The following is a 57,671-nucleotide window of genomic DNA, read 5'->3' as shown; positions in this document are numbered from 1 at the left end:
GACGCCGCCGTTGACGGTGTCCAGCTCCTCGACCTCGATGTCGAACTGCTCGTCCTTGTTGATCTCGTTCTGCGCCATGGGAATCTCCCTCGTGTTTCGCGGCTCCGGCCCGCTTCCCGGGTCGGTCGCCTCGGTTTTCCTTTTCCCGCCTCCTGCTTTCCCGGTCCGGCTTTCGCTTTTCCCGGTTCCGCTCTCGGCGATGTCTCAACTATGACCGAGTTCCGAAAGCCCGTGCAGTAGGAGATGTCAGATTCCGCGGGGCGTAAATGTCACCACCCGAGATGACATTTTGCACATGTTCTGACCTGCGGCGATGCGCTACTTGCCGTCCTCCGCCCGGACGCGTCACGCTGCATGCATGACACCTCTTTCCGAGAAATTCCCGGCCGTGGAGGTAGTGGACCTGCGGCGCTCCTACGGAGACTACGAGGCGGTGCGCGGCGTCTCCTTCTCCATCGCCCGCGGCGAACTCTTCGCCCTGCTCGGCACCAACGGCGCGGGCAAGACCACCACCCTGGAGGTCCTGGAGGGCTACCACCCGCCGACCTCGGGGCGCGTCCGGGTCTTCGGGCTGGACCCGTTCACGGCCGGCCCCGAGGTCCGCCGGCGCACCGGCGCGATGCTCCAGGAGGGCGGCTTCTTCAAGGAGTTGACCGTCAAGGAGACGGTCGACTGCTGGCGCGCCTTCACCAGCCGGGCCCGGCCGACCGCCGAGGTACTGGCGAAGGTCGGGCTGGAGGCGCGGGCCGGCACCCGGGTCGGCCAGCTGTCCGGCGGCGAGCGCCGCCGCCTGGACCTGGCGCTGGCCGTGCTGAACGAGCCGGAACTGCTGTTCCTGGACGAGCCGACCACCGGCATGGACCCGGAGGCCCGGCGCGCCACCTGGCGGCTGGTGGAGGAGCTGCGGGCGGGCGGCAGCACGGTGGTGCTGACCACCCACTACCTGGAGGAGGCCCAGCAGTTGGCCGACCGGGTGGCCATCATGGACCGGGGCGTGATCGCCGCCGCGGGCACCGTCGCCGAGGTGCTGTCCGGCCGGGGCGACCTGATCACCCTCCCGCTGCCGCCCGGCCTCGGCCTCGCCGCGCTGCCCGAACTGCTGGGCGCCGCGCCCTCGTTGTCGGACGGCCGGGCGGTCTACCGGGTGCCCCGCTCGGCGCCCGCGCTGGCCGCGCTGCACGCCTGGGCGGCGGCCCGGAACCTCGAACTGGACGGCCTGGAGGTGCGCGCCGGCTCGCTGGAGGACGTCTTCCTCGACCTCGCCGACCGCCACTCCCCCGACTCGTCCGACTCGTCCGCCGAGTCGTCCGCCACCCCGTCCCCCGCCGGTACTCCCCTCGGAGCGTCCCGATGAGCTGGTTCACGTACGCCAAGGGGCAGTTCGCCCTGTCCTGGAAGGTGTTCTGGCGCAACCGGCGCTCCACCTTCATCGGGTTCCTGCTGCCGGTGCTGCTCAACCTGGTGATCGCCGCGCCGCTGCGCGACCAGGAGATCGGCGGGGTGAACGCCGCCGGATACGTGGCGGTGGGGCTGCTCGGCCTGGCGCTGGTGACCTCGTTCGTCAACCTGCTGGGCAGCGTGGTGGCACGCCGCGAGGAGCTGGTGCTGAAGCGGCTGCGCGGCACCGAGTGCCCGCCGAGCGCGGTCTTCGCCGGGCAGTTGGGCGCGGGCGGGGTGGTGGTGCTGATCCAGGCGCTGGTGCTGGGCGGTGTCGCGGTGGGCTGGTTCGGCGCGCCGCTGCCGGCCGATCCGGTGCTGCTGCTGCTCGTCCTGCTCGGCGGCTACCTGCTGTTCTCGGTGCTGGCGGTGGCCCTGTCGGGGGTGACGCCGTCCACCGAGTCGGCGCCGCTGGTGGCGACGCCGGTGCTGGTGCTGTGCATGTTCGGCGCGGGCGTGTTCACCCCGGTCGCGGGCCTGCCGGACTGGCTGCGCGGGCCGTCCGGCGCACTGCCGCTCTCCCCGGTGGTCCGGGGACTGCGGACGGCCTGGTTCGGCCGCGAGTTCGGCGCGGAGACCTGGGCCGGCGGCCCGCTGCGGGAGGTGGACCTGCTGCACGGCTGGACGTCCGCCGGGCCGTCGCTGCTGCTGCTGTTCGCCTGGCTGGCCGCGGCCGCGGCACTCTCCCGCCGGCTGCTGCGCTGGGAGCCCCGCCGCGGCTGAACTCCCCCGGCTGACCCCGTGTCGGTTAACGCTCCCTACCCACCTCCGACCGGCCCGCCCGCTCCGAAGTGCCCGCACCCCGGGGACTTCCGACCGTGGCGGGCCGTCGGTACGCCGGAGGAGGCTGGTGAACACGGGTCGTCTCCTGCCGTCGGCTGGTACCCGTCCGCATCCTGCCGGGAGGCCCGCGATGTCCCGAAGTCGGCCGCGACTCAGCCTGTTGACGCTCGACAGCACCCCCGAATCGGTCACCGGGGCCCGCCGCCACACCGTGCAGGTGCTGCAGTGCTGGCGGGCCGAGGGGGAACTCTCCGACGCCGCCCGGCTGGTGGTCTCCGAACTGGCCACCAACGCGGTCCGGGCCCGCTGCGGCCCGAACGGCTTCACCCTCTCCCTGGTGCTGGACGAAGGCTCCCTGCTGGTCCAGGTCGGCGACCAGGACCCCCATCCGCCCCGCCCCCGCGCGGCCGGCCCCGAGGCCACCGGCGGCCGCGGCCTGCACCTGGTCGACGAGCTCTCCTCCCGCTGGGGCTACTACCACCCCACCCCGCACGGCAAGGTCGTCTGGGCCGAGCTGCCCGCCGGGGAGCACCCCGCCGACGGCCCCGGCACCACCGGCACCACCGTGGTCGACGCCGGGCACCCCTGCTACCCGGCCTCTCCCCCGTCCGCCGAGCCCTGCCGCTGACGGCACCGCCGCCCCTTCACCAGGCGACGGGGTACCGCACGGGATGACCGCCCCCTCACCAGGCGACGGGATACCGCACGGGATGACCGCCGACCCGGTGCGGCAGGAGGCCGAACAGCACCAGGACGGCCGTGGCGAGGGCCAGCAGCGAGAGGAACACGGCCGGGCGCGGGGACTGCAGCACCACGATCACCGCGGTCGCCGCCGCCGGCGAGTGCGGCACGTGCGCGATCAGCATCGCCACCAGCGCCAGCCCGCCCGCGACCGCCGCCGCCCACGGCCCGGGACCGGCCACCGCGAGCACCGCGAAGCCCACCGCGGCCGACAGCAGCTGGCCGCCGACCAGGTTGCGCGGCTGCGAGATCGGCAGCCCCGGTGCGCCGTGCACGAGCGCCGCACTGGCCGCCAGCGGCGGGATCAGCACCGGCTGGTGCAGGGCCACGCCGACGGCGACCAGGACCAGCAGTGCCCCCATGGCAAAGCTTCCGGCTCGCATCGCGTGCCACGCGCGACGTCCCAGCGTGGCGGCGTTCGAGGTGGCGGACATGCATAGGCTCCCTGATCAGGCGATACGTGATCCCAGGATCCTAAACAGACTGTTGACGCCTCAAGAACACAATTGCCCCTGAGGCAAAATACCCACCCTCGTGCCCGCCCTCCGATCCCCCTTCCGCCGACCCGCGCGGGGCGGCCGGGACACTACGCGGTGGCGGAGCCGGTGGCGGAGCCGCTGGCGGCGCTCATCGGCGTGCCGCGGAAGGACAGCAGGACGGCCAACCCGCAGCCGCAGCTGATCGCCCAGTCCGCGAGGTTCATCACGCTGAAGTCGCGGACGGCGATGAAGTCGACCACCGCGCCCCGCAGACCGCCGGGAGCCCGGAAGACCCGGTCGGTCAGGTTGCCGAGCGCCCCGCCCAGCAACAGGCCCAGGGAGACCGCCCAGGGGGTGCTGACCAGCCGGCGCGACATCCGGACCACGGCGACCACGACCGCCGTGGCGATCACCGTGAAGACGATCGTCGTCGCCTGCCCGAAGCCGAACGCCGCCCCGGCGTTGCGCTGCACCCGCAGCTCCATCCAGCCGCCGATCACCGGAACGCCCGCCCGCCCCTCCAACCGCGCGACCACCGCCACCTTGCTCACCAGGTCGACGGCGTACGCGACCGCGGCCACCCCCCACAGCAGCCACACCGCCCGCTCGGACCCGGCCCTCTCCCGCACCTCCGGCACTTCGCCCGTCACCACGTTCACCCTCCTCGCCCGCACGGCCCCCGTCGGGCCGCGGCCCCCACTCTCCTACGGCGCCACGACGCCCCTCCCCGAGGGGTGCCCCGCCCGGCCGGAGACGACGTTCACCGACACGCGGTCGGGCCGGACCGCAGCGAACGTCCGAGCCGGGCCTGGACGCGCCCCGGCCACGTCCGGCCGCGTACGCACGAACGGCCGGGCCGGAGCGGCCGGGCCGGAGCGGCCGGGCCGGACGAGGCGGCGGGCGACCCGGGTCCGGGGCCCAGGTGCGGGGGCCACGGCAACCGGTTCGCCGGTCCTCCGACGCCGCCGAGGGGGCGGCGGAGCGTGCGAGGCTGGGAACATGCTGATCGCGATGGCGGGGCTGCCGGGGGCCGGAAAGAGTTCGGTGGCCGAGGAGTTGGGGCGGCGGCTGGGCGCCCCGGTGGTGTCGGTGGACCCGATCGAGGCCGCGATGTGGCGGGCGGGAGTGGCCCGGAGCGAGCCGACCGGCCTGGCCGCCTACGTGGTGGCGGAGGCCGTGGCCGACGGGGTGCTGGCCCTGGGACAGACGGTGATCGTCGACGCGGTCAACGCCGTGGCGGAGGCCCGGGCGCAGTGGCGGGCGCTGGCGTCCCGTCACGGGGTGCCGGTGGCGTTCGTCGAGGTGGTGTGCTCGGACCCGGCGGTGCACCGGCAGCGGCTCGAAGGCCGCTCGCGCGGGATCGAGGGCTTCGCCGAACCGGCCTGGGAGTCGGTGGAGCGACAGCGGACGGAGTTCGCGCCGTGGACCGACGAACGGCTGGTACTGGACAGCGTGGTCGACCTGCCCCGGAATATCGCGACGGCACTGGCACACCTGCCGCGCCTGTCACCTCCGAGCGGCGCAGAACAGCCTGAACACCCGGAACACCCACCCCTGACCGACTGACGGTCAACCATCCTCCCCACCAAGGCACTTGCGAGACATCGCCATGCCCGCTAGCTTGCTTACAGCGTAAGCATACGCCGTAAGCAAATTGGGGGACCACCGTGTCGCACAGCATCGCCGTAGCACTCCCACTGGCCTGGCTCGCCTGGCTGGTCCTGACCGAGTGGGTGCCGATGTTCCCGCTGAACGACCTCAAGCCGGGCAACCTACGGCTGCGCCTGCTCGCCGCCGCCGTCAACTACCCCTTTCCGCTGGCCATTTCGGCGGGCATCGCGCTGAACTCCCACTGGTCGCTGGTCACCGCACTGGTGCTCTGCGGGGTCGTCCTGACGGGGCACCTGCTCAGTTGGTGGATTCCCTACTTCGGGTACTCCACGGCCGCGCAGCGGGAGCTGTACCAACGGGACTACGCGCGGACGCTGAAGGTGCTACCCACCGAGGGGCACGGCGTGGTGCCGGACGTGCAGCACGTGGTGGTCGGGGTGCTGACCCTGCTGATGACCGCCGGAACCGCTGCCGCCACCATGGGCGCATGAGCACCGAGAGCCCCCGCCGCAAGGCCGGCCGCCCCGCCCGGATCGACGCCGCCGCCGTCACCGAGGCCGCGATCGGCGTGATCGACGCCGAGGGGACGGAGGCGCTCACCATGCGCCGCCTGGGCACCGAACTGGGCGTGGCCGCCATGTCGCTCTATCGCCACCTGCCCAACCGGGACGCCGTACTCGCCTCGGTGGTCAACCGGCTGGCCGCCGAAGTCCGGCTCGACCTGCCGCCGGACACCGACTGGCCCACCGCGCTACACGCCTTCGCCACCGCGTACCGCCGAATGCTCCTCGCCCACCCCCGCGCCGTCCCGCTGCTCGCCACCCACCCGGTGGACGAGACCCACGGCCGCCGCCTGATCGCCCCACTGCTACGGGCCTTCACCACCGCCGGAGTGTCCGACGAGGAGGCCGTCACGGCCGTCCAGACCGTGGCCGTCTACGTCCTCGGCCACGCCCTGGCCCAGACCGGCACCCCGCCCGGCAGCCCGTCCGACAGCGATGGCGACCCCACCGGAGCGGCGCCCCAACACTCCTACTACGACGCCTGGTTCACCACCGGGCTGGACGTCTTCCTGCTCGGCCTGCGCCACCGCTTGGCCGCGCCCTGAACGACGCTGGCGGGTCGGCGGGTCGGCGGGTCGGCGGGTCGGTGTCGGTGGGCCGGTGGGTCGGTGTCAGTGCATCGATGTCGGAACACAGATGTCGGCGCATCGATGCCGACTCATCGATGTCGGAACACGGGTGTCGATGCATCGGTGTCGGCACGCCGATGTCGGGACACGGATGCCGACGCATCGATGTCGGCACACCGATGTCAGAACACAGGTGCCGACGCATCGATGTCGACGCACCGATGCCGGAACACAGGTGTCAACGCACCGATGCCAGCGCACTGGTGTCGGAGCTGCGAGCGGGTCGTGCACCCCCAGGACTGCCGCTCGCCCATCCTCCGCCGCACGCTCACGCCCGAGGCCGCGGGGCGACCGGCCACCGCCGCCCGCCCCGCGATCGAGAGCGAGCTCGCCGCGCTGACCACATCGCCTCGCCCCCAGCCGCCCTCCGCACGACCCTGAAGCCGGGCTCCCACGGCCAGGCCGGATGAGGCCCCACCACCGCCGCCCACGCGGAGGCCCGGAGGCCCGGAGGCCCCACCACCACCGTCCACCCGGAGGCCCGGAGGCCCGGAGGCCCGGAGGCCCGGAGGCCCGGAGGCCCACAGTGCCCCAACTGCCGCCCGGGGACTACCCGGTGACGGCGGGCAGGCAGTGGCTGATCGGCAGTACGTCCCGCGCGGCGCGCAGGGCGGCCCTGGCCCGCTGCGCGCCGACCCGGACGACGCCCGCGCCACCGCCGACCGCGACGGGCCTGGGCGCCAGTCCCGCACAGGGCCCACAGATGCCCGGACTCGGCACCGGGTCATGGCACTTGGCGCACTCGGCGTAGCTCGCCCTCGGCCTGGGCACCACGGGCATCCCGGACGACCCGGGCGACCCGGACCGCGCAGACAGCCCGGACCGGGCAAACGGCCCAGACAGCCCGGGCGACCTGCCCGAACCGGACGACGCAACCCGGGCGGGCTCCGGCGGTACGTCCGGCGCGGGCGGCATCTTGCGCTCCAGCCTGGAGCGCAGCATGCCCGGCGCCGAGTGGACCAGCGACGGCAGGCCGGGCAGCAGGGCCCGCGCCAGATCCTCCGGCGTGCCGCCGCGCCGCTGCCACTCCGCCACCAGCGGGGCCAGCGCGAGCGCTTCCACCTCGCCGATCCGCAGCCGGGGCTCCGGCTGAATCACCCGGTACAGCAGGCCCATCGCCGCCCGGATCTCCTCGTCCACCGCCGGTGCCTCGACAGCCGGTTCGGCCTCGGGCCCGGCTTCCGGTCCGGGTCCGGGCCCAGCTTCCGATCCGGGTTCGGGCCCGACTTCCGGCCCGGCCTTCGCCGCATGCTCGGCCTGGGCCTGGGCCTGAGTCTGGGCCTCTGGCAACGAGTCGAACCCCGACGCGAGATCGGCCACGGCCTCAGGCTCCGGGCCGAGACCTGCCCCCGACCCGTACCCGGACCCGGCCCCCGACCCGGCCCCCGGCCCGTACCCGCACCCGGCCCCCGACCCGTAGGGCCCGGCCTCCGCCGCATGCTCGGCCTGGGCCTGGGCCTGGGCCTCTGGCAACGAGTCGGACCCCGACGCGAGATCGGCCACGGCCTCAGGCTCCGGGCCGAGACCGGCCCCGGACCCGGCCCCCGGCGCGGCCCCCGGCCCGCACCCGCACCCGGACCCGGCTTCTGCCCTCGACCCGGCCCTCGGCCCGGCCCCCGGCCCGGGCTCCAACTTCGGATCGGGCTCCGGCCCGGAGCCCGCCGCGGCCTTCGCCGCAGGCGGTGGTTCGGCGCCCGGGAGGGAGGGTTTTCCCTCCCGGGTTTTCAATAGGGCGTCAGGTCGGCCGGGTCCGCCTTCGCCGGGGCCCGGGAGGACGGGATCCGGTGCGACGTGCTGCGGAGTGTCGAAGAGGTGGGACTGGCTGACGATCCGACCGTCCGGGAGCCGGAAGGTGATGACCCAGTAGAACCTGGTGGCCTTCAGCTCGCGCAGCATGTTGGCGATGCCCGCCCGGCCGTCCGGGCCGTGGGTGGCCAGCTGTCGGCCGTCCTCCTGGCAGCCGGTGGGGCTGGTGAGGATCTGGACGGCGAGTCCGTACGCGCCCTTGCTGAGGCCGGAACGCTCGGGTCGGAGCATCGGGAAGGGGTCGAAGCCGCGCGGGCGCCCGCTACGATGGATGTGCATGGGGAGCGTGAACTCCTAGTGCCGGGCCCCGGGGTGTTGGTAGCACCGCCGGGGTCAATTTTTCGGTGGTCCGAGTACGGAACGTAACACACCCATCACTCCCCCGCGCACAGTGCGCAAACAGGGTCAGTGCTGCGTCAACGATGATTCAGCATCGGTCATTTGATGACGCATCACCATCCAGAAATGTTCACCTGGTGTAATCGACCCCATCAGCTCCCCCGGCACGAGACCGACGACCGCGAGACCGGCGCCCGCGAGGCCAACGCTCGCGAGTCAGCCGCCCGGGAGTGCGAGGTGGGCGCGGTACCAGGGTGCGGCGGCGGCCAGCCGGGCGAGCGGGCCGGGGCCGGGGTCGGTGCGGGCGAGTCGCCAGGCGTCCTCGCTGCGGTACCAGTGGTCCTGGCCGAGCAGGGCGAGTTGCCGTTCGGTGGCGGAGCCGGGGGTGCGGGCGAGCCGGTCCAGGCACCACGACCAGGGCCGGTCGGCACCGTCCGGGAGGGGCGGCAGCAGGCCGAGGTCGGCCAGGGCCCGGAGCAGGTCGCGGTTGCGCACCGGGGCGGGGTGCGCGGCGTGCAGGACCGCGCCGGGGGCGGCCGCGGCGGGTTCGAGGGCCAGGGCGGCGACGAGTCGGCCCAGGTCCGCGGCGTCGATCATGGAGAGCAGGGCGCGGCCGCCGTCCCAGTGGGCCGGTACCCGGTGGACGAGTTCGCGCAGGGCGGGCACCACCCAGCGTTCGCCCGGGCCGGTGACCAGTGCGGCGCGCAGCACCGTCGCCCCGGCGGCGCGGGTGGCCCGCTCACCGGCCAGCCGGGTGCGGCTCGCGGGCGAGACGGGGTCGGGGACGACCTCGCCCACGGCGGCGCCCCGGTGCGGCCCGGCTCCGTACACGGCGCAGGTCGACAGGTGCAGGATCCGGCAGTGCGGCCGGGCGGTGGCGCGGGCCGCGGCCGCGAGCCGTTCGGCGCCGCGGTGGTTGACGGCCTCGGCGCGGTCCCGGTCCGGGCCGACGTAGGAGGCGAGGTGCAGCACCACGTCCGCGTCGGCGCACAGCGCGTCCAGGCTCGCCCGGTCGTCCAGGTCCGCGCGGACGCGGTGCACGCGCGCGAGCGGCTCGCCCCCGGCCCGAGGCGGGCCCTCACCCCCGGTCTCAGCCTCAGCCCCGGACAGACCCTTGTCCCCGGCCGGACGGGGCAAGCGCATCCCGAGGCGTAAATCGACCGGTTGGAGGGCGAGTTGAGAGACGACGGCCGAACCGAGGAAGCCCGTGGCACCGGTCACCGCGACCAACGGACGTCCGGCGCCCCGTCTCACGGCATCCCGTGCCACCACAACCGGCGATGAACGCTCAGCGCCCCGCACCCCGGCAACCCGCGAACGCCCGGCGTCCCGCGCCCCGGCGTCCCGTCTCACGGCCGCGCCGCCCCCCACGGCCGGACCACCATGCGCGCGCGGGCCTCGGGGGTGGCGATGCCGGGCAGCAGGTAGCGCCACATCACGACCAGGCGCTGCGGCAGGTCGGCCCGGCCGGTGGAGATGTTGGAGAAGAGCTGGGTGCCGCTGTAGGCGCCGACCAGGAACTGGGCCAGGTCGGGCACCACCACGTCGGGCAGCAGTTCGCTGCGGCCGGTCGCCGCGTACAGGTCGGCGGCGAAGCGTTCGACCCAGTCGCGGTACGCGGTGTCGTCCCGGTTGCCGAATATCTCGCCCTGTTCGACGGCGAGCCGGACGCCGGCCCGGAGCAGCGAGTCCTCCTGGAGCTGGACGGCGAGGAACATGGTGAGGTCGACCAGGTGCTGGAGGCCGGGCACGCCGTCGGGGAAGCGCAGGTTGTTGGCCTGCTCCAGCATGACCGCCCGGGCCATCTCCTCCTTCGAGGCGAAGTGGAAGTACACGGCGCCCTGGGTGAGTCCGGCCCGGGCGATGATCTTGCTGATGCTCGCCCCCGTGTAGCCGCACTCGTCGAAGACCTCGGCTGCCGCGCGAAGGATCGCCGCCCGCGTCTGGATCGCCCGCTCCTGCTTGGGCTTGTGCAAGATCCCACCTCCAAAAAAATCCGAACGTTCGCCATCATAACCGGCACCTGCACGCTCCCACAGCCCTTGCCCGTGGCGGGACAACCCTTGGGTATAGAGGAGTTCAAATGATCCCGAGTGCCCTTCTGATGCTCACCTTCTCGTGCTAAAAATCAGGACGGTCACTATTTTTCCAGAGCCGCGGCGCCCCACCGGGCGTCGCCCCGCGTCTTCTCGGGGGGAAGAGTGAAAGCAAGCACGCTGCCGGGTGCGCTGGTCCACAAGCGCGACACGGCGGAGATCCTGCTCACCGACTGGCGCGAGCTCGGACCGGACCGGTTCGAACTCTCCGCCCGCTGGCCCGCCTCGCACCCTTTCTACCGCACCGCCGACGGCGGCCACTCCCCGCTGCTCCTCGTCGAGACGGTGCGCCAGGCCATCCCGCTGCTCTCGCACGCCGCGTACGGCGCGCCGCTGGACCACCGCCAGTCCTGGTGCGACCTGTCGCTGACCGTCGACCCCGCCGCGCTGGCCGCGGCCGACTCCCGGCACCCCGTCGAACTGCGGGTGTCCTGCTCGGACGTGGTGCGCCGGGCCGGCCGGCTGGTGTCCCTGCGGATGGCGGTGCAGGTCCTGGCGGACGGGGTGCCGCTGGCCCGCGTGCACACCGGCTTCGTCAACCACCCGCCCGCGATCTACCGGCGGCTGCGCGGCGACCGCGCCGACCCCGAGCGGGCCCGCGCCGGGGCGCCGCCGCTGCTCCCGCCGCTCCCGCCGGCCCGGGTCGGCCGCGAGCACCACACCGACGTGGTGCTGGCCCCGGCCCGCCGGGACGACCGCACCCAGCTGCGCGTCGACCTCAGCCACCCGGTGCTCTTCGACCACCCGGTCGACCACGTCCCCGGCATGCTGCTGCTGGAGGCCGCCCAGCAGGCCGCGCACGCCGCCTGCCGCTCGCGGCCCGGGCTGGTCGTCGGCATGGACAGCGTCTTCGCCCGGTACGCCGAGTTCGACGCGGTCTGCGACGTCACCGCGGCCCCGCTCGACCCGCACCCGGAGGACCGGCCCGGGCGGCGCAGGTTCGTGGTCTCCGCCACGCAGGACCGGACCTGCGTGTTCTCCACCGTCGTCACCCTGGACGACGCGCCCGGCCGCTGACGGGCAGGCACCGACAGACGAGCAGGGGAACAGGCGAGCAAGGCAACAGACGAGCAAGGGAGAGGACGGACATGGAAACCCGCTGGCTGCAGACCTTCACGCTGGCCGCCCGCACCGGGAGCAACAGCGCCGCCGCCGAACGACTCGGCGTCGCCCGCTCGACCGTCACCGGACACATCCAGGGCCTGGAACGGGCCCTGGGCGCCCGGCTGTTCGACCGCAACCTGCCGGGGAGCCCGCTCACCCGGTCCGGGGCGGCCCTGCTGGAGCACGCCGAGACGATCCTCGACGACATGGAGCGCGCCCGGCTCGCGGTGGCCCGGGCCGCCGGGAGCGGCGACCCCGCAGCCCTGCACCTGGGAGCGACCCCGTCGGTCTGCGCCTACCAGCTGCCGAGCTTCGTGAAGATGATGAACCGCTTCCTGCCGGAACTGAGCCTGGAGATCGAGACCGCCACCCCCGGACGCCTGCGCGAGCAGGTGCTCTCCGGCGGGACGAGCGTGGTGCTGGTCAACCGGACCAAGGAGCCCTGGCGGGCCGGGAACGACGGCGACGACCCGGTCCACAGCCGGGTGCTGTGGGAGGAGGACGCGCTGCTGGTCGGCACCCGCGACGCCGCGGCCCGGCCCCGCCGCGTGCTGCTGACCGGACGGGACTGCGTCTACCGGGAGTTGACCGAGACCGACGTGCTGGAGCGGCTGCCGGACGCCGAGCCGATGCAGGTGGGCAGCCTGGAGGGCGTGAAGTCGGCGGTGCTGGCCGGTCTCGGCGTCGGGCTGCTGCCGGAGGTCGCGGTGCGGCCCTGGCTGGCCAAGGGCCACCTGGTGGAGATGCCGCTGGAGACCGGGCACGTGGTCGTCACCGAGGTGCTCTGGAACCGCCGCACCTGCCCCGCCGGCGTCTCGGCCCACCTGAGACGACTGCGCCCCGCGCCGTCCCGCCGCGGCACCCCGACCCTCCAGGCCGTCTGAACCACCCCCGGCGTCCTACGCCGCGCACCCCGGAGCCCCGTCCGACGAGAGCGGACGGGGCTCCGGGGTGCGGGGTGCGCGGCTAGGCGGGCTCCCCGGACGGGGACGGGGGGCCCGCCTCCGACCGGCGGGCCCGGTGGGCGGCCACGTAGTGCCGGTTGGCGCAGGCCGAGGCGGAGCACCAGCGGCGGCGTCGGCCGCGCGAGGCGTCCACGTAGACCAGGTCGCAGGTCGGGCCCTCGCACTCGCGCAGCAGCGCGCGGTCCGGCGAGCCGAACAGCCGGACGGCGTCCTGGGCGACCGCGCCGAGCAGGTCGGCGAGGTCGGGCGGGGTGACCGTCCGGCAGTGCAGGCCCGCCCCGGGGGTGCGGTCCAGGCGGAGGGCGAGCGGGCCGGCCGCGGCGGTGCGGTTGAGCGCGGCCAGGTCGTCGTCGGTGGGGCCGGTGCCGTCGAGTTCGGCGTGGACGATCCGGTGGAGGCGGGCGCGCAGGGCCAGGAAGCCGTCCAGCGCTTCCGCGTCCAGGTCGAGCGGTTCGTCGACGGGCACCACGCCCGCGCCGTGCAGCCAGGCGTCCAGGCGGGCGACGCCGTCGAGCCGTTCGACCGGGCTCGACGAGAGGTTGCCGCCGACGGTGGCCAGCAGGTCGAGGCAGATCCGGCCGGTGTCGAAGCGCAGGTCGGTGCTGGCACTCACGGGACGCTCTCCTTCCTGTTCCAGTTCCAGTTGCCGTTCCGGGGCCGGGGCCGAGGCCGGGGCCGGAGCCGGAGCCGGAGCCGAGGCCGAGGCCAGGGCCGGGCGCACCGGCACCACCGGCACCACCGACCCCCACGGGCCGATGGTGCCACGGACGGGGCGCCGGGCGCGGAGCCCGGTCAGGCCCGCGCCGGGAGCTTCGGCTCGCGCGGCATGATGAGCGCCGACAGCACGGCCGGGAGCGCGCCGATCAGCAGCATCACCACCGGCCAGGACGAGGCGGACAGCAGGGCCGGGATCAGCAGCGGGGTGACGAAGGCGCCCGCGAAGACCAGCGTGTTCTCCAACCCCAGTGCGGTGCCCGAGCGTTCGGCCCCCGCCATGGTGGCGATCTCGGCGTAGTGCACGCCGTGCCAGCCGCAGGCGAGGATGCCGGAGACCACCAGCAGGGCGGCGACCAGCCAGGCCGGGCCGGACTCCAGGAGGGCGACGGCGGTGAAGCCCCCGGCGATGATCCAGCTGTAGACGGTGACCATGGTGCGGCGGTGGCGTCCGCCGCGGCGGTCGGTCCAGCGGCCGCCCCAGACCCGGGAGACCGCGCTGAGGACCTGCACGACGACCAGCAGGACGGCGATCGTGCCGAGCGAGACGTGCTTGACGGTGTGCAGGAAGACCGAGCCGAAGGTCAGGACGGTGAACTGCGGCAGGTCGAGCAGGAAGGCGGTGATGGCGATCCGCCAGATGTCCCAGCGCTTGAGCGGGTTGGGCGCCAGCGGGGCGGCGGTGCCGCCCTGGGCCTTGGTCTTGGCCAGCGGGGGCTCGTCCAGCCAGATCACCACGGCGACGGTGGCCAGCAGCGAGAAGGCCGTCAGGAAGGCGAACACCCAGCGGAAGCCGCCGTTCATCGCGAGCGGGGGCAGCACGGCGGCGCCGATCGCCCCGCCGGCCGGGACGGCGGCCACCCGGAGGCTGATGGCGAAGCCGCGCTGGTGGACCGGGAACCAGCCCATCACCGCCCGGCCGGAGGCCCCGTTGACGGAGCCGCCGAGGCAGCCGGCCATGAAGAGGACCACCGCCAGCGCCGTGTAGGAGGGGACGGCGCCGCCGCCGGGGCTGAGGAAGAGGGCGGCGGCGGCGAGCGCGAGGGTGGTGCCGGTCAGGCCGGTGATCAGCACCTTGCGCTCGCCGATCCGGTCCGACATCAGCCCCCAGAACACGTCGGTGACGAACGCGCCGCAGGTGACCGCGGCCAGCACCAGGCCGAGCTGGGAGGGGGTGAGCCGGTAGGCGTCCTGGAGCAGCGAGCCGGAGGTGGGGATGCCCTGGAAGGCGGCGCTGAACGCGGCCTGGGCGGCGATCCCGATGCCGAGGATGCCCCACTTGAAGCGCGGGGTGTGCACCTTGCCGGACTGGCCGACCAGCGGCCCGACGGGCACGGCGTCGACGGGGGCGGGCGGCCGGAGGGGGGAGGCGAGTTGGTCGGTCACGGTGCTCTCCTGGAGGCGTGGTGGAGGGGTCGGTCAGGCGGCGGACCGCGCGCCGTCGAGGGCCAGGCCGGTGTCGGCCTCCTCGCCGGGGTGCAGCGGCAGGGTGCGCTTCTCGCGGACGACCAGGAGCCGGCAGCCCAGCGGGCTGGTGACCCGGTGCACGCTGTCGGGGCGTTCGACGACGAGCGTGCCGCGGCCGTAGCGGTCGCCGTTGTCGTTCACCAGCTCGCCGTCCAGCACCACGATCAGCTCGAAGCCGAGGTGGCGGTGCAGGTCGCCGTGGGCTCCGGGGCGGAACTGGGCGACGTACGCCTCGGCGCCGTCGGGGCCGGTCTCCTCCGAGGTGTAGAGCCAGTGGACGTCGACGGCGTCGCGGCCGGGCTGGACGTACGGGGTCCAGGTGATCCCGGCGCCGTCGAGCCCGTCGTCGAAGATCCCTTCGACGACCTCGATCCGGCGGGGCTGGGGGGTGTGCTGGGGCGTGGACACGGTGCTCTCCTCCGATGAGGTCGAGTAAGGGTTCAAAACCCTTACTCCCTAGAGTGGCGGTCTTCCGGCGCCGGCGCAACCGCGCCGGCCCGGAGGACCGGAGTGTTCGGGAATCGTGAACCGGCTTGCGGGACCGCCGGGTTCACCGCTACGACGGCCGACCGAAACGACCGGTCGGCTCAGCGGGCCAGCGCCGCCCGGCGGACCTTGCCGGAGACGGTGCGCGGCAGGCGGTCGGTGAACTCCACGCTGTGGACCCGCACCGCCGCGCCCACCCGGGCGTCCACGTGCGCCAGCAGTTCCTCGGCCGTCACCGCCGGACGGCCCGGCTCCGGCTCGACCACCGCGTGCGCGGCCCGGCCCAGCCCGGCGTGCGGCACCGGGACGACCGCGGCGTCCCGGACCGCCGGGTGGGTGCGCAGCACCGCCTCCAGCTCGTACGGCGAGACGCGGTGGCCGCCGGACTTGAACACGTCGTCGTCCCGGCCGAGGACCCGCAGCAGCCCGTCCGGGCCCGCCTCGGCCACGTCGCCGGTGCGGTAGCGGTCGCCGCCGAGCACCCGGCGGGTGTGCTCGGGGTCGTCGTAGCCGGCCATCATCCCGACCGGGGCGCCGGTCAGGTCCACGCACAGGTGGCCCTCGTCCAGGACGAGGTCCCAGCCGGGCAGCGGCCGGCCCAGCCAGCCGGGGGTGCGGGGCGTGCCGGGGGTGGTGCCGATCAGCGCGGTCGTCTCGGTCTGGCCGTAGCCGTCGCGCACCGTCACGCCCCAGGCCGCCGCGACCGCGTCGGCCACCGGATCGGGCAGCGGCTCCCCCGCGCTGGTGGCCTCCCGCAGCCGCGGGACGGCCGTGCCCAGGTGCGGCACCACCGCCGCCCAGTACGAGGGCGGCGCGCAGACGCTGGTGACCTCCCGCTCCGCCAGCAGCCCCGGCAGCCCCTCCGGGCCGAGGCCCTCGTCGGCCGCGACGACCAGCGTGGCCTGCGCCGTGAACGGGACGAAGAAGCTCGACCAGGAGTGCTTGGCCCAGCCCGGTGCCGAGACGTTCAGGTGCCGGTCGCCCGGCAGCAGCCCGTGGAAGTACAGCGAGGAGAGGTGCCCGACCGGGTACGAGGCGTGGGTGTGCAGGACCAGCTTCGGGGCGGAGGTCGTCCCCGAGGTGAAGTAGCCGAAGGCCACGTCCCCGGCCGGGGTGGCGGCGTCCGGGGTGAACGCGCCGGGCGTGCGGCGGGCGTCCGCGTGGTCGTGCCAGCCCGGCACCGGCCCGCCGACCGCGACCCGGACGGCCGCGTCGACCGCCGCGAACCGGTCCACGTCCCGGCTGCGGACCACCAGGTGGCGCACCCCGCCGCGCTCGAAGCGGTCCCGCGCCTCGGCCTCGGTGAGCGAGGTGTAGGTCGGGATGACCACCGCCCCGAGCTTGAGGCAGGCCAGCAGCGTCTCCCACAGCTCGACCTGCTGGCCGAGCACCACCATCACCCGCTCGCCGCGCCGCACGCCCAGGCCGCGCAGCCAGGTGGCCAGCCGGTCCGAGCGGGCGGACAGCTCGCGGTAGGAGACCGACTCCACCCGGCCGCCCGGGTGCACCAGCTCCAGCGCCGGGCGCGGCTCCTCGGCGGCCACCACGTCGAACCACTCCAGCGCCCAGTTGAAGTGCGTCGGCCGGGGCCAGGCGAACTCCCGCCGGGCCGCGTCCGGTCGGGTGCGCAGGCGCTGCAGCAGGTCCCGTGCCGAGCGGAAGGCCGCGTGGGCCGGGCTGCGGCGGGGCTGCGGCCGGAGGTCCGGGAGCGGCTGCGCGCGGAGGCGGGTCGCGGACATCAGGACCCCCCGCCGGTCAGCGCGGGCCCGCCGGTCAGCGCGGGCAGGACCGCGATCCGCGGCAGCCCGGCCAGCGCGTCGGCGGCGACGGCGTCCGCGTCCGCGGTGAACTGCGTCCACGGGCCGGGCCGGGTGGAGCCGACCTGCATGAACCAGCGCTGCCCCTCGGTCGGGATGCCCAGCACGTACAGGCCCTCCACCGGCTCCCCGATCACGTCCAGCGGCCGGTAGGGCGCGGCGGTCACCGCGACCCCGCCGGTGTCGAAGGACTCGCCGCCCGCCTCGTTCGCCCAGGAGGTCCACAGCCCAGCGGCCACCAGCTGCCGGGTCAGCGGCGCCGGGTCGAGGTCCAGGTCCGCCCCCGGGATGCGGGCGTCGATCAGCGTGGCGCAGCTGCGCGCGCTGCCCGCGACCTGCGCCGACTCCACCCGGAACGCCCCGGTGGCCTCGTCGGCGGTGAAGCGGGCCGCGGGGCCGACCACCTCCAGCAGCCCGGACTCCAGCAGCGCCAGCGTCTCGCGCAGCCGGGACAGCGGCGGGCCCGCGGCGAGGAAGCCGCTGAGCGGGGCGAACCAGCCGAGGAAGTCCTCGCGGTGCGAACGGGCGGTCAGGCCGCCGTCGTCCACCGCGGTCCGGACGGTGCCGCGCACGTCGCGGATCACGTCCAGGGCCGCCTTCAGCGGGCCGTCGTGGTTGCCCAGCCGGGCCGCGGCCAGGTCCGCCGCCAGCAGGTCGGCCAGCGCGGCGGCGAACTGCGCGGGCCCCGGGTAGCTGCGCCCGGCGAACGGGCGGGCCAGCCGCCGGACGTCCAGCGGCTCCAGCTCCTGGACGCCGAAGCGCTCGGCCGTCGCGCGGGCGATCCGCTCGGCGGCCTCCGGGCCCTCGGCCAGGACGTCCTCGACGCAGCTGTCCAGGTAGCACTGCTCGACCTCGGCCCCGTAGCGGGCCCGGACCGCGGTGCCGTGGTAGACCAGCTGCATCTCGGCGTCCAGCCACGGCCAGACATCGGCCAGGAAGTCGAGCGGGCCGTCGGCGCGCAGCGCGCCGATCCGCTCCGGGGTGAACAGCCGGGCGGTGTAGCGCCAGTCGGGGGCCTTCTGGTTGAGCCCGCGGGCCGGCATCGGCACGCCGGAGCGCGACCCCGCGACGATCAGCGGCTCCCGCCCCGAGGGCAGGTAGCGCAGGCCGCCGCGCCCGTCCTCCGCGAAGCGGCCGCCGCGTCCGGTGGTCAGGGCGGCCACCACGTCGTAGAACGACAGCCCCATGCCGAGGACGGCGACCCGGGAGCCCGCGGCGATGCCGGACAGCGGCATGTCGGCGGCGCTGTCCCCACGGACGTAGGTCGCGCCGGGGCGCGCGGCGGCGAAGGCGGCGAGTTCGGCCTGCTCGCCCGTCAGCCCGGTGACGGGGTGCCCGGTGGCCAGCACCACCCGGTCCGCGGGCAGCTCCCGCCCGTCCGCCAGGCGCAGCCGCCACCCGGCGGCGTCCCGCTCCAGCGCGACCGCCTCGCCGGGCACCCGGTGCAGGGCCGCGGTGGGGGGGCAGCGAGGCCTCCACGACGTCGAGGTGGTGGCGCAGGTAGCTCCCGTACAGGGCGCGCGGGGCGTAGGCGTTCGGCCCCGGGAACGCGGGGTCGGCGGCCGCCCACCACTGCCCCAGCGACGGGCCGGCGCCCGCGCGGACCGGGCCGCCGTCCGGCGGGCCGGAGAACATGGTGACCTCGCCGCAGGCCGTGTTCATCAGGAACGACTCGTCCTGGTCGGTGCGCCAGACCCGGCCCGCCCCGACCTGGTCCTTGTCGACGAGGCTGATCTCGACCCGCTGCGCGGGCCGTTCCGCGGCCAGCCGGGCGGCCAGCCGCTCGGCCACCGCGAGCCCGCGCGGGCCCGAGCCGACGATCGCGATCCGGTAGGCGTTGCTGCCGTCGGTGAGCGCCGCCGTCCGGTCGTGCGAGTCGGCGGTGTGGCGGAGCATGCCGAGCAGCCCGGCCGAGGTGACGGCGGTGCCGGAGGAGCGGGCGGTCGCGGGCAGCGGCATCGCGCCGGTCCGGGCCCAGACCAGCCGGCCGTCGTCGCCGATGCCGCCCTGGGCGACCCCGGCGTTGTCCCGGTGCAGGCAGAACGGCACGTCCAGCACCCCGTCGCGGAAGGCGGTGCGCAGCGCGGTGCCGACGTCCTCGGAGCGCGAGAGCACCGCCTCGACCAGGGCCGACGCCTCCCGGTACACGTCCTCGTAGTCGACCTGGTGGGCCCACGGCAGCGGGCACTGCCCGGTGCGGGCGAACTCGTCGACGGCGGCGGCCCGTTCCAGCGCGGCGACGTTCTCCGCGACGGTGGGGATGCGGTGCGCCTCGGCCGCGGTCTTCACGATCAGCCGGGCGGCGCCGCCGCGCACCGCGATCTGCACGGAGCCGTCCAGCAGCAGCCGGGCCCCGGACTCGGTGTGCGGGTAGACCCCCATGTAGGTGTAGAGCACCACGTGCCGGGCCACGTCCGCGGGCAAGTGCTCGTCGGCGAGGCGGCGCAGCGCCGCGAGCGCCTCGACGTCCTGCACGGCGTTGGTCTGCTGGGCGTAGGACAGCGACACCGAGCGCAGGCCGCACCGGGCGAAGAACACCGCCTCCAGGACGCTGATCGCCACCAGCAGCGAGGGCGGGCACATCTGGCCCAGCATGCAGCCGCCGAAGGTCTCCAGGTGGGCCCGCATCCCGCGGGCCGCGGCGGACTCGGCGAACGCCCGCGAGGCGTCCGCCCAGGCCGGGACGGACTCCGCCAGCGGCAGCCGCGAGTAGGGCAGGCAGTAGGAGACCGGCCCGCCCTCGGAGGCCGCCAGGCCCGCCCCGACCATCGCCTCGAAGACGTGCCCGGGCCGGGCGGAGCCGTGCCGCACCTGCACCGGGATCCGGTGGCCGGTGGCCGCGACCACCCGCGCCGTGACGCGGGGGCCGTGGTTGGCGATCGGGAAGCCGTTCAGCGGCTTGCCCGCGGCGAGCGCGGCCGCGGCCCCGGCCAGGTCCTCGACCCGGGTGTACGAGTCGATGGTGAGGGTGCCCGCGGTCCGGGCCCTGGCGGCCGCGACGGCGGCCAGCCCGGCCGCCATCGCCTCCGGGTCGGACATCCCCATCCGCGGCTGCACCACCAGCCGGCCGGCGGCGGCGGCCCGCTCCACGTGGTCCTGGAAGTCGAGCGCGATCCGCACGGGGTCCTGCGCCGGTATGCCGGTCATGCCGCGACCTCCTCGGCCGTGAACGGGTCGGCGGGGGCGGTGCGGGTGGCCGCGGTGCGGGCGGAGGCGGAGGCGGTGCGGGCGGTCGCGCTGCGGGCGGTCGCGGGGGCGGTGCGGGCGGAAGCGGTGCGGGCGGCGGCGGGGGCAGCCGGGCCCAGGGCTCCGGCCGGGGTGAAGCGGGCCAGCGTGCGCCCGAGCTCGCCCGGGTCCGCGCCCTCGCTGAACACCGCGTCGAACCCGGCGGCGACCAGCTCCCCGGCGAGGTCCGCGTCGTCCGCGCCCCTGATCCCGAGCTTCCCGCCGATCATCACCGGCACCCCGGCCACCCGCGGGTCCGCGTCGGCGCGCAGCGCCGCGATCAGGCGGGCCCCGTCGATGTGCCCGTGGCCGTTCACGGAGGAGATCACCACCGAGTCGGGCCGGTGCAGTCGGACGGCCTCGATGAGGACCCCGTCCGGCACGCAGGCCCCGAGGTTGACCACCTCGTACCCCTGTTCCTCCAGCAGGAGCTGGAGGAAGACCAAGTTCCAGGTGTGCGAATCCGAAGAGACGGTGGAGAGGACGACACGCTGCTTCTGAAGCGTCCCGGACATAGGTTCCCTGTTCTGTTCGTGCCACGTCGAGCCTGGACGGCACTCAGAATCACCCGGTGCGGACGCAGCACCAAGGGCGCTTCGGGAAACGCGAACACGGGTTCGAGGAAGCCGAATGCCACGGCTCCGGCGGGCGGGGAGACCCGGGCGGCCCGATGCGAAGTCGCAACTTTCCTGAATCTAGTCAAAGTCTTGCATTAAATATGCGCAGATCCTACGTTCCTTGAGCATCCGCTTCCCCCCGCACTCCCCTCCCGCCGCACCCGGAGCCCACCCATCCACGAGGCACGCATGAACCCGAACAGACCGCGCAGGGCGGCCGCCCTCGCCCTCACCGCGAGCCTGCTGCTGACCGCCGCCGCCTGCACCAGCAGTGCCCCCGCCCGCCCCGACCCCGCCGTCGGCGTCGCCGACGGCAAGCCGCTCGACCCGCACGCGACCGTCACCGTCACCATCGACTGCGCCCCGGGCTCGGACCAGCCCGCCGCCCAGGCCAAGTACGCCGACGACCTCAAGCTGTTCAAGTCCATGTACCCGAACGTCACCATCGACGCGCGCCCGTACGTCGGCCAGTGCGAGACGCCGGAGCAGCAGGCCGCGCACTACAAGGCGCACGACGAGACCGGCGCGTTCCACGCCTACTTCACCGACCGCGAGGCCACCCTCGCCTCCGGCGACGCGCAGGACCTCACCGCGTACGTCAACGACGAGACGCTGCCCGGCTTCTCCGCGATGCTGCCGTCCGTCAAGGACAACATGACGGTCGACGGCAAGGTCTACGCGCTGCCGATCAACTACTACACCACCGGCCTGGTCTACAACCGCGACCTGTTCAAGCAGGCCGGCCTCGACCCCGACAAGCCGCCGACCACCTGGGACGAGGTGCAGGCCGCGGCCAAGAGGATCTCCGCCCTGGGCGGCGGCGTCACCGGCTACCAGGACTACTCGGGCGGCAACACCGGCGGCTGGCACTTCACCGCCGAGCTCTACAGCCTCGGCGGCAAGGTCGTCTCGGACGACGGCAAGAAGGCCGCCTTCGACTCCCCCGAGGGCCGGCAGGTCCTCAAGCGCCTGCACGACATGCGCTTCACCGACCGCAGCATCTCCGCCACCCCCGTCACCCAGTGGGCCGACGCCTTCCCGCCGCTCGCCGCCGGCAAGGTCGGCATGTTCCTGGGCGCCCCCGACGTGGTCAAACACCTGATCGAGGTCCTCGGCGCCGACCCGAAGGCGTACGGCCTCGGCCCGATGCCCGGCGCCACCGGCCCCGGGCCCAGCCTCGGCGGCGGCGACCTGTACTACGTCAAGAAGGGCCAGACCCCGAACCAGATCAAGGCCCTGATCGCCTGGATCAACTTCCAGTACCAGACGCCCGACGTCGGCCAGTTCAACTTCGCCCGGGCCCGGACCATGGCCGCGGGCAGCAAGGACCCGGTCGCGATCTCCGTGCCGCAGCCGTACTTCTGGGCCGCCGACTCCGGCCAGATGTACGACATCACCACCTCCCTGAAGGCCAACGGCAACCTCCCCCCGGCCAACTACGACCCGTACGTCAAGCACCCCGCCACGTCCCTGAACGAGCCCCCCGCCGCCCAGCAGCTCTACAAGGTCCTCGACGCCGCGATGTCCGCCGCCCTCACCGAGCCCGGCGCCGACCTCGACAAGGCCCTGACCAGCGCCGCCGCCCAGGCCGACCGCATCCTGGCCGCCGCCCGCTGAGCCGCCCCGGGCCGTCCACAGGCTGTGGACAACCCGCAGCGGCGACGGAACGGGGGCAGCCCCCGCGCCGGGGGGCGCGAGGGCTGCCGGGGACGGGGCGGCCGGGTCAGTGGCGGCCCCGGCGGGTGCGGGCGGTGGTGAGGATCGTGCCGGCCGCGATGGCCAGCGCGGCGGCCATGCCCGCGTACCAGACCAGGGCGCTGCTGCCGGTGTCGGGCAGCGGGGCCGGGCCCGGGGTCGGGCTGGGGCTGGGGGCCGGGTTGGGGACGGTCCTGTCGTGGGTGGAGCAGGCCGGGTCGGTGGAGCCGGAGGCGCAGTTGGATCCCTCGGGGCCGGTGACGGTGTTGGCGAGCTCCCGGTCACCGGTGTCGGGGTCGTCGACGGTCACCGAGTAGGTGATCGTCACGCGCTGCCCGGCCGGGACGGTGCCGCTCCAGGCGAGGTTCGGCGCCGCGTACGAGACCGTGCCCGCGTCGGCCTTCGCGTCGCCGTCGTACGTCGCGTCGTCGAGGTCACCGGTCAGGTCGTCGCTGATCGCGGCGGCGGGGTAGTCGGCCTTGCCGGTGTTGGCGACGGTGATCGTGTAGCCGACCTTGTCGCCGTCCTTTACCGGGTCCTTCGCGTCCGAGGTCTTGGTGACCTCCAGCTCGGCGACGCCGTTGTCGGTGCCGCACTCGGGGGCGCTGCGCAGCGGCGGGCAGGTGGAGTTGGGCGGTCCGACGACGGTGTTGGCCAACTCGTGGTCGCCGGTGTCGGGCCGGTCGACGGTCACCGAGTAGGTGATGGTCACCGAACCGCCCGCCGGGACACTGCCCGCCCAAGCCAGTTCGGGCTGCTGGTAGGTGACCGTCCCGGAGGTGGCCTTGGCGTCGCCGTTGTAGGCGGCGTCGTCCAGAATGCCGCTCAGGTTGTCGGTGGCGAAGGCGGCCGGGTAGTCGGCGGTGCCGTCGTTGGTGACCTCCACCGTGTAGGTGACGGTGTCACCCGGCTTGACCGGGGTCTTCGCGTCGGAGCTCTTGATGATGGCCAGGTCGGCGATGTCGTCGCTGGTGGAGCAGGCCGGATCGGTGGAGACGGCCCGGCAGTTGGAGCCGTCGGGGGCGACGACGGTGTTGGCGAGCTCCTTGTCGCCGGTGTCGGGCTTGTTGACCCGCACCGAGTAGGTGATGGTCACGCTCTGGCCCGGTGCCACGTCGCCGTTCCAGCTCAGCACGGGGGCCGCGTAGCCGACGGTGCCGGAGGTCGCGGTGGCGTCGCCGTCATACGTGGCGTCGTCCAGGTCGCCGCTCAGGTCGTCGGTCAGCTGCGCGCCCGGGTAGACGGCCTTGCCGGGGTTGGTGACCGTGACGGTGTAGGTGACCTTGGCGCCGGGCCGGACGGGGGCGCGGCGGCTGTCGGAGTCCTTGGTGACCTGGAGCGCGGCGATCCGGTCGCGGGTGGAGCAGCGCGGGTCCTTCGTGCCTTGCGGGCAGTTGGAGTCGGCCGGGCCGGTGACGGTGTTGGCCAGCTCGTAGTCGCCGGTGTCGGGGTTGCCGACGGTCACCGAGTAGGTGACGGTTACGCTCTGGCCGGGGGCGACGTCGCCGTTCCAGCTCAGCGCGGGGGCCGCGTAGGAGACGGTGCCGGAGCTGGCCTTCGCGTCGCCGTCGTACGTCGCGTCGTCCAGGTCCTTGGACAGGTCGTCGCTGAACGCGGCGGCCGGGTAGGCGGCGGTGCCGGTGTTGGTGACGGTCACGGTGTAGGTGACCTTGTCGCCCGCCTTGACCGGGTTCTTCGCGTCGGAGGTCTTGGCGATCGTCAGCTGGGCGATGCCCCCGGCGGTGGAGCAGACCGGATCGGTCGACCCGGGCGGGCAGTTGGAGTCGGGCGGGCCGACCACCGCGTTGGTGACCTGCTTGTCGCCCTCGGCGGGCTTGTTCACGGTGACCGAGTAGGTGATGGTCACCGAGCCGCCCGCGGGCACCACGCCGTTCCAGGACAGCACGGGGGCGGCGTAGGAGACGGTGCCGGAGTCGGCCTTCGCGTCGTTGTCGTACGTCGCGTCGTCCAGGTCCTTGGACAGGTCGTCGGTGATCGCGGCGCCGGTGTACGGGGCGGTGCCGGGGTTGGTCAGGACGACGGTGTAGGTGATCTTGTCGCCGGGCTTGACCGGGCTCTTGGCGTCCGAGGACTTGGCGATCTTCAGCTCGGCGATCGGGACGGTGCTGGAGCAGGCCGGGTCGGTGGAGCCGCTCGCGCAGTTGGAGTCAGCCGGGCCGACGACCGCGTTGGCGAGCTGGTGGTCACCGGTGTCGGGCTGCTTGACGGTCACCGAGTAGGTGATGGTCACGCTCTGGCTCGCCGCCAGGTCGCCGCTCCAGGTGAGGATCGGCGCCGCGTAGGCGACGGTGCCCGCGCTCGCGGTGGCGTCGTTGTCGTACGCCGCGTCGTCCAGCACCTTGGTCAGGTCGTCGCTGACGCTCACCCCGGTGCGGGGCGCGCCGACCAGGTTGGTGACGGTCACGGTGTAGGTGACCTTCTGGCCGGGCTTGGCCGTGACCGCGTCGGCGGTCTTGGTGACCTTCAGGCCGGTCACGTCCTCGTGGGTGGTGCAGCCGGCCTCGGTGCCGGTGGTGCAGTTCGAGTAGCCGTTGCCGGTGACGCTGTTGTCGAGCTTGCCGTCGCCGGCGTCGGGGTCGTTGACGGTCACCGAGTAGGTGATGGTGGCGCTCTGCCCGGCCGCGAGCGTCCCCGACCAGTTCAGCTTCGGCGCCGCGTAGGAGACGGTGCCCGCGTCGGCCTTGGCATCGCCGTCGTACGTCGCGTCGTCGACGACCTTGGTCAGGTCGTCGACGGCGGTGGCGTCCACCGGGACGCGGCCGGTGTTGTCGACCGTGACCGTGTAGGTGACCTTGTCGCCGGGGTGGACGGTGCTGCCGGACGCCGGGTTCGCCGTCTTGGTGATCGTGTACTGCGGGACGGCGAACTCCACGGTCGCACACTCGGGCGCCAGCAGGCCGACGAGGTCGGCGGTGTTGGCCGCGCAGTTCTGGTAGCTGCCGGCGGTGGCGGAGGTGACGTCCACGCTCAGCGTGCAGGACGCCTGCCCGGCCGTCAGGTCACCGGCGAGCTTCACCGAGGTGCCCCCGGCGTCGGCGGTGACCGTGCCGTTGGTGCAGGTGGTGGCGGTGTTCGGGGCACCGGCCACGGTCAGGCCGGCGGGGAGGTTGTCGGTGAACGACCAGCCGTCCTTCTCCAGCAGGTCCGAGGTGTTGGTGATGGTGAACGTCAGCGTGGACGTCCCGCCGACCGGGGCGGGCGAGGGGCTGAAGGACTTGTCGATCTGCGGGGTCACGTCCAGGATCCGCATGTTGTCGAACGCCGCGTCGTTGCCCTGGCCGGTGTTGGCGCTGTTGCGCAGGACGATCCCGAACTCGCTGCCGGTGAACAGGTGCGGCTTGTCCGCCGTCGCCTGCACCGCCTTGATCGGCGCCTTCGCGTCCGGGTAGGTGTACTCCTTGGCGTTCGGGTCCGTGCACGGGTTGAGCGGCACGGTGTTCAGCGGGATCTCGGTGCCGCCGGTGGTGAGGAAGAAGTTCTGCTGCGGGTCGGCGTACTCGCCGTTGTAGCAGACCGCGCCGGAGGCCACCGACGCCGTCAGGTAGTGGTTGGCCCCCGCGACCGGGATGGTGCCGTTGGTCTGCAACTGGATGTCGGTGGGCGTGTAACTGCCGCCCTCGGTCCACGCCGCCACGCTGTGGTTCTTCGTCGGCGCCGCGTCCCCGTCGTACTCGCCGATCGCGACGGCGACGTCCGCCAGGGTGTCCCAGAACAGGTCGGTGCTGCACTCCGGCGGCGTCGGGCCCCGGTCGTCGTAGTTCATGACCCAGCCGTTGCAGAACGCCAGCCAGGACGGCGAGGCGGTGTACGTCATGCCGGTCGCACCGGTGTAGGCGGGCAGCCGGATCGGCGCCAGGCCCGCCATGCCGTTCTCGAAGTCCTCGTCGTAGATCACCACCGGATCGGCCGGCACCCCCGCCACCCGGTGCGCCCCGGGCCCGGCCGCCACGGCCTTCGCCGCCCGGCCGCCATGGCCCGTCCGTTCCACCGCGGCCACCGTGGGGGCGGTTCCCAGCGCGCTCAGCGCGAGGCCGAGCGTCAACGCCAGCGCGGACTCCCACCGCGTCCGCCCGCGACCACCTGCCGGTTTCGACCGAAGCATCCGGTGCCTCTCCCTCGTGACTGACAAACCGTCACAAGGGATTTTGATCCGTTTTTTACCTATTCCTCCCCCGGCGGCCCTGACACGCGGGAACCGCCCCCGATCGGCGGTGTCGGAACGCCCACGGCCGAGCCGCTGCGCGGCCGGTTCAGCCCCCGACCCGGCCGGCCTCGATCCGCCGCCCCTCGGTGGTGGTGACCACCACCGGCACGCCGTCCGGCACCTGTCCGCGCAGGGCCGCCAACAGGCTTTCGACGGGCGGGAGTTCGGCGGGCGTGCGGACGAGGACGGACAGGGTGCGGGAGTGCGCCCGGACGTCGACGACCTGGGCGCCGGGCGTACCGGCGAGCCAGCCGGCGGCCGCGTCGGAGGTGCGGCTGGTCCACAGCTGCACCAGAACGGTGCCGGCGGTACTGGCGGCCAGCAGCACGCCGACCGCCGCGAACAGCACCCCGACGGTCGCGTACGCCCGGCGCGGTCCCGCCGCCCGCGGGCCCGCGCCGATCGCGGCGAACACCACCATCCCGGCGAAGACCAGCGCCAGCAGGTTCGAGACGAACAGCACCAGCGCGCCCAGCGCCAGCCACCAGGAGCCCTGCCCGGCGCAGACGCCGACCACCACCAGCGGCGGGACCAGCGAGATGGCGATCGCGACCCCGGGCAGCACCGCCGCCACGTCCCGGCGGGCCAGCGCGACCGCACCCGCGAAGCCGGTGGCCAGGGCCGCGCACAGGTCGAGCAGACCGGGTGAGGTGCGTCCGGCGATCTGACCGTCCGCCAGCAGGTCGTAGCCGGACGGGACGGCCAGCGAGGCCAGCGCCCCGACCGCCACCACCAGGGCGACGCCGCCGAGCACGAACCACCCGGCACCGCCGATCCGGCGCCGCACCACGCCCAGCGCGATCCCCATGATGGGGGTGGACAGCGGCGCGATGATCATCGCGCCGATCACGGTCGCGGTGGAGTCGGTCAGCACCCCGCAGGCGGCGATCACGGCGGAGAGCACCAGCATCGTCCAGAACGCCGACCGCTTGGCCCGCACGTCCCCGGCCGACAGGTCCAGGTCCTCCCGGAGCTCCTCCACCGACCGCCGCTGGTGCTCCGGCAGTACCCACCCCCGCATCGAACCGATCATCCGACCAGTCTCGACAGCCGCCCGCCCCCCACCCCGCAACGCCACGCCCCCACCACCTACCCGGCCCAGCCCCGGCTTACGGTCACGCGGCGCCCCGGACCGGAATCGAACCTGCGACACCGGTTTCCGGAGGATTGGCGTGCGGCACCCGCTCCGACCTGAAACGTGCCACCCCTGGGCTCGACCGTGCCGCTAGACCGCGAGCGGCCCCGAGGGCCCGTCACTTACCGCTTGTTCTGGCCCGGCTGGGACACGCTCAAATCGGCCGGTAGTGCTCCGGGGATTCCCCTGGTGGCAGTGCCCGGGTCAGGAGCACGTAGGCGGGGCCGTACGGCGTGTCCGCCGTCCAGGCCTCCCACTGATCGAGCTCGTGTGACAGATACCGCCGCAGCAACTGGTGGAACTGCTGCCACTCGGCCTCGCTCAGCGCTCCATCTGGTGCCCCCGGTTCCATGCCCGGAACGGTACCGCACAAGGCGCAGCCTCAGCAGCCGCCGGCAGGCTCCCGCGGAGCGGAGTGGTTCGCTCCTCGATCGGGCAGCCCCGCCGCACCCGGTTTCTCCAGACGCCGGGGAGGCAGGACCCGCCGGAGGAATCTGGCACGGGCGTGGCACAGGACGACTGACCGCCCGAACGACGAAGGCCCCGGCCGGAGGAGGAAACCTCTCCGGCCGGGGCCTTCCCCGTTGGTCACGCTGTGCCCCAGACAGGAATCGAACCTGCGACACCGGCTTTAGGAGAGCCGTGCTCTATCCCCTGAGCTACTGAGGCGGGGCCCGCGGACACCGCCGCAGGACCGCTGACAGCGTAGCGGATCGTGCTTCGGGCGTGCTGACCCCTTTCCCCACTGCGCCTCCGGGCTGCCGGACGGGTGGGCCGGGGCACCCCGTGCGGTGGCCTACCGTGGAAATCGTGCGCATCCGTGCGCCGCCCCGGTCAGCCGCTCCCGAAAGGCACCCAGCTGTGAGTTCCTCCCCGGAGACCCCGTTCGCCGGCCTCGGCAGGATCCTGGTGATCATCCCGACCTACGACGAGGCCGAGAACGTCGAACGGATCGTCTCCCGAGTCCGCGCCGCCGTCCCCGAGGCGCACGTCCTGGTCGCGGACGACAACAGCCCGGACGGCACCGGCAAGCTCGCCGACGCCCTCGCCGCCGACGACGACCACGTGAAGGTGCTGCACCGCAAGGGCAAGGAGGGGCTCGGCGCGGCCTACCTGGCCGGGTTCCGCTGGGGCATCGACGGCGGCTACGACGTGCTGGTCGAGATGGACGCGGACGGCTCGCACCAGCCCGAGGAGCTGCCCCGGCTGCTGACCGCGCTGCGCAGCGCGGACCTGGTCCTGGGCTCGCGCTGGGTGCCCGGCGGGGCGGTGGTGAACTGGCCGAAGTCGCGGCTGCTGCTGTCCAAGGGCGGCTCCACGTACTCCCGGCTGATGCTGGACGTGCCGATCCGGGACGTCACCGGCGGCTACCGGGCCTTCCGCAAGGAGACGCTGCTCGGCCTCGGCATGGACCAGGTCGCCTCGCAGGGCTACTGCTTCCAGGTCGACCTGGCCTGGCGCGCGGTGAAGGCCGGGTTCAAGGTCGCCGAGGTGCCGATCACCTTCGTGGAGCGCGAGCACGGCGCGTCGAAGATGAGCCGCACCATCGTGGCCGAGGCGCTGTGGCGGGTCACCGCCTGGGGAGTGAACGACCGGATCGCGCGGCTCACCCGGAAGAAGTAGACGGCGGCGCTCCGCCGCCGCGGGCCGGGTGACGATGGAGTCTCCCGGCCCGGCGGCGCTTGCGGAGGTTTCGGCGTGACAGAGTCACTGCGACGAGCGGAGCAGGACCCCGCACCGGGCTCCGGCCGGTGGGAGTCCGCGAAGCAGCGGGCGGCCCGCCTCACCGAGTCCGCCAAGGGCGCCCCCGAGCGGATTCCGCTGGTCGGCCGGGCCATCAGCAACCTGATCCGGGTCAACCTGCTGGACAACGCCACCCGGCTGGCCGCGCAGGCCTTCCTGTCCGCGCTGCCCGCCCTGTTCGTGGTCGCGGTGTTCGCCCCCGCCACGCTGAAGAACAGCGTCACCGGCTCGCTCCGCGAGCAGCTCGGCCTCCAGGGCCCCGCCCAGCAGCAGATCCAGCAGCTGATGAACACCGACGTCGACGCCACCACCCAGAGCATCGGGGTGGTCGGCGCACTGGTCACCCTGGCGTCCGCGACCGCGCTCAGCCGGGCCCTGCAGCGGGTCTGCGAACGGGCCTGGGAGGTGCCGAAGAACAGCGTCCGGGTGGCGCTGTGGCGCTGGGTGGTGTGGCTGCTGGGCTGGCTGGTGTTCCTGGTCGTCCAGGTCCCGATGCGCAAGGGCTTCGGCGCCGGCCTGTGGCTGGGCGTCCCGCTGACCTTCGTGGCCTCCACCGGCGTGTGGTGGTGGACCCAGCGCCTGCTGCTCGGCGGCCGGATCCGCTGGTACCCGCTGCTGCCCGGCGCCGTGCTGTGCGGCATCGCCGAGGTCGGCCTCGGCATCGCCTCGAAGGTCTACCTGCCGCACGCGATGAGCACCTCGATCAACAAGTTCGGCCCGTACGGGGTGGTGTTCACCGCGCTGTCCTGGCTGATCGTGCTGTTCACCGCCGTCACCCTGGCGCTGGTCCTCGGACGGGTGATCTCCGAGGAGCCCGTCGTGGCCCGCCGCCTCGGCACCCGCGACCGGCCCGGCAGCTGGTAGCCGCCCGGCCGCACCCCCGCCGACGACTCCGGCCCCGGTCCCGCTGCGTGCAGCGGGACCGGGGCCGGAGTCGGTGCCGGGGTGCCTCAGCCGAGGCGCAGCAGGCGGGAGGTGATGGACGCCGGGGCCAGGTCGGACTGCAGCGTCACCGGGACCTCGACGCGGCCCTCGCCCTCGCCCGCCGACAGCGTGCCGACCTGGGTGCCGGCCGCCAGCGTGTGGGCGATCTTCCCGACCGGGGTCAGGGTGACGTGCGCGGTGACGCCGTTCCAGCCCGCGACGGTCAGGTCCTTGGCGGCGACCAGCGGCACCTTGCCGCCCACGCCGTCGTCCACGTAGCCGACCACGTCGCCCTGCTTGGCCAGGGTCTGCCCGGCCAGCGCGGCCTGCGCGGCCACGTTGATCCGCTGGCTCGGCGGCTGGGCGGCGCGCACCAGGCTCATCTCCTCCTTGGTCTGCGGCTGGCCCAGCGTCACGCCCAGCACCATCCGCTGCACCCCGCCGACGTCCTTGACCGCCGCCCACATCAGGCAGGACTGCGCGGGCGTGGACGAGCCGGTCTTCACGCCGATGTTGCCGTTCTTCCCGAGCAGCGCGTTGGTGTTGTAGATCCGCTGCCCGTTGAACCGGGTGTCCGGCTCGGCGACGATCTGCTTGAAGATCTCCATCTGCATGACCTTCTCGGCCAGCTTCAGCTGGTCCTTCGCGGTCGACTTGGTGTCGTTGTTGTACCCGGCCGGGTCCGCGTAGGTGGTGTTGGTCATGCCGAGCTGCGCGGCGGTGGAGTTCATCTTCTTCAGGAACTCCTCCTCGCTGCCGGAGTCCCAACGGGCCAGCAGCCGGGCCACGTTGTTGGCCGACGGCAGCATCAGCATCTCCAGCGCCTCGTACTCGGTGAGCTGCTGGCCCTCCCGCAGCGTCACCGTCGACTCGTCGTTGTTGCCCGACTCCTGCGCGGCCTGCTTGTCCACCGTGAGGACCGGGCCGCTCTCCCCCTTCTTCAGGGGGTGCGCCTGCAGGATCAGGTACGCGTTCATCACCTTGGTGACCGACGCGATCGGGACGGGCTTCTCCTCCCCCGACGCCCCCAGGCTGCCCACGCCCACCACCTCGGCCGCGGCCTGGCCGCTGGTCGGCCACGGGATGTTCGGCTGCTCGCCGCCGAAGGTGAAGGAGTCCGTCAGCGAGAGCTTCGCGTGCGGCGCCGGCAGCGGACGCAGCAGCTGCGCCGCGACCACCACACCCAGCACGAAGGCCACGAAGACGCCCCAGATCGTGATCCGCTTCAACGCCCGGCGCAACGGCGAGACCGGACGGGCGCTCAGCGCCTTGAGCGCCTCCAACGCCTCGATGGTGCTCTCCGGGCCGGGCGGCGGCGCGGCGGGAGCCGGCGCGGGGGCCGCGAGCGCGGCCGGCACCACGGGCGCGGCGGAGGCGGCGGGGGCCGGCGGCGCGGGAACGGGCTCGGGCGCGACCGGCAGCGGCTCGGTCCGGGCCGGAGCGGGGACGGGCCCGGTCTTGGCGTTGGACTTCGGCTCGCTCTTGGGCTCGGGCTTCGGCTCGCTCCTGGTCCCCGCCTCGGCCCCGGCCTCCGCGCCCTCCTTGGGCAGCCGCAGCATCACGGTCTGCTCGGGACGGCCCTTGTCGACCCGCAGGGTCATGGTCGGCTCGGGCTTGGCCACCGGCTCGGCCTCGGCCTCGGCGTCGGCCCCCGCGGCCTTGTCCCCGCCCTTGTCCTCGGCCTTCTGCTTGTCCTTGCCCTTCCCACCGGTCAGGTCGGCGGCCCGGAGCATCACGGTCGGCTGCGGCTTGGCAGCCGGCTTCCCGGCCTCCTCGGCCTTCTCGTCCCCGGCCTTGTCCGCAGCCTGCTCCCTGGCCTTGGCCAGGTCGGACATCCGGAGCGTCATGGTCGGCTGCGGCCCGGCCGGAGCACCAGCCTCCACCGGCTCCGCGTCCGCGTCCTCGTTCTCGTCCGCCGACTCCGGCAGGTCCGGCAGGTCCGACAGCCGCAGCGTCATGGTCGGCTGCGGCCCGGCCGGAGCGTCCGGCTCCTCCGGCGTCTGCGACTCCTCCGGCTCAGCGTCCTCGGTCTCTTCTTCCTCGTCCTCCGCCACCGGCTCCGGCTCAGGCTCAGGCTCCGGGAGCCGCAGCATCATCGTCCGCTGCGGTCCGGCCGGAGCGTCCGGCTCCTCCGGCTCCGCCTGCTCCTCGGCGGACGGCGTCTCGGATTCCGGGGTGTCCTCGTCTTGCGGAGTGGAACGGGGGGCGGTCAGGGCGGCGCTGGACTCGGGGAGGTCGGCGGGGAGGCGGAGGTCCGTGGTGCGGGTGTCCGCATCGCGGACGCGCAGGTGGACGGTGCCGTTGCCCTCGGTATCCGCTCCGGGCTCGCGCGGGGTCTCCTCGGTCTCGGCCGACCGCGTCTCGCCGTCGCGCGGCTCGCTCTTCGGGGACTCGCCCACGTAACCCACTCCTCCTCGTCCGCCCGGCACCGCCGGTCCGATCACACAAGCTGGTTTTTTTCGGGCGGGTTCTCGACCCGGCCCAGCACCTGTACAGTCTCCGGCACCGAGCCCCGGAGGGCCCGTCGCACCCCGCCCGACCGGCGGTTTTTCCTGCCCGTACGGACTGTTGCCCGATCAGACGCGGAGCCGTCGGACGGTGGTTCCAGCTTGCCCGGGCAAGGTCACGATTCGGAGGCGTACTCGACAAGCCTGTGTGAGAGGCGTCACCCTGTCATTCATCCACGCGGGGAGGCTTGGATGGGCAGAGGCCGTCGAACCATTCCCGAGGAGCTGTTGTTGCTCGCGCTGGACCCGGCCACGGGTACCACCGCGCAGCCGCAGACCCTCGACCTCGGACTTGCCGGGGCGCAGCTCGTCGAGCTGTCCCTGGCCGGAAGGATAGTCCCGGACGGGGACCGGATCGCCGTGGTGGTGCCACGGCCGACCGGTGATCCGACCCTTGACCACGCACTGGAACTACTGCGCCGGCGCGGCAGCCCGGTGCGCGCCGCGCACTGGATCGGCGGCCCGCGACTGGGCCTGCGGCAGACGTACCTGGCGCACCTGGAGCGGTGCGGCATGGTGACGGCGGTGGCCGGCCAGGTCTGCGGGGTGCTGCCGACGACGCGCTACCAGGCGTCGGACGACTGCACCAACGCGGCGATCAAGCAGCGGCTGGACACGGCGATCCGCACCGGCGTGCCGCCGGACCCGCGGACGGCCGCGCTGGCGGCGCTGGCGCACGCGGTCGGCCTGGGCAAGCACCTGTACCCGGGCAACGAGGGGCGGTCCTCGCGCTCCCGGCTGCGTGACCTGATCCGGTACGACCCGCTGGGCGGCATGGTGGCCCACGCGGTGATGGACGTGCAGAACGGTCTGCCCGCCCAGCAGCAGGGAAGGTCGGCGCCCGCGGGTTCGCGCGGTCCGGCCGGTCGTCCCGCCGCCGCGGGGCGCAGTGTGGCCAGTCGGGTGGGCGCGCGATGAGCGGCGCACGCCGTTAGCGTTCGGCTCGGCCGAAGGGCGGGTGGCCCGGTGCGATGCACCGGGCCACCCGCCCTTCGGCGTTCCCGGGGCCGGGAGCCGCCGGGGCCCGAAGACCCGACGGCCCGAAGACCCGACGGCCCGAAGACCCGACCGCCCGAAGACCCGACGGCCCGTCAGCGGGCGCGTGCCGCACGGAGTCCCCCATTAGCGGGTGGGCGCGCCGAGCGCAAGCCGGTGCATCCCGATTGAGCTATTTTCAAATGATCTGTTCCACTGCGGTGCTGCGATTCCTGGGCACGGACCGCAGTTGAAGTGGCATGCTGCTCAGCGTCAGGGGGGTTGGTACCAATTACCGCACTGTTGCCAGAAGTGGGGCCGGAGGTCGATGTGTCCGCCAGCGTGAATCCGACGGTTCGCCGCCGCAGGCTCGGCGCCGAACTGCGGCGCCTGCGCGAGCTCAGGGGGATGACCGCCGAAGAGGTGGCAGGCCGCCTGATGGTCTCGCAGTCCAAGATCAGCCGACTGGAGAACGGCCGCCGCTCGATCAGCCAGCGCGACGTGCGCGACCTGTGCGACGTCTACGAGGTCGAGGACGAGCGGGTCCGCGCCGGGCTGATGGAGATGGCCAAGGAGTCGCGGCAGCGCGGCTGGTGGCACGAGTTCGGGGACATCCCGTACAGCGTGTACATCGGGCTGGAGGCGGAGGCCTCCTCGATCCGGGCGTACGAGTCCTCGTTCGTGCCGGGGCTGCTGCAGACCCGCGAGTACGCGGAGGCCGTGGTGGCCGGCACCCAGCCGGACACCGACCCGACCGCGATCCGGCGCCGGGTGGAGGTCCGCCTGAAGCGGCAGCACCGGATCCACGGCGAGGACCAGCTGGGCAGCCTGTGGGTCGTCATAGACGAGGCCGTCCTGCGCCGGCAGGTCGGCGGGCGGCAGGTGATGGCCGAGCAGTTGTGGCAGCTCGTCGAACTGGGCGAGCGGGCGAACATCAACCTCCAGGTGATCCCGTTCTCGCACGGCTCCCACCCGGGCATGACCGGGACATTCTCCCTGCTGGAGTTCCCGGAGTCAGCGGATTCCACGGTCGTCTACTTCGAAGGAGTGACGAGCGATCTCTACCTGGAGAAGGACGCCGACGTCCGCCGCTATACCAATCTCTACGACCACCTGAGAGCCGCAGCGCTGAGCGTCGCGGAGAGCCGGTCGATGATCGCCGACATCGCAGAGGAGTTCACCAAATGAGCAAGGCCACCGAGAGCCTTACCTGGCGCAAGAGCAGCTACAGCGGGGGCAACGGCGCCTGCGTAGAGGTCGCCGTGCCGGGTTCGGCCTCGATCGCCGTCCGGGACTCCAAGGACCCGCAGGGCCCGCGGCTGTGCTTCTCCGGCGCGTCCTGGGCCGCGTTCGCCACGGCGGCCGGTGCCGGCCGCTTCGGCGAGGTCTGAGTCCTCCGCACGGCCCGAAGGTGCCCGCCGCTTCCCGCGTGGCGGGCACTTCCGCGTCCGGGCCCGGCCGCGCGACCGGGTCGGGCCGTACGGTCGGGGGGCCGTACGGTCGGGGGTAGCGCGGTCAGGGGGCCGGGTAGCGGGCGGCCCAGACCTCGGTGCCGTGCAGTTCGGGGCCGTGCAGCAGTTCCAGCACCAGGTCGTCGGCGAGCTCCAGGACGGTGCCGCGGCCCTCGACCTCGGCCAGCAGGTCCGGCGGGAGGGCGGTCTCGCCGTGCAGGGCGCCCAGCAGGTTGCCGCAGATCGAGCCGGTGGAGTCGCTGTCGCCGGAGTGGTTGACGGCCAGCAGCAGGCCGCTGCGGACGTCCTCGGCGACCAGCGCGCAGTACAGGCCGATGGCGAGCGCCTCCTCGGCGACCCAGCCCTCGCCCAGCTCCTCGACCCGCTCGGGGGACGGCGCCCCGGCCCGCACCGCGTCCAGCGCGGCGCGCAGCGCGGCGGTGGTCTCCTCGTGGCCGGTGCGCTCGGAGAGCAGGGCCAGCGCGAGGTGCACGCCCTCCTCCAGGGTGCCGCCGCGGGCCACCGCGTGGACGATCACCGCGAACGCCCCGGCGGACAGGTAGCCGGTGGGGTGGCCGTGGGTCAGCACCGAGCACTCGACGGCGAGCTGGAAGACCAGCGCCGGGTCCCAGGCGGTGAGCAGCCCGAACGGGGCGGCCCGCATCACGGTGCCGCAGCCCTTGGAGCCCGGGTTGCGCGGCTCCTCGACGGTCGGCAGCGGCCCGCTCTCGGTGCCGGCCAGGCCGGACAGGCAGGCCTGGCCGGGGGCGCGGCGGGCGTACAGCCACTCCTCGCGGCCGAGCCAGCCCAGGTCCTTGCGGCGCTCGTCCGGTCCCCAGTCCTGCTGCGTGGCGTACCAGCGCAGGTAGGCGCGGTGCACGTCGGACGGCGGGTGCCAGGCGCCGCCGTCGCGGCTGATGTGGGAGCGGATCAGGCCGTCGACGGTGAACAGGGTCATCTGGGTGTCGTCGGTGATCGCGCCGCGCCGCCCGTACGCGGGGACGTAGCCGGTCACGCCCGCCTCGCCGTGCGCCTCGCGGATCTGCTCCAGCTGCTCGAACTCGATGCCGCCGCCGAGCGCGTCCCCGATCGCCCCGCCGAGCAGGCAGCCCCGGACCCGGCTGCGGAAGTCCTGCTGCTGGGCGCGTGACCACAGAGGCATCACGGGACGGGACCCTTTCGGTCGGCGGCGCGGTCCACCGCCCGGGGCGGGAGCTCGGGCGGTAGACGCACCTTATTCGAAGAACCGCGCGAAAAGGCGGCCCGGCCCGAACAGCGGTGCGCCCGGCCGTCCGTTCCGGTGACGGCCCCCGCAGGTCACCGGCCCGGCCGGACCGGCCCTAGTCGAGCACCGGGAGCAGCTGCGGCAGGTGCCCGTCGGAGGCCAGCGCGGCGGCGCGGCGCTCGGCGGGCACCTCGCCGTACAGGGTGGTGCGCTGGCGGGCCGGGCGGCCGGCCAGCGCGGCGATCGCCTCCAGGTCGCGCACCGACTTGTAGGAGCCCCAGGAGGAGCCCGCCATCCGGGAGATGGTCTCCTCCATCAGCGTGCCGCCCAGGTCGTTGGCGCCGCTGCGGAGCATCTCGGCGGCGCCCTCGGCGCCCAGCTTCACCCAGCTGGTCTGGATGTTGGTGATGTGCGGGTGCAGCAGCAGCCGGGCCATCGCCGTCACCGCCCGGTTGTCGCGGGCGGTCGGGCCCGGCCGGGCGATGCCCGCCAGGTAGACCGGCGCGTTGGTGTGCACGAACGGCAGCGTGACGAACTCGGTGAACCCGCCGGTGCGCTGCTGGAGTTCGGCGAGCAGCCGCAGGTGCCCCAGCCAGTGCTTCGGGGTGTCGACGTGGCCGTACATCATCGTCGAGGAGGAGCGCAGGCCCAGCTCGTGGGCGGCGGTGACCACCTCGACCCAGGTCGCGGCGGGCAGCTTGCCCTTGGTGAGCACCCAGCGCACCTCGTCGTCCAGGATCTCCGCCGCCGTGCCGGGGATCGAGTCCAGCCCGGCGTCCTTCGCCCGCCGCAGCCACTCGCGGACCGGCAGGCCGGTGCGGGTGGCCCCGTTGACCACCTCCATCGGCGAGAAGGCGTGCACGTGGATGCCCGGCACCCGCTCCTTCACCGCCCGCGCGATGTCGAAGTACGCGGTGCCCGGCAGGTCCGGGTGGATGCCGCCCTGCATGCACACCTCGGTCGCGCCCACCTGCCAGGCCTGCTCGGCCCGTTCGGCGACCTGCTCCAGCGAGAGGGTGTAGGCGTCGGCGTCGGTGCGGCGCTGCGCGAAGGCGCAGAACCGGCAGCCGGTGTAGCAGACGTTGGTGAAGTTGATGTTCCGGGTGACGCAGTAGGTGACGTCCTCGCCGACGGTGGCGCGGCGCAGCTCGTCGGCGATCCGGGTCAGCGCGTCCAGCGCCTCGCCGTCGGCCTGGAACAGCGCCAGCGCCTGGTCGTCGGTCAGCTTCCGCGGGTCGTCGGCGGCCGTGGACAGCGCGGCCCGCAGGTCGGCGTCCAACCGGCGCGGGACGGGCAGCGCGGCCCGCTCGCGCAGCGTCTCCCAGTCGCCGTACACGTCGTCGAAGTCGGAGCGCCGGTCGCCGGTGCGGCCCTCGGTGTCGACGGTGCGGAACAGGTCGGTGCGGCCGCCGCCGGTCATCGGCTCGTCCGGCTCCTGCCAGGGCAGGCCGACCGGGCGGGCGTCCTCGACGGCCAGGCCGGTGGCCGGGTCGGCGAGCGCCCGCACGTGCGGGAGCAGCCGCGGGTCCAGCCAGGGCTCGCCGCGCTTCAGGTACTCGGGGTAGATCGTCAGCCGCTCGCGCAGCGCGAACCCGGCGGCGGCGGTGCGTTCGGCCAGCTCCTCGACGTGCGGCCAGGGGCGCTCCGGATTGACGTGGTCGGGCGTCAGCGGGGAGACGCCGCCCCAGTCGTCGATGCCCGCGCCGATCAGCAGCGCGTACTCGGCGTCCACCAGGTTCGGCGGGGCCTGGATCCGGGCGGCGGGGCCGAGCACCAGCCGGGCCACCGCCACCGCGGCCGCCAGCTCGGAGAGTTCGGCGTCCGGCATGGCGCGCATCGCGGTGTCCGGCTTGGCCCGGAAGTTCTGCACGATCACCTCCTGCACGCCCTGGTAGGCGCGGGAGACCCGGCGGATCGCCAGCAGCGAGTCGGCCCGCTCCTCGTACGTCTCGCCGATGCCGATCAGCACCCCGGTGGTGAACGGCACCGCGCTGCGCCCGGCGTCCTCCAGCACCCGCAGCCGGACGGCCGGTTCCTTGTCGGGCGAGCCGTGGTGCGGGCCGCCGGGCTCCGACCAGAGGCGGACGGCGGTGGTCTCCAGCATCATGCCCATCGACGGGGCGACCGGCTTGAGCCGCTGGAAGTCCGTCCAGGACAGCACCCCCGGGTTGAGGTGCGGCAGCAGCCCGGTCTCCTCCAGCACCCGGACCGCCATCGCCCGCACGTACGCCAGGGTGTCGTCGTAGCCGTGCGCGTCCAGCCACTCGCGGGCCTCGGGCCAGCGGTCCTCGGGCCGGTCGCCGAGCGTGAACAGGGCCTCCTTGCAGCCCAGTTCGGCCCCCTTGCGGGCGATGTCCAGCACCTCGTCCGGGGAGAGGTACAGCCCGTGGCCGTCCTTGCGCAGCTTTCCGGGCACGGTGACGAAGGTGCAGTAGTGACAGCGGTCCCGACAGAGCCTGGTCAGCGGGACGAACACCTTGCGCGAGTACGTGATGACGCCCGGCCGGCCCGCCTGCTCCAGCCCGGCGTCCCGGACCCGGGCCGCGATCGCGCACAGCCGCTCCAGGTCCCCGCCGCGGGCCTGGAGCAGCACCGCGGCCTCCGCGACGTCCAGCGCCACGCCGTCCCCGGCCCGGCGCAGCGCGCGCCGCATCGCGGTCGCGGTCGGGGCGGGCGCGGACGGGGACGGGGGCTGAGGGCTCATGGGGCCGACCCTACGCGAGAGGTAGCCCTGCGGGACTACACGACCCTGACGGCTTCTCAGGGTCGCAATACTGCGGATACAACGCGAGTCGTACCCGGATCTGCTGCCGCCGGGCGACGCGCGGATCCGGCCGCGGGGGCTCTAATGGACGGTGACAGCGCACAGGCACTCGGAAGGGGGCTGCCGTGGACCACGACTCCGCCGCAGAACAGGACATGACGCCGCTCCGGATCGCTCCGCCCGCGCCCACCGGGCCCGGCGGGCGGCCCGGACGGCCCGGACGGCGGCGCGCCGTCCGCGTCGGGGTGCCGGTGGCCGTCGCCGCCGCCGTCGCCACCGGCATCGGGCTGGTGCCCGCGCTCGCCAGCGACGAGACGCCCGACCTGCCCGCGATCAGCGCCCAGGACCTCGTCACCAAGGCGCTCTCCGCGAACACCGACACCTTCTCCGGCACCGTCCGGATCAGCGCCGACCTCGGCCTGCCCACCGCGCTCACCGACGCGGTGGGCGGCACCGGCCCGATCGGCGAACTCGCCCGCGGCGCCGGTGCGCAGGTCGGCGGCGCCGACCCGAAGCTCAAGGCGGTCGAACTGCTCGGCGGCTCGCACACCCTGAAGGTCGCCGTCGACGGGCCCGACCGGCAGCGGCTGACCATGGCCGGCGAGAAGTCCGGCTACGAGCTGGTCCACGACGGCGACCAGCTGTGGGCCTACGACCGCGGCTCCCAGCAGGCCCTGCACCTGACCGCCCCCGCGTCCGCCGGGCACGAGCACGCGCCCGAGCCGGGCATCGGCTCGTTCACCCCGCAGGAGGTCGCCAAGCGCTTCCTGGAGCAGTCCGCCGCGACCACCTCGGTGACCGTCGGCGGCACCGAGCGGGTCGCCGGGCACGCCGCGTACCGGCTCAGCGTCAAGCCCAAGCAGGCCGGCTCCACCGTCGACGAGGTCCGGATCGCGATCGACGCCGAGAAGGGCGTGCCGCTGGCCGTCCAGGTCCGCACGGTGGACGGCGCGACCGCGTTCGACGTCCGCTTCGGCTCGCTCTCCTACGCCAAGCCGGACGCCGGGACGTTCCGGTTCACCGCCCCCAAGGGCGCCAAGGTCACCGAGGCTCCCGCCGACGCCTTCTCCGGCAACCCGCTGTCCTCCGTCCTGCCCGAGCCGGGCGCCGAACCGGGCACCGGGTCGGACGCCGGGCCGGACGTCCGGGGTGCCTCCGCGATCGGCGAGGGCTGGACCACCGTCCTGCACGGCGAGGCGGGCGCCGACGCCGCGAAGGGGCTGGCCCAGTTCACCGGCCGCCGCGTCGACGGCGGGACGCTGGTCTCCACCCGCGTCGTCAACGCCCTGATCACCGACGACGGCCGCGTCTACCTCGGCGCGGTCACCCCGGAGACGCTGCAGCGGGCCGCCCGCGGGTGAGGAACGGCGGCCCTCGCCCCGGCGGTGCTCCGCTACGGCGCCCTCCGGGTGGAGGCCGCCGCCAGGGCGAGGGCCGGCAGGTCGGCCGGGGGGACCAGGAAGAGGAGGGAGCGGCCGGCGGTGACCAGGCGGACGCCGGCGGTCAGGCCGTGCAGGCTGGCCCGGTGGGAGCGGCGGATCTCGACCCGGTCGAGGCGGTAGGGCGGGAGGAGGTCGACCGGTTCGCCCCCGGCGGGCTGCCAGCGGATCAGCGCCGGCACCCCGGGGGCCCGGGTGATGCTCAGCTCGCCGCGCTGCGCCCCGCACGCCTCCCGCCGCACCGCGGGAACGGGGCGGAGCACGGGCCGGGCGAGGTGCACCATCGGAGTTCCTCCCGCGCGCCGGGACAGCCGCGGCCGGGTCGCGCAGCACGGACGTTAGCAGTCCGGGAGTCCGGTTGAGGAGATCCCGCGGAGGCGTTCTTCGGGGCTGCCCGGCGGGGCCCGGCCCTTGACGCGGGATCGGGCCGGACGGTGGGATGGTGGGCCGCCGCGGACCGTTCGTCCGTCGTTCGCCCGCCCGCCCGTTCGACCCCGCTGGGAGTGCCGTGCCGATCCGCCGCCGCCGGGTCCTGCTGGGCGCGCTGGCCGCCCTGGGCGCCACCGCGCTGGCCCGGTACGGCTCGGCGGAGGCGAGTTCGACGAGCGGTCCGGCGGGCCTGCTGGAGGTCACCACCGGCTGGACGAGCGGCCCGGAGCAGGGCGGGCTGCAGGCCCTGCTGGCCGCGTTGAAGGGCCGCGCCCCGAACGTCACCTTCGTGGCGGGCGACGCCTCCAACCCGGCCGGCACCGACCTCGCCGCCCGGCTCGCCGACGGTCCGCCGCCGGACAGCTTCCGGTGCTCCGGCGGCGACGAACTCGCCGAACTGGCACCCCGGTTGGAGCCGCTGGACGCCCTCGCCGCCGCCCGCGGCTGGACGGCGGGGCTGCCCGGGGCGCTGCTGCCCCGGCTGCGGGCCGGCGGGGCGCTGTACGGCGTCCCGGCCGGGGCCAGGCGCACCAACCTGCTGTGGACCAACCCGCGGCTGCTGGCCGCGGCCGGTGCCGCCCCGCCGCCCCGGGACACCGGGGCACTGCTCGCCCGGCTGCGGCAGCTCGCCGCCACCGGCACCACCCCGCTCGCCGTCGGCGGCCCGGCCGAGGTGCTGCACCTGGCCGAGACCGTCCTGCTCGCCGCGCACGGCCCCGACGGCTTCGCCGCGCTGTGGCGGCCCGGCGGCCCCTGGCGCGGCTCCGCCGCCACCGGCGCCCTGCGCACCCTGGACGCCCTGCTGGCGCTCGCCGCGCCGCCCGCCCCGGACGCCGACTGGACCGACGCCGCCCGGCTGCTGGGCACCGGCCGGGCCGGGTACCTGGTCACCGGCGACTGGGCCGACACCTGGCTGCGCGAGGACCTCGGGCTGCGCCCGGGCACCGACTACGGCTGGAGCGCCGCGCCCGGCACCGAGGCCCTGTTCCAGTCCCGGACCGACGTCTTCGCGCTGCCCCGGGCGGCCCGCAACCGCACCGCCGCGCTCGCCTGGCTCGACGTCTGCGCCGGCCTCGACGGGCAGGTCGCGCTGAACGGCGCCCGGGCCGCCGTCCCCGCCCGCACCGACCTGCCCGACCCCACCCGCGCCCTGTTCGGCCCGTACGCCCGCTGGTCCCTGGACGAGTGGCGCACCCGGCGGCCGGTCGACTCGCTCACCCACGGCGGGCTGCTCGCCCCCCGCCGCCGGGCCGCCGCGCTGGCCGCGGCGCGCGAGTTCACCGGGCACCGCGACAGCGCCCGGCTGGCCCGCGAGCTCGCCGCGCTCTGAACCGCGGCCCGGCGACCGCCCGGCCCGCGACCGCCCGGCCCGCGACCGCTCAACCCGCGACCGCTCGTCCGGCGACCGCTCAACCCGGCAACCGCTCGGCCGGCGCCCGACCAGCCCGAGGCCGCTCGTCCGGCGTCCGCTCAACCCGGCAACCGCCCGGCCGGCGCCCGACCAGCCCGAGGCCGCTCAGCCGGCGACCGCTCGGCCCGAGCCCGCCCGGCCCGCGACCGCTCAGCCCGCGACCGGCACCGGCACCGGCGCCCGTCGGCGCTCGGCCCGCATCCGGCGCAGCGCGTCCGCGCTCAGCACCACCAGCGCCACCCACACCAGGGCGAAGCCCGCCCAGCGGGCCGGCGCCATCGACTCGTGGAACACCGCGACGCCGATCAGGAACTGCGACACCGGCGCCAGGTACTGCAGCAGCCCCAGCGTGGTCAGCGGCACCCGCAGCGCCGCCGCGCCGAAGCACATCAGCGGCACCGCCGTGATCACCCCGCTCAGCACCAGCAGCGCGCTGTGCCCCCAGCCGTCGTGCCCGAGGCTGCCCTCGCCGCGCACCGCCAGGTACACCAGGAAGGCCAGCGCGAACGGGAACATCACCGCGCTCTCCACCGCGAGGCTCTCCGCGCCGCCCAGGCCGACCTTCTTCTTGATCAGGCCGTAGGTGGCGAACGAGAACGCCAGGACCAGCGCGATCCACGGCGGGCGGCCGTACGCCACCGTCAGCACCAGCACGGCCGCGGCGCCCACGCCGACCGCCGCCCACTGCGCCGGGCGCAGCCGCTCGCGCAGCACCAGCACGCCGAAGGCGATGGTCACCAGCGGGTTGATGAAGTAGCCGAGGCTGGTCTCCACCACGTGCCCGGAGTTGACGCCCCAGATGTAGACGCCCCAGTTGACCGAGACGGTGGCCGCGGCCAGCGCCAGCAGGGCCAGCCGGCGCGGCTGGCGCAGCAGCGGCCGGATCCACCCCCAGCGGCGGCGCACCAACAGCATCGCGGCGACCGCGACCAGCGACCACACCATCCGGTTGGCCAGGATGTCGACCGCCCCGGCGGGCTCCAGCAGCGGCCAGAACAGCGGGAACAGGCCCCACATCCCGTACGCCGCGAAGCCGTTCCACAACCCGACCCTGGCCTCCCGCGAACCCTCCGCCATGGCCTGCCCTTCACCCGCACGCTGTCATGTCACCCGAAAGGTAGCGGCCCGCGCCCGGGGATGTCATCCCCGATTCCGTAGTTGACTCCTGACACGGAGAGACACGGAGAGACACGGGGCAACGCGAGGGAACCCGGGAAAAGCGGCGGGGCCCGGGGGACGGCACTCCCCCGGGCCCCGCGACCGGGAACCGCTACGCGTCCACCGTCCAGGTGCTGGAGCCGGCCAGCAGCGCGCCCAGGTCGCCGCGGCCGCGCTGCTCCTCGGCGCGGGTGAGCTGCTCGGCCATCAGGGTGTCGTAGACCGGGCGGGACACGTCGCGCAGCACCCCGATCGGGGTGTGGTGCAGGGTGTCCGCGTCGGCGAGCCGGGTGAGCGCGAAGGCGGTGGCCGGGCTCGCGGCGTGCGCGTCGTGGACGATCGCGGTGCCCTCGGAGCGCGGGGCGATCCGCAGTTCGCCGTCCGCGTCGCGGACCACGTGCCGGTCCGCGCCGACCAGCACCGGCTGCCCGTGCTCCAGCCGGACCAGCGCCTCGTCGCGGGTGCCCGGCTCCTTGAGGACCTCGAAGGCGCCGTCGTTGAAGATGTTGCAGTTCTGGTAGATCTCCACGAGCGCGGTGCCCTCGTGCTGCGCGGCGGCCCGCAGCACCGACTGCAGGTGCTGCCGGTCGGAGTCGATGGTGCGGGCCACGAACGAGGCCTCGGCGCCGATCGCCAGCGAGAGCGGGTTGAACGGGGCGTCCAGCGAGCCCATCGGCGTCGACTTGGTGATCTTGCCGACCTCGCTGGTGGGCGAGTACTGGCCCTTGGTCAGCCCGTAGATCCGGTTGTTGAACAGCAGGATCTTCAGGTTGACGTTGCGCCGCAGCGCGTGGATCAGGTGGTTGCCGCCGATCGAGAGCGCGTCGCCGTCACCGGTGACCACCCACACCGACAGGTCGGGGCGGGAGGCGGCCAGGCCGGTGGCGATCGCCGGGGCGCGGCCGTGGATCGAGTGCATGCCGTAGGTGTTCATGTAGTACGGGAAGCGCGAGGAGCAGCCGATCCCGGACACGAAGACGGTGTTCTCGCGCCGGATGCCCAGCTCCGGCATGAAGGACTGGACGGCCGCGAGGATCGCGTAGTCGCCGCAGCCCGGGCACCAGCGCACCTCCTGGTCCGTCTTGAAGTCCTTCGCGGACTGCGGGCCGTCCGCCTTGGGGACCAGGCGCAGGGCGGGGAAGTCGGTCATCGGGTCTCCTCCGCGTCGAGGCTGCCGAGCGCGGCGTGCAGCACGTCGGCGAGTTGGGCGGCCTTGAACGGCAGGCCGCGGACCTGGTTGTAGGACTGGGCGTCGACGAGGTACTTGGCGCGCAGCAGCAGGGCGAGCTGCCCGAGGTTCATCTCGGGGACGATCACCCGCTCGTAGCGCTCCAGCACCGCCCCGAGGTTGGCCGGGAACGGGTTGAGGTGCCGCAGGTGGGCCTGGGCGACGTGGCCGCCGTCGGCCCGCACCCGGCGCACCGCGGCGGTGATCGGGCCGTAGGTGGAGCCCCAGCCGAGCACCAGGACGCGGGCCTCGCCGCTCGGGTCGTCCACCTCGACGTCCGGGACGGCGATGTTGTCGACCTTGGCCTGCCGGGTGCGCACCATGAAGTCGTGGTTGGCCGGGTCGTAGGAGATGTTGCCGGTGCCGTCCTGCTTCTCGATGCCGCCGATCCGGTGCTCCAGGCCGGGCGTGCCGGGCACCGCCCACGGGCGGGCCAGCGTGTGCGGGTCGCGCTGGTAGGGGCGGAAGCTGCCGTCCGGGCCGTTCGGCTCGGTGGCGAACTCGACCCGCAGGTCCGGGAGTTCGTCGACCTCCGGGAGCTTCCACGGCTCGGAGCCGTTGGCCAGGTAGCCGTCCGAGAGCAGGAACACCGGGGTGCGGTAGGTCAGCGCGATCCGGGCCGCGTCCAGCGCCGCGGTGAAGCACTCGGCGGGCGTCGCGGGCGCCACCACCGGCACCGGCGCCTCGCCGTTGCGGCCGAACATCGCCTGCAGCAGGTCGGCCTGCTCGGTCTTGGTGGGCAGGCCGGTGGACGGGCCGCCGCGCTGGATGTCGACGATCAGCAGCGGCAGCTCCAGCGACACCGCCAGGCCGATGGTCTCCGACTTCAGCGCCACGCCCGGGCCGGAGGTCGTGGTCACGCCCAGCGCGCCGCCGAACGCCGCGCCCAGCGCCGCGCCGATGCCCGCGATCTCGTCCTCGGCCTGGAAGGTGCGCACGCCGAAGTCCTTGTGCCGGGACAGCTCGTGCAGGATGTCCGAGGCCGGGGTGATCGGGTACGAGCCGAGGAACACCGGCAGGCCGGAGCGCTCCCCCGCCGCCACCAGGCCGTACGACAGCGCCAGGTTGCCGGAGATGTTGCGGTAGGTGCCGGGGGCGAGCTTGGCGGGCTGCACCTCGTAGGAGACCGCGAAGTCCTCGGTGGTCTCGCCGAAGTTCCAACCCGCCCGGAACGCCGACACGTTGGCCTCGGCGATCTCCGGCTTCTTGGCGAACTTCTGCCGCAGGAACAGCTCGGTGCCGTGGGTGGGCCGGTGGTACATCCAGGACAGCAGGCCGAGCGCGAACATGTTCTTCGCCCGCTCGGCGTCCTTGCGGGCCAGGCCGCTGTCCTTGAGCGCCTCCAGGGTCAGCGTGGTCAGCGGCACCGGGTGCAGCCGGAACGCCTCCAGCGAGCCGTCGTCCAGCGGGGAGGCCGCGTAGCCGACCTTGGCCAGCGCGCGCTTGGTGAACTCGTCGGTGTTGACGATGATCTCCGCGCCGGCCGGCAGGTCCGCCAGGTTGGCCTTCAGCGCCGCCGGGTTCATCGCCACCAGCACGTCGGGCGCGTCGCCCGGGGTGAGGATGTCGTGGTCGGCGAAGTGCAGCTGGAAGCTGGAGACGCCCGGCAGGGTGCCTGCGGGGGCCCGGATCTCGGCCGGGAAGTTCGGCAGCGTGGACAGGTCGTTGCCGAACGCCGCGGTCTCCGAGGTGAACCGGTCGCCGGTGAGCTGCATGCCGTCGCCCGAGTCGCCCGCGAAGCGGATGATCACCCGGTCCAGCCGACGGATCGGCTTGGCCGCCGCCCGCCCGGACGACGCACGGGCGGACCCGGCCGGGCCGTCGCCGTCCGAACCGTCCACTGCTTCTGACTGATCGACCTGACTGGTCACTGCCGCGGACCTCCTCGTCGGGGAGCCAGCAGCGGGCGTGAGCCGTGTGCCCCGTCCGCCTGGCGCACCAAGGGAATCCTAAGCGGGCGGAGCACGGCTGGAGGGGAACTCGCGCAGACCGTCGCGGCCGGGTCCGCGCGGCTCAGGACTCCAGGTAGGCCAGGACGGCCAGCACCCGCCGGTGGTCCTCCGGGCTCTGGCCCAGGCCCAGCTTCTGGAAGATGTTCGACACGTGCTTCTCCACCGCGCCGTCCGAGACCACCAGCTGCTTGGCGATCGCCGCGTTGGTGCGGCCCTCCGCCATCAGGCCCAGCACCTCGCGCTCGCGGGGCGTCAGGCCCGCCAGCGTGTCGACCTGGCGGCTGCGGCTGAGCAGCTGCTGCACCACCTCCGGGTCGAGCGCGGTGCCGCCCCGGGCGACCCGGTCCACCGCGTCGACGAACTCGCGGACCTCGGCGACCCGGTCCTTCAGCAGGTAGCCCACCCCGCGGGTGGAGCCGGCCAGCAGCTCGCTCGCGTACTGCTCCTCCACGTGCTGGGAGAGCACCAGCACGCCCAGCCCGGGGTGGCGGCCGCGCAGCTCCACGCAGGCCCGCACCCCCTCGTCGGTGTGCGTCGGCGGCATCCGCACGTCCGCCACCACCACGTCGGGCAGGGCGCCCTCGGCGTGCAGGCCGTCGATCGTCCGCACCAGGGCGTCGCCGTCCCCGACGCCCGCCACGACCTCCATCCCACGGTCCGTCAGCAGCCGGGTCAGCCCCTCGCGGAGCAGCACGGAGTCCTCGGCGATCACCACGCGCAACATGGGACAGACCCTAGCGCGCGGCGGGCGGGCGGTCGGCCGGGACGGCTACATCGTGCGGATCGCCACGGTGTCGCACAGCTCCTGGAGGGCGGCCTTCGCCGGGCAGTCCGGCAGCGTCTCCAGCAGCGCCCGGGCCTCCTCGGCGTAGCGCAGCGTCTCGCGGCGGGCCCGCTCCAGCGCCGGGTGGCGGCGCAGCAGCCGCAGCGCCTCGGCGTGCGCGGCCTCGTCGGCGGCCAGGTCGGTGGCGAGCAGCTCGCGCAGCCGGACGTCCTCGGGGTCGGCCGGGTCGACGGGCGTCTGGTGCAGCATCAGCACCGGCAGGGTCGGGACGCCCTCGCGCAGGTCGGTGCCGGGGGTCTTGCCGGACTCGTGGCCGTCGCTGGCGACGTCCAGGACGTCGTCGGCGAGCTGGAAGGCGGTGCCGATCCGCTCGCCGTACTGGGTGAGCAGGTCGACGATCCACGGCTCGGCGCCGGCCATCAGCGAGCCGAAGCGGCAGGAGACGGCGATCAGCGAGCCGGTCTTGCCGGCGATCACGTCCAGGTAGTGGCGCAGCGGGTCGTCCTCGGGGCGCGGCCCGGCGGTCTCCAGGATCTGGCCGGTGACCAGCCGCTCGAAGGCGTCGGACTGGATCCGGACGGCCTCCGGGCCGAGGTCGGAGAGCACCTGCGAGGCGCGCGAGAACAGGAAGTCGCCGGTGAGGATGGCCACCGAGTTGTCCCAGCGGTTGTTGGCGCTGGGCGCGCCGCGCCGCACCGGGGCCTCGTCCATCACGTCGTCGTGGTAGAGCGTGGCGAGGTGGGTCAGCTCGACCACCACGGCGGAGGGCACCACGCCGGGCGCCGCGGGGTCGCCGAACTGCGCGGCGAGCATCACCAGCAGCGGCCTGAACCGCTTGCCCCCGGCCTCGATCAGGTGGCTGGCGGTCACCGTGATGAACGGCACGTCGCTCTTGACGGCCTCGACCAGGGCGGACTCCACGGCCTGCATCCCCGCCTGGACGTCACGGGTCAGATCGCGGTCCTGCACGCTCAGCCCGAAGGGCCCCACGACGGTCACGCTGACCACTCCTGTCCCTGGTCGATCCAGCGGGCCGGTCCCTCAGCCTCGCCGATGCACATACAAGGCAGCGTATCCGGTCCGGAGTGGATCACTGCACGGGCATGGGCCCGACTTCCCTGGTGGCGGGAGGTGGGCCGTGGACGATCCCGTCCGCGCCGCTCCACGGCTCCGGCCCCCGCCCGTGCGGGCGGGGGCCGGAGCCGGGCGGAGCCGTTCAGCGGACGAACAGCGAGGCCTTGGAGGCCAGGTCGAGGAAGTACTGCGGGAGCAGGCCCAGACCGAGGGTGACCAGCACGCCGACGCCGATGGCGGTGGCGGTGAGCGGGCTGGGCACGGCCACCGCGGGGCCGGACGGCTGCGGGTCGGAGAAGAACATCAGCACGATGACCCGGACGTAGAAGAACGCGGCGACCGCCGAGGAGAGCACACCGACGACGACCAGCGGGGTGGCCCCGCCCTCGGCCGCGGCCTGGAAGACCGCGAACTTGCCGGTGAACCCGGAGGTCAGCGGGATGCCCGCGAAGGCCAGCAGGAACAGCGCGAACACCGCCGCCAGCAGCGGCGAGCGGCGGCCCAGACCGGCCCAGTTGGACAGGTGGGTGGCCTCGCCCTTGGAGTCCCGCACCAGGGTGACCACGGCGAACGCGCCGAGCGTCACGAAGGAGTACGCCAGCAGGTAGAACAGCACCGCCGCCACGCCGCGCCGGTCGGTGGCGATCAGGCCGGTCAGGATGAAGCCGGCGTGCGCGACCGAGGAGTAGGCCAGCAGCCGCTTCACGTCCTGCTGGGTGATGGCCAGCACCGCGCCGACCGCCATGGTGAGGATCGCCACGCCCCACATGACGGGCCGCCAGTCCCAGCGCAGGCCCGGGAAGGCCACGTAGAACAGCCGCAGCAGGGCGCCGAACGCGGCGGTCTTGGTGGCGGCCGCCATGAAGCCGGTGACCGGCGTCGGGGCGCCCTGGTAGACGTCCGGCGTCCAGGAGTGGAACGGCACCGCGCCGACCTTGAACAGCAGGCCGACGGCCAGCATGGCCAGGCCGATCAGCAGCAGCGCGTCGTTCTGGGTGGTGACGGCCAGCGCCGGGGTGACCTGGGAGACCCCGGAGACCACGTCGGCGATCTCGCCGAACTGCAGCGAGCCCGCGTAGCCGTACACCAGGGCGGTGCCGAACAGGAAGAACGCCGAGGCGAACGCGCCCAGCAGGAAGTACTTGACCGCCGCCTCCTGCGAGATCAGGCGGCGGCGCCGGGCGAGCGCGCACATCAGGTACAGCGGGAGGGAGAGCACCTCCAGCGCCACGAACATGGTCAGCAGGTCGTTCGAGGCCGGGAAGAGCAGCATGCCGCCGACCGCGAACAGGGTCAGCGGGTAGATCTCGGTGGTGCGCATGCCCTCGCGGGTCGCGTCGCGCTCCTGCTCGCCGCCGGGGACGGACGAGGCCTGGGCGGCGAACGCGTCCACCCGGTGGCCGTTGATCCGCGGCTCCAGCCGGCCCTCCGCGTAGGTGAGCACCGCCAGCACCGCGGTCAGCAGGATCACGCCCTGCAGGAACAGCGCCGGGCCGTCGATGGCGACCGCGCCCATCGCCAGCAGGCCGGACTTGGTGGTGGCGTGGCCCTGCGCGGCCAGCACCACCACGGCCGCGAAGGCGCCGCCCAGGCCCAGCAGCGACACCCCCAGCTGGGCGGAGGCGCGGGCCCGGCGGGGCAGGAACGCCTCCACCAGCACGCCGACCAGGGCGGCGCCGAACACCACCAGCATCGGCGAGAGCTGCCCGTACTCGATGTGCGGGGCGGGGATGCTCGGACCGCTGCCGTTGGCGGCGGCCAGCGCGTGGACGGGCATCACTTCTGCTCACCTCCGTTGGTGGCGGCGACCGGGTGGGCCGGTGCGGGGTCGGTGCGGTGGATCTGGCTGAGGGTGTCGTCGACGGCCGGGTTCACCATGTCGGTGAGCGGCTGCGGGTAGACGCCCAGCAGCAGGGTCAGCGCCACCAGCGGGGCGACGACGGCCAGTTCGCGGGCCTTCAGGTCGGGCATGCCCTCGACCGGGGCCTTCACCGGGCCGGTCATGGTGCGCTGGTACAGCAGCAGGGCGTACAGCGCGGCCAGCACGATGCCGAAGGTCGCCACCACGCCGATCGCCGGGTAGCGGCTGAAGGTGCCGACCAGGACCAGGAACTCGCTGACGAACGGGCCCATGCCGGGCAGCGACAGGGTGGCCAGGCCGCCCAGCAGGAAGGTGCCGGCCAGCACCGGGGCGACCTTCTGCACGCCGCCGTAGTCGGCGATCAGGCGGGAGCCGCGGCGGGAGATCAGGAAGCCCGCCACCAGCATCCACGCGGCGGTGGAGATGCCGTGGTTGACCATGTAGAGCGTCGCGCCGGACTGGCCCTGGCTGGTCATCGCGAAGACGCCCAGGATGATGAACCCGAAGTGCGAGATGGACGCGTAGGCGACCAGGCGCTTGATGTCCTTCTGGCCGATCGCGACCAGCGCGCCGTAGACGATGCCGATCAGCGCCAGCACCATGATCACCGGGGCGAAGGTCTTGGACGCGTCCGGGAACAGGCCCAGGCAGAAGCGCAGCATCGCGAAGGTGCCGACCTTGTCGACCACCGCGGTGATCAGCACGGCCGTCCCGGCGGTGGACTCGCCCATCGCGTTCGGCAGCCAGGTGTGCAGCGGCCACATCGGGGCCTTCACCGCGAAGGCGAAGAAGAAGCCGAGGAACAGCGCCCGCTGCGCGTTCGGGTCGATCACCAGCTTGCCGGAGGAGATCGCGTCGGTGAGCGCGGTCAGGCTGAACGTCGCCTGGCCCTGGTCGCCGGCCGCCACGTACAGGCCGATCACGGCGGCCAGCATGACCAGGCCGCCGAGCAGGTTGTACAGCAGGAACTTGACGGCCGCGTAGGAGCGCTGGCGGTCCGCGTCGGGGCCGCCGGCCCGGTCGCCGAAGCCGCCGATCAGGAAGTACATCGGGATCAGCATGGCTTCGAAGAACACGTAGAACACGAAGACGTCGGTGGCCAGGAAGGACACCAGCACCATCGCCTCGACGGCCAGGACCAGTGCGAAGAACGCCTGGGTGCGCCGCTTGGACTCGAACGAGCCCTCGGGGGCGGCCGGGTCGGCGTCGTGCCAGCCGGCCAGCATCACCAGCGGCACCAGCACGGCGGTCAGCAGCACCAGGGCGGTGCCGATGCCGTCCGCGCCCAGCGAGAAGCTGATCCCGAACGAGCGGATCCAGGAGTAGGACTCGGTCAACTGGTAGCGGGCGCCGCCGGGTTCGAAGGAGGTGGCGACCGCGGCGGCCAGGCCGAGGGTGAGGACGGAGACCGCCAGCGCGACGGTCTTGGTGGTGCGCCGCCGCGCCTCGCTGGTCCCGGCCGGGAGGGCGGCGGTGAGCACCGCTCCGGCGGCCGGGACGGCACAGGTGGCGGAGAGGAGGTAGCTCATCAGACCGACCTCATCAGGAGAGTGGAGGCGACCAGCACCAGCGTGCCGCCGAACATGGAGAGCGCGTACGTGCGGACGTAGCCGGTCTGGATCCGGCGCAGCCGGCCGGAGATCCCGCCGATCGCCGCGGCCAGGCCGTTGACGAAGCCGTCCAGGCCCCGGCTGTCGAACCAGACCAGGGTGGCGGCCAGCGCCGAGCCGGGGCGGACCAGGACGGCGTGGTTGAAGTCGTCCTGGAGCAGGTCCCGGCGGGCCGCCCGGGTGAGGAGCGAGCCGACCGGCGCCTTCACCGGGACGGGGCTGCGGCCGTACATCTGCCAGGCCAGGCCGGCGCCGAGCAGCATGCAGACGGTGGCGATGACGCTGACCGCGAGCGGCGCCAGCGGCGAGTCGCCCTCGGCGTGGCCGGTGACCGGCTCCAGCCAGTGCAGGAAGGAGCTGTTCAGGGTGAACAGGCCGCCGGCGAAGACCGAGCCGAAGGAGAGCACGACCATCGGGATCGTCATGGTCTTCGGGGACTCGTGCGGGTGCGGCAGTTCGCCGGTCTCGGCGGAGGGCTGCCAGCGCTGCTCGCCGAAGAAGGTGAGCAGCACCACCCGGGTCATGTAGAAGGCGGTGATCGCGGCCCCGAGCAGGGTGCACAGGCCGAGGATCCACCCCTCGGTGCCGCCCTTGGCGAACGCCGCGTCGATGATCTTGTCCTTGGACCAGAAGCCGGACAGCAGCGGGAAGCCGATCAGGGCCAGGTACCCGGCGATGAACGTCCAGAAGGTGGCCGGCATGTACGTGCGCAGGCCGCCGTAGTGGCGCATGTTCACCTCGTCGTCCATGCCGTGCATGACCGACCCGGCGCCGAGGAACAGCCCGGCCTTGAAGAAGCCGTGGGTGACCAGGTGCATGATGGCGAACACGTAGCCGATCGGGCCCAGGCCCGCGGCCAGGATCATGTAGCCGATCTGCGACATGGTCGAGCCGGCCAGCGCCTTCTTGATGTCGTCCTTCGCGCAACCGACGACCGCACCGAACAGCAGCGTCACCGCGCCGACCACCACCACGGCGGTCTGCGCGTCCGGCGCCAGGTTGAAGATCGCCCCGGACCGGGTGATCAGGTAGACGCCGGCGGTGACCATGGTGGCCGCGTGGATCAGGGCCGAGACCGGGGTCGGGCCCTCCATCGCGTCGCCCAGCCAGGACTGCAGCGGCACCTGGGCGGACTTGCCGCAGGCGGCCAGCAGCAGCATCAGGCCGATCGCGGTGAGCTTGCCCTCGCTCGCGCCGCCCGCGCCGGCGAACACCGGCTGGAAGGCGAAGGAGCCGAACTCGACGAACATCAGCATGATCGCGATGGACAGGCCCATGTCGCCGACCCGGTTGACGATGAACGCCTTCTTGGCGGCCGTCGCGGCGCTCGGCTTGTGCTGCCAGAACCCGATCAGCAGGTAGGACGCCAGGCCGACGCCCTCCCAGCCCAGGTACAGCAGCAGGTAGTTGTCGGCCAGCACCAGCACCAGCATGGCGGCCAGGAACAGGTTCAGGTAGGCGAAGAAGCGGCGGCGGCGCTCGTCGTGCGCCATGTAGCCCACCGAGTACAGGTGGATCAGGGAGCCGACGCCGGTGATCAGCAGCACGAAGGTGATCGAGAGCTGGTCGAGCCGGAACGAGACGTCGGCCTGGAAGCCGTTGACCGGGATCCAGCTGAACAGCCGCTCGGTGACGGCGCGTTGCTCGCCTTCCCGGCCGAGCATGTCCGCGAACAGGGTCAGGCCGAAGGCGAAGGAGAGCGCGGCCAGCGCCGTCGCGATCCAGTGCCCGAACCGGTCCAGGGCCCGTCCGCCGAGCAGCAGCAGGGCAGCGCCGGCCAGCGGCGCCGCGATCAGCAGCGGAATGAGAGAGTTCACTGAGGGGCCCTCCGCCTACAGCTTCATCAGGTTGCTGTCGTCGACCGAAGCGGAGTGCCTGGTCCGGAAGATGGAGACGATGATGGCGAGGCCGACCACGACCTCGGCCGCCGCCACCACCATGGTGAAGAACGCGAGGATCTGGCCGTCCAGGTTGCCGTGCATCCGGGAGAAGGTGACCAGCGCCAGGTTCGAGGCGTTCAGCATCAGCTCCACGCACATGAACAGCACGATCGCGTTGCGCCGCAGCAGCACCCCGGAGGCGCCGATGGTGAACAGCAGCGCGGCGAGGTACAGGTAGTTGGCCGGGTTCACTCCGCCTCCTCCTTGGTCGGCACGGTCTCCAGCGCCTGGCGCGGCCCGGTGACCCGCGGGCGGGCGGAGGACGGGCGGCCCAGCCAGTCGGCCGTGGTCTCCTCCAGCTCGGCCATCCGCTTGAGCATCTCCTGGCTGACGTCGCGGACCTGGCCGCGCTCGCGCAGGGTGCCCATCACCGAGTCCTCGGCGACGGTGCCGTCCGGCAGCAGCGCCGGGACGTCCACCGCGTTGTGCCGGGCGTACACGCCGGGGGCGGGCATCGGCGGCACCTGGATGTTGTCCCGGACCCGCCGCTCGGCCAGCTGGCGCTGGGTCAGCGGGGCGCGGACCTTCTCGCGGTGGGTCAGCACCATCGCGCCGACCGCCGCGGTGATCAGCAGCGCGCTGGTCACCTCGAACGCCCACACGTACTTGGTGAAGATCAGCCGGGCCAGGCCCTGCACGTTGCCCTCGGCGTTCGCCTCGGACAGGCCGGTGAAGTTCCGCAGGTGCGCGTTGGCCAGGCCGGCGATCAGCAGCACGCCGAAGCCCAGGCCGCAGAGCACCGCGGCGATCCGCTGGCCCTTCAGGTGCTCCTTCAGCGAGTCGGCCGCCGAGACGCCCACCAGCATCACCACGAACAGGAACAGCATCATGATCGCGCCGGTGTAGACCACGATCTGCACCACGCCCAGGAACACCGCGCCCTGCGCCAGGTAGCAGACCGCCAGCGCCAGCATGGTCGCCGCCAGGCAGAGCGCCGAGTGCACGGCCTTCTTCATCAGCAGCATGCCGAGCGCGCCGCCGACCGCGATCACGGCCAGCACCCAGAACTGCACGGCCTCGCCGGTGGAGGTCATGACTGCTCCTCCTTCTCGCGGTCGGGCCGCTCCTGCCGGACGGTGCCGGGCGCCGCGCCGGTGACCTCGCCCCGGTAGTACGCGCCCTCGTCGGCGCCCGGGAAGATCGAGTGCGGGGAGTCGACCATGCCCTCGGACAGCCCGACCAGCAGCTGCTCCTTGGTGAAGATCAGGTCCTGCCGGGAGGAGTCCGCCAGCTCGTACTCGTTGGTCATGGTGAGCGCCCGGGTCGGGCACGCCTCGACGCACAGCCCGCACAGGATGCAGCGGGCGTAGTTGATCTGGTAGACCGCGCCGTAGCGCTCGCCGGGCGAGTAGCGCTCCTCGTCCCGGTTGTCGGCGCCCTCGACGTAGATCGCGTCGGCCGGACAGGCCCAGGCGCACAGCTCGCAGCCGACGCACTTCTCCAGGCCGTCCGGGTGCCGGTTCAGCTGGTGGCGGCCGTGGAAGCGCGGAGCGGTGGGCTTCTTGTACTCCGGGTACTGCTCGGTGAGCCGCTTCTTGAACATGGCCTTGAAGGTCACGCCGAAGCCGGCGGCCGGCCCGAGGATCGACTTCTCTGACGATTCGTCAGGCATCTCGGATCAGCTCCCTTCGGAATGGTCGGCCCCGTTGAGGGCGTCCTGGAGTTGCGGGGTCCGGCGGCGGCGGCGCGGGACGGGCGGCAGTTCCTGCCCGGGCAGCGGCGGTACGGGGTAGCCCCCGGCCATCGGGTCGAACGCGGGCTCCGGCTCCGGAGCGGGCGCGGGCTTCTTCCGCAGCAGGTCGACGACCAGCGCGACCAGCAGCACCGCCGCCAGCGGCGCGCCGACGTACAGCACCACCTTGGCGAAGTCGTAGCCCTCGTTGCGCAGCGCCCGCACGGTGGCCACCATCACCAGCCACACCAGCGAGACCGGGATCAGCACCTTCCAGCCGAGCTTCATGAACTGGTCGTAGCGCAGCCGGGGCAGGGTGCCGCGCAGCCAGATGAAGAAGAACAGCAGCAGCTGGATCTTCAGCACGATCCACAGCATCGGCCACCAGCCGTGGTTCGCGCCCTCCCAGAAGGTGGAGATCGGCCACGGGGCGCGCCAGCCGCCCAGGAACAGCGTGGAGGCGACCGCCGAGACGGTGACCATGTTGACGTACTCGGCCAGCATGAACATCGCGAACTTCAGCGAGGAGTACTCGGTGTTGAAGCCGCCGACCAGCTCGCCCTCGGCCTCCGGGAGGTCGAACGGCGCCCGGTTGGTCTCGCCGACCATCGCGATGACGTACACGATGAACGACACCGGCAGCAGCACCGCGAACCAGGTCGGCTGCTGCGAGGAGACGATCTCCGAGGTCGACATCGAGCCCGAGTAGATGAACACCGCCGCGAACGACAGGCCCATCGCGATCTCGTAGCTGATCATCTGGGCGGAGGAGCGGATGCCGCCGAGCAGCGGGTACGTCGAACCGGACGACCAGCCCGCCAGCACGATGCCGTAGATGCCCACCGAGGCGGTGGCCAGGATGTACAGCAGCGCGATCGGCAGGTCGGTCAGCTGGAGCGGCGTCCGGGTGCCGAAGATCGACACCTGGTTGTCGGCCGGGCCGAACGGGATCACCGCGAACGCCATGAACGCGGGGATCGCCGCGACGATCGGCGCCAGCACGTAGACCGCCTTGTCGGCGCCCTTGACCACCAGGTCTTCCTTCAGCGCCAGCTTCACGCCGTCGGCCAGCGACTGCAGCAGGCCCCACGGGCCGTGCCGGTTCGGGCCGATCCGCAGCTGCATCCAGGCGACCACCTTGCGCTCCCAGACGATGGCGATCAGCACCGTCAGGACCAGGAACGCGAAGCAGAACACCGCCTTCAGCAGCACCAGCCACCACGGGTCGCGGCCGAAGAAGCCGAGCGTGTCGGCGGCGGCCAGGGGGGCGGAGAGGGGGGCAGCGAGGGGGCTCATGATTCCTCCGCCGGGGCGATGGTGACCAGGTGGCCGACCGTGGTGCCGAGCGCGCGGTACGCGCCGCCGTCCGGCGTCGAGTTGAGCGGCAGCCAGACCGTGCGGTCCGGCATCGCGTCGGTGATCTCCAGCGGCAGGGTCAGCGACCCGGCCGGGCCGGTGACCCGCAGCGCGGCGCCCGCGCCGATCTCGGCGGCGGTGGCGGCCGACAGCCGGGCCACCGCGGCGTGCCGGGTGCCGGCCAGGTGCGCGTCGCCCTCCTGCAGCGAGCCGTGGTCCAGCAGCATCCGGTGG

46 protein-coding genes, 1 tRNA gene and 2 pseudogenes (2 of these 49 running past the window's edge) are annotated in these 57,671 nt (G+C 73.6%); 16 read left to right on the top strand and 33 right to left on the bottom strand.

Annotated features, from left to right (window positions below; genetic code table 11):
- A protein-coding gene (locus HUT16_RS21065; RefSeq protein ID WP_157845508.1) for a hypothetical protein crosses the window boundary here: on the bottom strand, positions 1-78 show its beginning. It extends 87 nt beyond the left edge of the window; the window shows 78 of its 165 coding nt (coding positions 1-78); it begins with the start codon at positions 76-78; its stop codon lies beyond the left edge, outside the window.
- A 280-nt stretch (positions 79-358) separates the two neighbouring features.
- On the opposite strand from HUT16_RS21065, the gene HUT16_RS21060 reads away from it, so the two are divergent.
- From HUT16_RS21060 to HUT16_RS21050, 3 genes are all read left to right on the top strand, one after another.
- Positions 359-1,354 carry an ABC transporter ATP-binding protein gene (locus HUT16_RS21060; RefSeq protein WP_176189670.1) on the top strand — a complete coding sequence of 332 codons (996 nt, stop codon included), beginning with the start codon at positions 359-361 and terminating at the stop codon, positions 1,352-1,354.
- Positions 1,351-2,160, top strand: a complete 810-nt coding sequence (locus tag HUT16_RS21055; protein ID WP_176189669.1) for an ABC transporter permease — start codon at positions 1,351-1,353, stop codon at positions 2,158-2,160. The genes HUT16_RS21060 and HUT16_RS21055 overlap by 4 nt, the downstream gene beginning before the upstream one ends.
- A gap of 220 nt (positions 2,161-2,380) precedes the next feature.
- Complete coding sequence (locus HUT16_RS21050) at positions 2,381-2,848, top strand: ATP-binding protein (RefSeq protein WP_217712090.1); 468 nt, start codon at positions 2,381-2,383, stop codon at positions 2,846-2,848.
- Between the two features lie 55 nt (positions 2,849-2,903).
- On the opposite strand, the gene HUT16_RS21045 is transcribed toward HUT16_RS21050, so the two are convergent.
- Both HUT16_RS21045 and lspA read right to left on the bottom strand, forming a co-directional pair.
- On the bottom strand, positions 2,904-3,323 hold the full coding sequence (locus HUT16_RS21045) for an HPP family protein (protein ID WP_368662703.1): 420 nt from the start codon (positions 3,321-3,323) through the stop codon (positions 2,904-2,906).
- Between the two features lie 224 nt (positions 3,324-3,547).
- Entirely contained in the window at positions 3,548-4,090 is a 543-nt protein-coding gene (gene lspA / locus HUT16_RS21040; protein ID WP_176189666.1) for a signal peptidase II, read from the bottom strand.
- A 349-nt stretch (positions 4,091-4,439) separates the two neighbouring features.
- Between lspA and HUT16_RS21035 the strand changes: the two genes are divergently transcribed.
- The 3 genes from HUT16_RS21035 to HUT16_RS21025 all read left to right on the top strand — a co-directional run bounded on the left by HUT16_RS21035 (position 4,440) and on the right by HUT16_RS21025 (position 6,159).
- Positions 4,440-5,006, top strand: coding sequence for an ATP-binding protein (locus HUT16_RS21035; protein WP_176189665.1), 567 nt, complete (start codon positions 4,440-4,442; stop codon positions 5,004-5,006).
- Positions 5,007-5,107: 101 nt separating this feature from the next.
- Entirely contained in the window at positions 5,108-5,542 is a 435-nt protein-coding gene (locus tag HUT16_RS21030) for a hypothetical protein (RefSeq protein WP_176189664.1), read from the top strand.
- Complete coding sequence (locus tag HUT16_RS21025) at positions 5,539-6,159, top strand: TetR/AcrR family transcriptional regulator (RefSeq protein ID WP_176189663.1); 621 nt, start codon at positions 5,539-5,541, stop codon at positions 6,157-6,159. The genes HUT16_RS21030 and HUT16_RS21025 overlap by 4 nt, the downstream gene beginning before the upstream one ends.
- 633 nt (positions 6,160-6,792) lie before the next feature.
- Here HUT16_RS21025 and HUT16_RS21020 read toward each other — a convergent pair.
- The 3 genes from HUT16_RS21020 to HUT16_RS21010 form a co-directional block, all read right to left on the bottom strand.
- Complete coding sequence (locus HUT16_RS21020; protein WP_176189662.1) at positions 6,793-7,563, bottom strand: hypothetical protein; 771 nt, start codon at positions 7,561-7,563, stop codon at positions 6,793-6,795.
- Positions 7,564-8,604: 1,041 nt separating this feature from the next.
- Positions 8,605-9,609: an NAD(P)-dependent oxidoreductase gene (locus HUT16_RS21015; RefSeq protein WP_254897914.1), complete on the bottom strand. Its 1,005-nt coding sequence runs from the start codon at positions 9,607-9,609 to the stop codon at positions 8,605-8,607.
- Between the two features lie 128 nt (positions 9,610-9,737).
- Positions 9,738-10,364 (bottom strand): ScbR family autoregulator-binding transcription factor, encoded by a 627-nt coding sequence (locus tag HUT16_RS21010; RefSeq protein ID WP_176189660.1) that lies wholly within the window; start codon positions 10,362-10,364, stop codon positions 9,738-9,740.
- Positions 10,365-10,589: 225 nt separating this feature from the next.
- On the opposite strand from HUT16_RS21010, the gene HUT16_RS21005 reads away from it, so the two are divergent.
- Together HUT16_RS21005 and HUT16_RS21000 are read left to right on the top strand one after the other, a co-directional pair.
- Positions 10,590-11,501, top strand: a complete 912-nt coding sequence (locus HUT16_RS21005) for a ScbA/BarX family gamma-butyrolactone biosynthesis protein (protein WP_176189659.1) — start codon at positions 10,590-10,592, stop codon at positions 11,499-11,501.
- A 71-nt stretch (positions 11,502-11,572) separates the two neighbouring features.
- Positions 11,573-12,472 (top strand): LysR family transcriptional regulator, encoded by a 900-nt coding sequence (locus HUT16_RS21000; protein ID WP_176189658.1) that lies wholly within the window; start codon positions 11,573-11,575, stop codon positions 12,470-12,472.
- A gap of 82 nt (positions 12,473-12,554) precedes the next feature.
- Here HUT16_RS21000 and HUT16_RS20995 read toward each other — a convergent pair whose 3' ends face one another.
- The 7 genes and pseudogenes from HUT16_RS20995 to HUT16_RS39840 all read right to left on the bottom strand — a co-directional run bounded on the left by HUT16_RS20995 (position 12,555) and on the right by HUT16_RS39840 (position 20,777).
- Positions 12,555-13,166, bottom strand: coding sequence for an ABATE domain-containing protein (locus HUT16_RS20995; RefSeq protein ID WP_176189657.1), 612 nt, complete (start codon positions 13,164-13,166; stop codon positions 12,555-12,557).
- Positions 13,167-13,345: 179 nt separating this feature from the next.
- Complete coding sequence (locus HUT16_RS20990; protein WP_176189656.1) at positions 13,346-14,653, bottom strand: MFS transporter; 1,308 nt, start codon at positions 14,651-14,653, stop codon at positions 13,346-13,348.
- Between the two features lie 33 nt (positions 14,654-14,686).
- Positions 14,687-15,142, bottom strand: coding sequence for a cupin domain-containing protein (locus tag HUT16_RS20985; RefSeq protein WP_176189655.1), 456 nt, complete (start codon positions 15,140-15,142; stop codon positions 14,687-14,689).
- Positions 15,143-15,321: 179 nt separating this feature from the next.
- Positions 15,322-16,959 carry an AMP-binding protein gene (locus tag HUT16_RS20980; RefSeq protein ID WP_176192781.1) on the bottom strand — a complete coding sequence of 546 codons (1,638 nt, stop codon included), beginning with the start codon at positions 16,957-16,959 and terminating at the stop codon, positions 15,322-15,324.
- Complete coding sequence (locus HUT16_RS20975; protein ID WP_254897913.1) at positions 16,959-18,476, bottom strand: FAD/NAD(P)-binding protein; 1,518 nt, start codon at positions 18,474-18,476, stop codon at positions 16,959-16,961. The genes HUT16_RS20980 and HUT16_RS20975 overlap by 1 nt, the downstream gene beginning before the upstream one ends.
- Before the next feature lie 112 nt (positions 18,477-18,588).
- Positions 18,589-20,082: pseudogene (locus HUT16_RS20970) on the bottom strand (FAD/NAD(P)-binding protein); the annotation flags it as partial.
- A gap of 98 nt (positions 20,083-20,180) precedes the next feature.
- On the bottom strand, positions 20,181-20,777 hold the full coding sequence (locus tag HUT16_RS39840; RefSeq protein ID WP_176189654.1) for a cobalamin B12-binding domain-containing protein: 597 nt from the start codon (positions 20,775-20,777) through the stop codon (positions 20,181-20,183).
- A 291-nt stretch (positions 20,778-21,068) separates the two neighbouring features.
- On the opposite strand from HUT16_RS39840, the gene HUT16_RS20960 reads away from it, so the two are divergent.
- Entirely contained in the window at positions 21,069-22,496 is a 1,428-nt protein-coding gene (locus HUT16_RS20960; protein WP_176189653.1) for an extracellular solute-binding protein, read from the top strand.
- A gap of 106 nt (positions 22,497-22,602) precedes the next feature.
- Here the strand turns inward: HUT16_RS20960 and HUT16_RS20955 are convergent, their stop codons facing one another.
- The 3 genes from HUT16_RS20955 to HUT16_RS20945 all read right to left on the bottom strand — a co-directional run bounded on the left by HUT16_RS20955 (position 22,603) and on the right by HUT16_RS20945 (position 28,603).
- On the bottom strand, positions 22,603-26,697 hold the full coding sequence (locus HUT16_RS20955; protein ID WP_176189652.1) for a DUF11 domain-containing protein: 4,095 nt from the start codon (positions 26,695-26,697) through the stop codon (positions 22,603-22,605).
- A gap of 148 nt (positions 26,698-26,845) precedes the next feature.
- A complete protein-coding gene (locus HUT16_RS20950) occupies positions 26,846-27,820 on the bottom strand; it encodes a DUF389 domain-containing protein (RefSeq protein ID WP_254897912.1) in 975 nt (324 codons plus the stop codon).
- Positions 27,821-28,530: 710 nt separating this feature from the next.
- Positions 28,531-28,603, bottom strand: a tRNA-Arg gene (locus tag HUT16_RS20945).
- Positions 28,604-28,795: 192 nt separating this feature from the next.
- Here HUT16_RS20945 and HUT16_RS20940 point away from each other — a divergent pair.
- Both HUT16_RS20940 and HUT16_RS20935 read left to right on the top strand, forming a co-directional pair.
- A complete protein-coding gene (locus tag HUT16_RS20940; RefSeq protein ID WP_176189650.1) occupies positions 28,796-29,557 on the top strand; it encodes a polyprenol monophosphomannose synthase in 762 nt (253 codons plus the stop codon).
- A 75-nt stretch (positions 29,558-29,632) separates the two neighbouring features.
- On the top strand, positions 29,633-30,541 hold the full coding sequence (locus HUT16_RS20935; protein WP_176189649.1) for a YhjD/YihY/BrkB family envelope integrity protein: 909 nt from the start codon (positions 29,633-29,635) through the stop codon (positions 30,539-30,541).
- 86 nt (positions 30,542-30,627) lie between these two features.
- Here the strand turns inward: HUT16_RS20935 and HUT16_RS20930 are convergent, their stop codons facing one another.
- The gene (locus tag HUT16_RS20930) at positions 30,628-33,000 is read right to left on the bottom strand and encodes a serine hydrolase (protein WP_176189648.1); all 2,373 of its coding nucleotides are present in this window, start codon (positions 32,998-33,000) and stop codon (positions 30,628-30,630) included.
- 300 nt (positions 33,001-33,300) lie between these two features.
- Between HUT16_RS20930 and HUT16_RS20925 the strand changes: the two genes are divergently transcribed.
- From HUT16_RS20925 to HUT16_RS20915, 3 genes are all read left to right on the top strand, one after another.
- Positions 33,301-34,026 (top strand): GPP34 family phosphoprotein, encoded by a 726-nt coding sequence (locus HUT16_RS20925; protein WP_033215339.1) that lies wholly within the window; start codon positions 33,301-33,303, stop codon positions 34,024-34,026.
- 387 nt (positions 34,027-34,413) lie between these two features.
- Entirely contained in the window at positions 34,414-35,271 is an 858-nt protein-coding gene (locus HUT16_RS20920; RefSeq protein WP_176189647.1) for a helix-turn-helix transcriptional regulator, read from the top strand.
- Positions 35,268-35,474 carry a DUF397 domain-containing protein gene (locus tag HUT16_RS20915; protein WP_176189646.1) on the top strand — a complete coding sequence of 69 codons (207 nt, stop codon included), beginning with the start codon at positions 35,268-35,270 and terminating at the stop codon, positions 35,472-35,474. The genes HUT16_RS20920 and HUT16_RS20915 overlap by 4 nt, the downstream gene beginning before the upstream one ends.
- 124 nt (positions 35,475-35,598) lie before the next feature.
- On the opposite strand, the gene HUT16_RS20910 is transcribed toward HUT16_RS20915, so the two are convergent.
- The gene (locus HUT16_RS20910) at positions 35,599-36,696 is read right to left on the bottom strand and encodes an ADP-ribosylglycohydrolase family protein (RefSeq protein WP_176189645.1); all 1,098 of its coding nucleotides are present in this window, start codon (positions 36,694-36,696) and stop codon (positions 35,599-35,601) included.
- A gap of 178 nt (positions 36,697-36,874) precedes the next feature.
- Complete coding sequence (locus tag HUT16_RS20905; protein ID WP_176189644.1) at positions 36,875-39,463, bottom strand: bifunctional FO biosynthesis protein CofGH; 2,589 nt, start codon at positions 39,461-39,463, stop codon at positions 36,875-36,877.
- A 185-nt stretch (positions 39,464-39,648) separates the two neighbouring features.
- Here HUT16_RS20905 and HUT16_RS20900 point away from each other — a divergent pair, with 185 nt between their 5' ends.
- Positions 39,649-40,884: a DUF2092 domain-containing protein gene (locus tag HUT16_RS20900; protein ID WP_254897911.1), complete on the top strand. Its 1,236-nt coding sequence runs from the start codon at positions 39,649-39,651 to the stop codon at positions 40,882-40,884.
- A gap of 32 nt (positions 40,885-40,916) precedes the next feature.
- Here the strand turns inward: HUT16_RS20900 and HUT16_RS20895 are convergent, their stop codons facing one another.
- Entirely contained in the window at positions 40,917-41,246 is a 330-nt protein-coding gene (locus HUT16_RS20895; RefSeq protein ID WP_176189643.1) for a hypothetical protein, read from the bottom strand.
- 224 nt (positions 41,247-41,470) lie between these two features.
- Here HUT16_RS20895 and HUT16_RS20890 point away from each other — a divergent pair, with 224 nt between their 5' ends.
- The gene (locus HUT16_RS20890; RefSeq protein ID WP_176189642.1) at positions 41,471-42,721 is read left to right on the top strand and encodes an extracellular solute-binding protein; all 1,251 of its coding nucleotides are present in this window, start codon (positions 41,471-41,473) and stop codon (positions 42,719-42,721) included.
- Positions 42,722-42,952: 231 nt separating this feature from the next.
- On the opposite strand, the gene rarD is transcribed toward HUT16_RS20890, so the two are convergent.
- The 13 genes and pseudogenes from rarD to HUT16_RS20825 form a co-directional block, all read right to left on the bottom strand.
- Positions 42,953-43,879: an EamA family transporter RarD gene (gene rarD, locus HUT16_RS20885; protein WP_176189641.1), complete on the bottom strand. Its 927-nt coding sequence runs from the start codon at positions 43,877-43,879 to the stop codon at positions 42,953-42,955.
- A gap of 193 nt (positions 43,880-44,072) precedes the next feature.
- A complete protein-coding gene (locus HUT16_RS20880; protein ID WP_176189640.1) occupies positions 44,073-45,110 on the bottom strand; it encodes a 2-oxoacid:ferredoxin oxidoreductase subunit beta in 1,038 nt (345 codons plus the stop codon).
- The gene (locus HUT16_RS20875; RefSeq protein ID WP_176189639.1) at positions 45,107-47,059 is read right to left on the bottom strand and encodes a 2-oxoacid:acceptor oxidoreductase subunit alpha; all 1,953 of its coding nucleotides are present in this window, start codon (positions 47,057-47,059) and stop codon (positions 45,107-45,109) included. The genes HUT16_RS20880 and HUT16_RS20875 overlap by 4 nt, the downstream gene beginning before the upstream one ends.
- Before the next feature lie 142 nt (positions 47,060-47,201).
- On the bottom strand, positions 47,202-47,864 hold the full coding sequence (locus HUT16_RS20870; RefSeq protein WP_176189638.1) for a response regulator transcription factor: 663 nt from the start codon (positions 47,862-47,864) through the stop codon (positions 47,202-47,204).
- 45 nt (positions 47,865-47,909) lie between these two features.
- A complete protein-coding gene (locus HUT16_RS20865) occupies positions 47,910-48,923 on the bottom strand; it encodes a polyprenyl synthetase family protein (RefSeq protein ID WP_176189637.1) in 1,014 nt (337 codons plus the stop codon).
- Between the two features lie 217 nt (positions 48,924-49,140).
- On the bottom strand, positions 49,141-50,775 hold the full coding sequence (gene nuoN / locus HUT16_RS20860) for an NADH-quinone oxidoreductase subunit NuoN (RefSeq protein WP_176189636.1): 1,635 nt from the start codon (positions 50,773-50,775) through the stop codon (positions 49,141-49,143).
- On the bottom strand, positions 50,775-52,388 hold the full coding sequence (locus HUT16_RS20855) for an NADH-quinone oxidoreductase subunit M (protein WP_176189635.1): 1,614 nt from the start codon (positions 52,386-52,388) through the stop codon (positions 50,775-50,777). Before HUT16_RS20855 ends, nuoN begins: the two co-directional genes overlap by 1 nt.
- Positions 52,388-54,286 carry an NADH-quinone oxidoreductase subunit L gene (gene nuoL / locus HUT16_RS20850; RefSeq protein ID WP_176189634.1) on the bottom strand — a complete coding sequence of 633 codons (1,899 nt, stop codon included), beginning with the start codon at positions 54,284-54,286 and terminating at the stop codon, positions 52,388-52,390. Before nuoL ends, HUT16_RS20855 begins: the two co-directional genes overlap by 1 nt.
- Positions 54,287-54,301: 15 nt before the next feature.
- Entirely contained in the window at positions 54,302-54,601 is a 300-nt protein-coding gene (nuoK, locus tag HUT16_RS20845) for an NADH-quinone oxidoreductase subunit NuoK (protein WP_033215314.1), read from the bottom strand.
- Complete coding sequence (locus HUT16_RS20840) at positions 54,598-55,443, bottom strand: NADH-quinone oxidoreductase subunit J (protein WP_176189633.1); 846 nt, start codon at positions 55,441-55,443, stop codon at positions 54,598-54,600. Before HUT16_RS20840 ends, nuoK begins: the two co-directional genes overlap by 4 nt.
- Positions 55,440-56,021, bottom strand: coding sequence for an NADH-quinone oxidoreductase subunit NuoI (nuoI, locus tag HUT16_RS20835; protein WP_176189632.1), 582 nt, complete (start codon positions 56,019-56,021; stop codon positions 55,440-55,442). The genes HUT16_RS20840 and nuoI overlap by 4 nt, the downstream gene beginning before the upstream one ends.
- A gap of 6 nt (positions 56,022-56,027) precedes the next feature.
- Positions 56,028-57,377, bottom strand: coding sequence for an NADH-quinone oxidoreductase subunit NuoH (gene nuoH, locus HUT16_RS20830; RefSeq protein ID WP_176189631.1), 1,350 nt, complete (start codon positions 57,375-57,377; stop codon positions 56,028-56,030).
- A pseudogene (locus HUT16_RS20825) lies at positions 57,374-57,671 on the bottom strand (NADH-quinone oxidoreductase subunit G); it runs 2,143 nt beyond the window's last position. The gene nuoH and the pseudogene HUT16_RS20825 overlap by 4 nt, the downstream one beginning before the upstream one ends.

The sequence above is a fragment of the Kitasatospora sp. NA04385 genome (assembly GCF_013364235.1).
Taxonomy (GTDB): Bacteria; Actinomycetota; Actinomycetes; order Streptomycetales; family Streptomycetaceae; genus Kitasatospora.
Note: the sequence above shows the minus strand (reverse complement) of the source record. Positions and strands in the feature narration are given on the sequence as shown.

What these genes read in the sequence shown, in the direction of transcription:
- HUT16_RS21060 (WP_176189670.1), top strand. Translation starts at nt 359, where the DNA reads ATGACACCTCTTTCCGAGAAATTCCCGGCCGTGGAGGTAGTGGACCTG.
- HUT16_RS21055 (WP_176189669.1), top strand. Translation starts at nt 1,351, where the DNA reads ATGAGCTGGTTCACGTACGCCAAGGGGCAGTTCGCCCTGTCCTGGAAG.
- HUT16_RS21045 (WP_368662703.1), bottom strand. Translation starts at nt 3,323, where the DNA reads ATGGGGGCACTGCTGGTCCTGGTCGCCGTCGGCGTGGCCCTGCACCAG.
- HUT16_RS21035 (WP_176189665.1), top strand. Translation starts at nt 4,440, where the DNA reads ATGCTGATCGCGATGGCGGGGCTGCCGGGGGCCGGAAAGAGTTCGGTG.
- HUT16_RS21025 (WP_176189663.1), top strand. Translation starts at nt 5,539, where the DNA reads ATGAGCACCGAGAGCCCCCGCCGCAAGGCCGGCCGCCCCGCCCGGATC.
- HUT16_RS21000 (WP_176189658.1), top strand. Translation starts at nt 11,573, where the DNA reads ATGGAAACCCGCTGGCTGCAGACCTTCACGCTGGCCGCCCGCACCGGG.
- HUT16_RS20980 (WP_176192781.1), bottom strand. Translation starts at nt 16,959, where the DNA reads ATGTCCGCGACCCGCCTCCGCGCGCAGCCGCTCCCGGACCTCCGGCCG.
- HUT16_RS39840 (WP_176189654.1), bottom strand. Translation starts at nt 20,777, where the DNA reads ATGTCCGGGACGCTTCAGAAGCAGCGTGTCGTCCTCTCCACCGTCTCT.
- HUT16_RS20960 (WP_176189653.1), top strand. Translation starts at nt 21,069, where the DNA reads ATGAACCCGAACAGACCGCGCAGGGCGGCCGCCCTCGCCCTCACCGCG.
- HUT16_RS20955 (WP_176189652.1), bottom strand. Translation starts at nt 26,697, where the DNA reads ATGCTTCGGTCGAAACCGGCAGGTGGTCGCGGGCGGACGCGGTGGGAG.
- HUT16_RS20950 (WP_254897912.1), bottom strand. Translation starts at nt 27,820, where the DNA reads ATGCGGGGGTGGGTACTGCCGGAGCACCAGCGGCGGTCGGTGGAGGAG.
- HUT16_RS20925 (WP_033215339.1), top strand. Translation starts at nt 33,301, where the DNA reads ATGGGCAGAGGCCGTCGAACCATTCCCGAGGAGCTGTTGTTGCTCGCG.
- HUT16_RS20915 (WP_176189646.1), top strand. Translation starts at nt 35,268, where the DNA reads ATGAGCAAGGCCACCGAGAGCCTTACCTGGCGCAAGAGCAGCTACAGC.
- HUT16_RS20910 (WP_176189645.1), bottom strand. Translation starts at nt 36,696, where the DNA reads ATGCCTCTGTGGTCACGCGCCCAGCAGCAGGACTTCCGCAGCCGGGTC.
- HUT16_RS20905 (WP_176189644.1), bottom strand. Translation starts at nt 39,463, where the DNA reads ATGAGCCCTCAGCCCCCGTCCCCGTCCGCGCCCGCCCCGACCGCGACC.
- HUT16_RS20895 (WP_176189643.1), bottom strand. Translation starts at nt 41,246, where the DNA reads ATGGTGCACCTCGCCCGGCCCGTGCTCCGCCCCGTTCCCGCGGTGCGG.
- rarD (WP_176189641.1), bottom strand. Translation starts at nt 43,879, where the DNA reads ATGGCGGAGGGTTCGCGGGAGGCCAGGGTCGGGTTGTGGAACGGCTTC.
- HUT16_RS20880 (WP_176189640.1), bottom strand. Translation starts at nt 45,110, where the DNA reads ATGACCGACTTCCCCGCCCTGCGCCTGGTCCCCAAGGCGGACGGCCCG.
- HUT16_RS20870 (WP_176189638.1), bottom strand. Translation starts at nt 47,864, where the DNA reads ATGTTGCGCGTGGTGATCGCCGAGGACTCCGTGCTGCTCCGCGAGGGG.
- nuoN (WP_176189636.1), bottom strand. Translation starts at nt 50,775, where the DNA reads ATGCCCGTCCACGCGCTGGCCGCCGCCAACGGCAGCGGTCCGAGCATC.
- HUT16_RS20855 (WP_176189635.1), bottom strand. Translation starts at nt 52,388, where the DNA reads ATGAGCTACCTCCTCTCCGCCACCTGTGCCGTCCCGGCCGCCGGAGCG.
- HUT16_RS20840 (WP_176189633.1), bottom strand. Translation starts at nt 55,443, where the DNA reads ATGACCTCCACCGGCGAGGCCGTGCAGTTCTGGGTGCTGGCCGTGATC.
- nuoI (WP_176189632.1), bottom strand. Translation starts at nt 56,021, where the DNA reads ATGCCTGACGAATCGTCAGAGAAGTCGATCCTCGGGCCGGCCGCCGGC.
- nuoH (WP_176189631.1), bottom strand. Translation starts at nt 57,377, where the DNA reads ATGAGCCCCCTCGCTGCCCCCCTCTCCGCCCCCCTGGCCGCCGCCGAC.